The following is a 57,671-nucleotide window of genomic DNA, read 5'->3' as shown; positions in this document are numbered from 1 at the left end:
GTCGGACGCGAGCGTCTGCGGCATGCCCTGCCACACGTACACGAGCGCCATCACGAAGCTGAGCGGCAGCAGCACGCGATAGGTCACGCGCGTGAAATCGACCCAGTAGTTGCCGATGTCGGCCGCGCTCTTGCGGCTCAGCCCGCGAATGAAGCCGCCCGCGGCCGCGACGCCGGTTGCCGCGCTGACCACCATCAGGAACGTGATGACGGCCATCTGCGAGAAGTTCGACAGGCTGCTCTCGCCCGCATACGCCTGCCAGTTCGTGTTCGTGATGAACGACGCGGCCGTGTTGAAGGCGAGGTCGGGGCTTTGCGCGGCGCGCTGCAGCGCATCGAACGGCAGCGCATCCTGGATGCGCAGCAGCAGATAGCCGAGCAGCATCATCCCGGCATTGCTGAGCAGCAACACCATGCCGTAGCGCTGCCACGACATCGCTTCGTCGGGATTGACGCCGAGCAGCGCATAGGTGCGGCGTTCGGCCCACGCGTGGCGCGGGCTCGTGAAGGCGTGCGCGAGCCATGTCCCGACGACAGGCACCAGCGCCAGCATGATCGCGAGAACGATCGCGAATTGAATGAGATTGTTGAACATGTCGACGCTCGCTCAGATCCGGTCGAGGCCGGTGATGAAACCGGCCGTCAATACAAAGAACGCGAGCGTGAACAATACGAAAAGCAAATCGCTCATGACATCCACCGATAGTTTCGAATTTCTGTTGAATCGCGCCGATCAATACCGCTCGGGCTTGATCAGCGCATGAAACAGATAGATAAAGAGCGCGATCGACAACGCGCCGGTGATCCACAACATGGCTTTCCCCTTTTGTTCGTATGCGCGGCCTATCCACGCGATCGTCGGCGCATCGGGCCTTGCCGTGTCGGCGCTGGCCTGGATGACGCCCCCATGCTCGACTGGCGAATGGGATGCGACAGTGTAGAAATCCGCGTATCAAAGCGGTGTTCATTTTCTTTACAGGGAATAAAAAAGCTGTAAAGACGAAAGCCGGCGGAACCGGTGTCTTTACGCGTTCTTTTCAGGGTCGGTGCGAGTCTATACACCGTATCGCCACGGCGATTCCTAGAATGGGTGCCATGACCAACACGAGATCTCCGCGGTGCGGAGCATGATGCGACCCGGGGATGAAAGCATGAAACCGACCAGAACCGAATCCGCTGCTTCACGCGATCTGCCGTCCGTTCGTTCGCGGCGCCGGTCCCCCGCGGACGAACTCGTGCTGCTGTCGATCCGCGTCGAATCGGACAACCTCGCGCTCGTGCGGCGCCGCCTGCATCAGGCCGTCGGCGCCGCGCTCAACTTCTACACCGCCGCGATCGACAACCGCACCGGGCGCGCGTGCATCGAGCTCGAAGTCGCGCGCTCGCAGGCATCGCCGGCGATCCTGTCGATCCTCCGCCTGCTGCCGGCCGCCGAATTCGGCACGATCCGCCTGTTGCAGCACTAGCCGGCGTTTGCCGCGGCCACGCGTGACACGCGTCACGCGCCCCACCCGTTTCATCGATTCGAACGCGCGTATCCGGCGCGAACGCGTGCGGTTCTTCACAAGCCGCGTGCGTTCGCGACCGGTGCGCGCGACGGATCGTCGTTCCCGTCGTTACGGGCCTTTCCAGGAAGCACTCTCCATGAAAAAAGCAGTCGTCGGTACCCTCTCCCTCGCATTCTTCGGCGCCGCCGCGCATGCGCAAAGCAGCGTCACGCTCTACGGGATGCTGGACGCGGGTATCGTCTATACCAACAACCAGTCGGGTAAAAGCACATGGCAGCAAGGCAGCGGCCTGCTGTCGAATACCGTCTTCGGCCTGAGCGGCAATGAGGATCTCGGCGGCGGCCTGCATGCGCTGTTCCGCCTCGAGAACGGCTTCAACCTGAACAACGGTACACAGTCGTACCGGAACACGATGTTCGGCCGCCGTGCGTACGTCGGCCTGCAGAGCGACCAGTACGGCGCACTGACGCTCGGCCGCCAGTACGACGCCGTCGTCGACTATCTGGGCCCGCTCGCGATGGCGAACAACGGCGACGGCAACAACCTCGCGTCGCACCCGTTCGACAACGACAACATCGACGATTCGTTCTACATCGACAACGCGGTGAAATACACGAGCCCGACGCTCGCCGGCTGGCAGTTCGGCGGCCTGTACGGGTTCAGCAACGCGGCCGGCGGCTTCGCGAACAACCGTGCGTACAGCGCCGGCGTGTCGTATGCGAACGGGCCGGTCAACCTCGGCGCCGCGTACCTGCAGCTCAACCGCGGCGGGCTGACGGCCGGCGGTGCGCTGTCGAACAACGACGGGGCGAACTTCCCCGCCGTGCGCCAGCGCGTGATGGGCGCCGGCGGCAGCTACGCGTTCGACCGGCTGACGGTCGGCGCGCTGTGGACGCATTCGATGTTCGACGAGACGGCCGAATCGTCGCTGCCCGGCGCGCTGAACGCACTGCGTTTCGACAACTACGAGGTCAATGCGCGCTATGCGCTGACACCGGCGGTCTCGCTCGCGGGCGCCTATACGTTCACCGAAGGCCGCTACGACGATGCAACGGGCAGCCACCGGCCGAAATGGCATCAGGTGACGCTGATGGCCGACTACGCGCTGAGCAAGCGTACCGACGTGTATGCGGAAACCGTGTACCAGCACCAGTTCGGCGTGCCGTCGGGCACGACGCTCGGGTTCGCGAACGTCACGGGGCTCGCGGCTTCGTCGACGAACACGCAGGTGGTCGCGACGGTCGGCATCCGGCATCGGTTCTGACGCAGGTGGCATCGTGGGTCGGAACGGGCCGTTACGGTCACGTGAGTGGCACGACGTCCGGTCGCGATGCAAATCGACGCGCAAGCAAACCGTGCATTCCGTTCACGCAAAAAAGCCCCGGCGCGCCGCAACGCGCCGGGGCTGGCATGACGCCGAGAACGGGACGTCAGATCACCACTGGTACGACGCACCGACGCCGACCGCCGTGCCCGAGCCGCTCATGCCGACGCCGGCGCGAACCTGCAGGTTCTGCGTAATCCGCGCGGTGCCGCCGAGCGCGACCGCCTGCTCCCCGCGGTAAGAACCGCCGCCGATGCCAACGGACAGCGTCTTGCCCGGGTCGACAGATGGAATCATCGACAGTGCGGTCGCCGCGGCGATACCCGAGTACGCACTCTTCGCGACATCGTTGATCTGGCCTTGCAGGCCGCCCATCGCCTGGTTCAGCTGGTTCACGTTGACCGCGTCCGTGCCGTTGACACCCGGTGCCACGTTGCTGATCGTCCGCTCGTTGCCGGGCGAACCGACCGACACGGTATTCGGCGCGCTCGCGACGGATCCCGCGCCCAGCGCGACCGAGTTGACGCCCGACGCCGTGGCGTTCTGACCGAGCGCCGTACTGTTCGCGCCGCTCGCGGCTGCGTTGCCGCCCACCGCCGTGCCGTTCTCGCCGGATGCAACCGCGCTGCTGCCCATTGCGGTGCTGTTGCCGCCCGATGCCGTTGCGTTGGCGCCGTTCGCGGTGCTGTTGTCGCCAGATGCCACCGAATTGCCGCCCGTCGCCGTGCTGTTGTCGCCCGATGCGACCGAATTGCCGCCGATCGCCGAGCTGTTGCTGCCCGATGCCGCCGCGTTGCCGCCCATCGCGGTGCTGTTGTCGCCCGACGCCTGCGAGTTACCGCCCGTCGCCGTGCTGTTCCCGCCCGACGCAATCGCGTTGCCGCCTGTCGCCGTGCTGTTGTCGCCCGACGCCGTCGAGCCGCCGCCCGTTGCCGTGCCGTTGTTGCCCGACGCGATCGCGTTACCGCCCGTCGCCGTGCTGTTCGCACCCGATGCCTGCGAATCGATGCCCATCGCCGTGCTGTTCTCGTTGGACGCCGAACCCGACACGGTCTGCATCGACGTGATCGTTGTATTGATCCCGGCGATCTGCGTACTGAGCACGTTGTACTGGCTCTGCAGCGCGTAGAGCTGGCTGCCGTTCACCGCGTCGGTGCTGGCTGCGGCGATGTCGCCTGCCGCGACGTTCGTCAGCCGTACCGCCGTGGTCGCGCCGACGCCGCCGAGCGTCACGCTGTCCAGCGCTGGACTGTCGTACGAAACCGCGTTGCCGACCGCCGCCTGGATGTTGGTCAGGCTCGTGCTCAGGCTGCTGACCGAACCGGACACCGTGCTCAGGCCGGTGGACAACGAGCCGAGATTGGTCGCCGTCGACGTGGACAGGCTCGTCACGGCGTCGTTCGTCGCGCTGAGGCCCGTCGACAGCGAGCCGACGCTCGTTGCTGTCGATGTGGACAGGCTCGCCAGGGTGTTGTTTGTCGTGCTCAGGCCTGTCGACAGTGAACCAACGCTTGTGGCCGTCGAGGTCGACAAGCTCGTTACCGTGTCGTTTGTCGTGCTCAAGCCCGTCGACAGTGAGCCGACGCTCGTGGCCGTCGAGGTCGACAAGCTCGTTACCGTGTCGTTCGTCGTGCTCAAGCCCGTCGACAGCGAACCAACGCTCGTGGCCGTCGAGGTCGACAAGCTCGTCACTGTGTCGTTTGTCGTGCTCAAGCCCGTCGACAACGAGCCAACGCTCGTGGCCGTCGACGTCGAGAGGCTCGTTACCGTGTCGTTTGTCGTGCTCAGGCCCGTCGACAGTGAGCCGACGCTCGTGGCCGTCGAGGTCGACAAGCTCGTTACCGTGTCGTTCGTCGTACTCAGGCCCGTCGACAGCGAACCAACGCTCGTCGCCGTCGACGTCGACAGGCTCGTTACCGTGTCGTTCGTCGTGCTCAGGCCCGTCGACAGTGAGCCAACACTCGTGGCCGTCGATGTCGACAGGCTCGTTACCGTGTCGTTTGTCGTGCTCAGGCCCGTCGACAGCGAGCCGATGCTCGTGGCCGTCGATGTCGACAGACTCGTGACCGTATCGTTCGTCGTGCTCAGGCCCGTCGACAACGAACCAACGCTCGTGGCCGTCGACGTCGACAGGCTCGTTACCGTGTCGTTCGTCGTGCTCAGACCGGTCGACAGCGAACCAACACTCGTGGCCGTCGACGTCGACAGGCTCGTCACCGTGTCGTTCGTCGCGCTCAAGCCCGTCGACAACGAGCCGACGCTCGTGGCCGTCGAGGTGGACAGGCTCGTTACCGCGTCGTTCGTCGTGCTCAAGCCGGTCGACAGCGAACCAACGCTTGTGGCCGTCGACGTCGACAGGCTCGTCACCGTATCGTTCGTCGTGCTCAAGCCGGTCGACAGCGAACCAACGCTCGTCGCCGTCGACGTCGACAGGCTCGTTACCGTGTCGTTCGTCGTGCTCAGGCCGGTCGACAGCGAACCAACGCTCGTCGCCGTCGACGTCGACAGGCTCGTTACCGTGTCGTTCGTCGTGCTCAGGCCCGTCGACAAACTCGTCACCGCATCATTCGTCGCGCTCAAACCCGTCGACAACGAGCCAACGCTCGTGGCCGTCGATGTCGACAGGCTCGTTACCGCGTCGTTCGTCGCGCTCAGGCCCGTCGACAGCGAACCAACGCTCGTGGCCGTCGAAGTCGACAGGCTCGTTACCGTATCGTTTGTCGTGCTCAAGCCAGTCGACAGCGAACCGAGACCCGAAGCCGTCGACGTCGAGAGTGACGTGAGCTGGCTCATGTTCACCGCATCTGTCGGATCCACGCCTGCAGCAACATTGGACAGCGTCACCGGGGATGATGCACCGCCACCTCCCAACGTGACCTTGGTATGGGCCGTATCGTCATACTGAACAGAGTCAGCAACGATAGTCGAGAGGCTCGTCAAGTTTGCGTTCGTTGCGCCAAGACCGGTGGACAGATTCGATACATCGCTATTCGTCGCGCTCAAACCCGTCGACAGTGAACCAACGCTTGTGGCCGTCGATGTGGACAGGCTCGTCACGGCGTCGTTCGTCGTGCTCAGGCCCGTCGACAGCGAACCAACGCTCGTGGCCGTCGACGTCGACAGGCTCGTCACCGTATCGTTCGTCGTGCTCAGGCCCGTCGACAACGAACCAACACTCGTTGCCGTCGACGTCGACAGACTCGTCACCGCATCATTCGTCGCGCTCAGTCCAGTCGACAACGAACCAACGCTCGCGGCCGTCGACGTCGACAAACTCGTCACCGTATTGTTCGTCGTGCTCAACCCGGTCGAGACGCTCGTCGACAGGCTGAACAATTGCCCGCCATTGACGGCGTCGTAGCTGTTTGCAGCCACTTTGCCGTTCGCGACACCCGTGAGCGAATTCGCGGTAACGCCGTCAACGCTGAAGAGGCTCAGGCTGCCGTGGATCAAGTTGCCCGTGCCATAAACTTCCATCGGGACGTTGAGAAACAGCCCGTTCCCGTTCAATGTCATATGCAGGCTCGAGCCGACGGCTGCAAAACTCGCCTGGTTGCTCGACGCGCCGATCGCCATCTGGCATGCAGCACCGGACGTTTGCCACGTCCCGCTGGGATCGGTCAGCGCCGTACAGGAAGAATCGACTCCGTCATTGAAGTACGCGACATCGTTCGCAAACGCCGCAATCGGCATCGACGACAACGCAACGACGCCAGCCAGTGCCGACAGCCTGAAGAGCGCGACGCGTGATCCCGGCGCGTCGACACAACGCGCGCCTGCCGTGCACTCCGACTTGCTCCCCTTGCTCGTCGCCGAACAATGTTCGCTCACGACGACCCACGCCCCGCGCACCCGATTGAATACAACCCGAAAGATTCGATTCATTACAACCACCCCTGTTTTACCGCCGTATCCCGTTTCCGGCGCTCGGCGAAGATCAATTAACGTCCAACGGATTGAATTTCCAAGCAATCCGGCGATGTAGCCGGAAACTCGAAATCGGCGTGCCGATTACGCTGGAAGGACGACTCGCGCGATAATTCAAAATCGAACTTGCGCCAGTCGATCTGGATGAGCGCCGATTAATATAAAATTACCCAGACGGCAGATCTGCATTTACTCAAACACCGCAAATCACCTGAAGCTCGGCATATCCATCGATCAACAAGATATCGCCCGGAGTAATTTTGGGATATAGAACTTCTTCGAAATAAATGTCAGAAACCTTGAAATACCCACCCGTAAACCGACCAGGAAAACGGAGCGAAAACGCACCGCGTCAGTGCTGGATAGCGCGGAGCGGCAGGTTCCGGCAGGTTCCGGAGAATTCGCGAATCGGGACCGGAACCGAATCGGGGCCACGTCGACACAGTACCTGGCGCCATATTGACCAGCATCACCTCGGCGCACCGTCAATCTCGACGATTGACTTTCGAACTTATACGATTTTCGCGAAACGCCACTTCCCTTAAACTAGCTTTTCCGTGTTTTTCGAGATTTTCTAATCACCCGGCCGCGTCCAGCTTCCGAAAAACCCCGCAAACTCCACCTCATCCACGACGAAAATCCCCGTCGAAATAAAACCGACCAGGAAAAACAGACTCGTATTCCTCTCGATCGATTATTCCGAAACCGGTCCACACTATGACCTCATGGACTCGCCGCGGCATCCGGCGCGAACGCATCTACTTGATTTGCGAATGGCTGACCAGCTTTGCGCTGTTTCTGCTGCCGGTGTTCTTCATGCTTTTCTGCATGGTTCTTTTCGGCGTCTGGTATTTCGGCTCAGTCGAATGGTGGCTGGGTGCGGCCTCGACACTCCTCGTCGCCGGCATGGGCGTGACGGCAGGCATATTCGGCATCGCGTCGGCCAGCTTCGTGCCGCAGCGCGACACGCTCGCGGCCGCCGAACACTGTCGACGGGACGACGCGGCGCCTGCGCCTCCGCTAGATTTCATATGGATGCAAACCGTTCCGTGCCATCACCCGATGGGTGACGAGGGCGGCTTTCGCGTCAACTGCTTCAACATCGACTGCACGCGACGCGCAACCGGTCGGGCACCCCGCTTTCCTACCGGCAAGCCGCCGTGCCGGTAGCGAAGGACCAGGCGTCCCCTTGTTTGCCGCCGCCCGCGCCCGACCGCGGCGGCCCCGGCTTGCCTTTCTCAAAAAAAAATCGCAAAGTCGGTGCAGCCGCGCCAGACACGCTTCGCCCGGTCCGCGGACACTGCGCCGGGCGCATCGATGCGCCCCACGGACCACGCCGATGGAAGGCAGCACATGACGAGCCCCCTTCTTCACGGACGCAGACGCTCGACCGATCCCGCATCGGCCGGATGCACCGCGGCTGCATCCGGTTCGCCGTCACGGAGCGACCACCACACCGGTCCGCTCGCCGGTCGGCCGCCCCGCGGCGCAACCGCCGGGAACCCGTCTCGCCAGGCACCCTTGCCCCACGGAGAGTCGACATGACCTTACTGCAGGACACCCAAGTCATCGTAGCGGACGATCATCCGATCACCCGACTCGCCATCATCCGTGCGATCGACGCGCTGCCGGGCTTCAAGGTCGCAGCGGGCGTCGGGTCGGGCCACGAACTGCTGGAGACGCTGGGCAAGCAGGCCTGCGACCTGATCGTCACGGACTTCGCGATGCAGCAGTCCGAACCCGACGAGGACGGGCTGCGGCTGATCGCCAGACTCGGGCGTCTTTACAACTCCATCCCCGTAGTCGTCTTCACGATGCTGACGAACGGCGGCGTCCTGCACCAGCTGTGTCAGATGGGCGTAGCGGGACTCGTCGGCAAGGACGAGGATCTCGCCGCACTCGAACAAACCTGCGCGCGCGCGCTCGGTGCCAACCGTCCGTACCTGTCGCCGGGAATGGCCGCTCGCCTGGCTGAAACCGGCGAACTCGCGGTCGGCGTACGCCCTTCGGTGCTGTCACTGAAGGAGCTGGAGATCGTCCGGCTGTTCGCCCGCGGCACGTCGCTGACCGACATCGCCCGCCAGCTCAACCGCTCCATCACGACGGTATCCACGCAGAAGCGCTCGGCCATGCGGAAGCTCCACGTGACGACCAACGCGGACCTGATCGCCTATGCCCGCGAGCAGGGGCTTGTCTGATGCAGAATTTCCTGAAGGATTTCGACGAATCGCCGCTGCGCTCCTTCTATTCGCTGGAAAACAATCTCAAGCGCGAGCGCCGGGTCTTCTCGATGGTGATCGTGCTGCTGGTCTTCGCGGCCATCGCGGCGGCGGCGATCACGATCACCGCGCGCCTGTCGAGTTCGCTCCATCACGAAGAACAGATCGCCCAGTCATACGAGCAGGACACGGCCGATGCCGTCCTTCAACTTCGCAGCGCGCTGCTGACCGCGAACATGGTGCTCGAGCTGCGGGCGAACGGCGTACTCGCGCCGCATCAACAGCCGTTCCCGCATAGCTGCACGTCGGCTCAACCGGCCACGTCGGCCGACGCCGTCACGCTGCGCGAGAGTTGCGACGAAGCCGTGCAGTTGCTGGCCGCGGCCGGCCGGCGCCGCGGCGTACAAATGATTCTGGCCGACGGCAGCGCCGCATACGGACACCAATTCAGCGCGTGGCCGACACTGCCGATGTCCGCGCCACCCGAAGCCTCGGCCCAAAAGCTCGTCGATATCGTGTACGAACGGTTTCGCGCGCGTGGGTACGAACCGCTCGCCGCGGCACGCGCCAAGCGCGTCGTGTGGGTCGCCATTCCCGAACACGGCAAGAACGACATACCGGTGATGGTGGCCGCGTCGCTCGTCACGAAAGGCGATGCGGTCTACGCCGTCGCGCTGACCAGCATGGACCTCAGCGGGGTACTGCAGCCGCAGATCGCCGATCTGTCGACACCGACGCCGATCGCGATCGACGAAGAAGGCACGCCGCTCGTCGCGGCATCGGACGCCGCCGCCGCGCGCGCCATCAACTCTGCGCTGACCAACCGCACGGACGGATCATTCCACTGGATTGCGCAGTATGGCTGGGCATTGCGACGCCCGGCTGCCGTGCCCGGCTTCGGGCACATGATCTACGTGCTGCCATGGGATCAGCAGATCCGGTCGATGCGCTTCGAGCTGCTGCTGATCCTGTCGGTCACCACTGCGCTCATCGTGCTGCTCCTCGCGATGTTCCGCTACTGGAACTATCGGTTCCTGACCCGCACGTACTCCGAAGCATCCCGGGCACTCGAGAACGAGATGCTCAACCATCTTCTCGTGCAGGCGACGCCGGTCGGCTTGTGCGTCGCGCGCAAGGCCAACATGGAAATCATGGTGGCCAACCAGCTCGCACGCAACCTGCTCGCACTCCAGCCGTCCGACACCCGCCTGCCCGAAACACTCGCAGGTCAGTTCGGCGTGCGCCGGCAGGACGTGTCGACCAAAGGCGGCACGCACATCTTCCAGTTCACGTTCTCGCTGGAACGCAGCAACGGTGGCAGCATGCACCTCGAAATCACCTACGCGCCGGCCGTACTCGATCGCGAAGAAGTGCTTTTCTGCGCCATCACCGACATGACCGAACATCATCGAGCCGAGCGTTTGCTGCGCGAGGCGAAGCGCACCAGCGAGGAGGCCGCTCGTGCGAAAGTGAACTTCTTCGCGTCGATGAGCCATGAGATTCGCACGCCGCTCGCGTCGCTCGTGGGCAACATCGAACTCGTCGCGCTGGGCCCGCTCGCGGCGGAACAGCAGGCGCGCGTCCGCGCGATGCAGAGTTCCGCGAAAGGGTTGCTGCAGATCGTCAACGACGTGCTCGACTTCTCGAAGATCGACGTCGGCGAACTCAGCCTGAGCGAGGAATGGGCATCGATCGCCGATCTGCTGTGCCGCATTGCATCGTCCTATGCGCACCTTGCGACGCAGCAGGGATTGCGCTTCTTCACCGTATTCGATCGCACCATCCCGGCGCCGCTGTATTTCGATCCCGTACGCGTGTCGCAGATCGTCAACAACCTGCTGAGCAACGCATTCAAGTTCACGCAATCCGGCAAGATCGTGCTGCGCGCCCGCTGGGTCGACCAGAAACTCGAGATCAGCGTCGTCGATTCCGGCATCGGTATCCCCGACGAGCTCAAGGCGCGACTGTTCCAGCCATTCACGCAAGGCAACAGCAACCGCTTGACCCAGGCCAGGGGCACCGGCCTCGGGCTGTCGATCTGCTCACGCCTCTGCGCACTCATGAACGGCCATATCTCGCTCGACAGCACGGTCGGCGTCGGTACCCGGATTGTCGTCGAGCTGCCATTGCGAACGCAGGACCCCGCCATGCCGTCTGCCGAGTGGACGTTGCCGGCGAAGCGGCCCGTCCTGCTCTGTCGTGCGCACGAATACCAGGAATGGCTGACCGGCCTGTTCGATCTCGATGCGTCCGTTCCGGTCGTCGTGTCGGACCTGCGCGAGCCGCTCGAACCCGGCGCGTACGACTACCTGATCGCCACCGACGAGTTCGCGGCGCGCGACATTCATGCGTGGTGGGGCAAATCGGAATCGGTCGTGCTGGCGACGCAGGACGGCCCGCTGGTGCCGCACGCCGACGAAAGCGGCAACGTAGTCGTCTCGCTGTTCAGCCCGATCGGAATCAAGGCCGCCACGCAGATCGCGCGGCCGGGCCACCGGCGCCGGACGGCACGACCTGCGCAGAACAGCGCATCCGCGCCTGCCGCCCGGGCCCACTTCGACACGGTGACCGTACTGATCGCAGAAGACAACCTCCTCAACCGCAGCCTGCTGCGCGATCAGCTCACGACGCTCGGCGCACGCGTCGAGGAAGCAGGCAACGGCGAGGAAGCGCTGGCGCTGCTGGCCAAGGTCCCGGTCGATGTCGTGCTGACCGATATCGACATGCCCGTGATGAACGGCTTTGCGTTGCTGCACGCGATCCGCAACTCGGGAATGCGCCTGCCGATCTACGCGGTCAGTGCCAGCGCGCGACCCGAGGATATCGCCGAGGGCCGCGCGCGCGGCTTCACCGACTACCTCACCAAGCCGGTGCCGCTCGCGACGCTGGCGAACGTCCTCGAAAGCACCAAGGTTCCCGTCGATCCGCTGTCCGACGCGACCACGTCGCCCGACGACGACGTGGACCCGCCGATGCTTCCCGTCGTGCCGGACGAGTACGCACGGGTGTTCGTCGAACAGGTCGAGACCGATCTTCATGAACTGGGCGCGATCGTCCATGCGCATGACACCGTTCGACTGGAACGCTGGCTCCATCGCGTCGCTGGCGGGCTGGCGGTGCTCGGCCCCTCCCAGCTCGTCGAACACTGCCAGGACCTGCGCACCCTGATCGCCGAGACCGCAAGCTGGGACGGCGATATCGACGCGCAATGTGCGGCGATCGCCGATGCGCTGCAGACGATGCGCGCGACGCTCGCGCCGGTCGTATGCACGCCGGACGGCCCGCCGGACGCGCCTGCACGCGGCTCATCCGGCGGGTGATTCTGCCGCTCCCGGTCATGGTCCGGTTCATTCGGCCGGGCGGCGCTGCGACTTGTCTATACTTGTCGGCCGGACAACGCGCCGTTGCCGTACGCGGGCGGGCGCGGCACGGCACGACCGCCGGAGCACCCTGCGCAATCCCGCATGGACGCAACACGCGCGAGCACGGAACATTCACCCGTCCCGGACGAACGCCGCCAATCGAATAGCGACGCAATGACCACACCGATCTATCAGGAAATCAAGGACTTCATCCTCGCGCGCATTCATGCCGGCGAATGGGCGGAAGGCGACCAGGTGCCGTCGGAGAACGAGCTCGCGCGCGAATTCAACGTCGCGCGGATGACCGTCAACCGCGCGCTGCGCGAGCTGACGGCCGAGCAGGTGCTCACGCGCACGCGCGGCTCCGGCACGTATGTCGCGTCGCCGAAATACGAATCGACGCTGGTCGCGATCCGCAGCATCTCCGACGAAGTCGCCGCGCGCGGCCACGGCTATCGCGCGCAGGTGCTGCAGGTCGGCGCGGCCATCGCCGATGCGAAGCTCGCCGACGAACTGCAGCTCGACACGGGCAGCCCGATCTTCCATTCGCGCGTGCTGCACTTCGAGAACGACACGCCCGTGCAACTCGAGGAACGCTGGGTCAATCCGGCCTGCGCGCCCGAATACGCGTTGCAGGACTTCACGACGACGACGCCGAACCAGTACCTGACGCGCGTCGCGCCGCTGCAGCGCGTCGAATACCGGATCGAGGCCGCGATGCCCGACACCGAAACGCGCCGCCATCTGACGATGGACGACCGCGAGCCGTGTCTGCTGCTGCATCGGCGTACGTGGTCGCAAGGGATGGTCGCGTCGGTCGCCAATCTATGGCATCCGGGCAGCCGTTACCGGTTCACCGGGCATTTCTGACGCGCGGCATCAGCGCGCGCCGGGCCGCCCCCATCGCTCGATCTCACTGACCGCCAGCTTCAAACCGTCTTCCCGCGCGATACGCGTGCCGAGTTCCGCGGCACGCGCCTTCGTGTCGCCGCGTTCGGCAAACGCGATCGCCCGCGCAAGCGCGGCGGCGTCCACGCGCCGCCCCGCCACCGGCGCATCCGTCACACCAAGCCTCTGCAGCCGGTCCGCCCAGAAGAACTGATCGCCCGCGAACGGCACGACGACCGATGGAATGCCGGCCCGCGCGGCCGAATGCGTAGTGCCCGACCCGCCATGATGAATCGCCATCGACGTGCGCGGGAACAGCCAGTCGTGCGGCGTTTCGCCGATCACGCGCACGTGCGCCGGCAGCAGCGACGCATCGATGCCGCTCCAGCCCGGGTAGAACAGCGCGCGCCGCCCGGCGAGCGCATGGGCCAGCGTTTCGGCCATCGCGGCCCGGTCGAAACCGGCCATGCTGCCGAAACCGATATACACGGGCGGATCGCCCGATTCGAGAAACGCGGAAAGGTCGGGCGGCGGTGTCCATGCGCGCGCATCGATCCGCCACTGGCCGCATGCAAGCGCCTGCGACGGCCAGTCGGCCGGGCCGGACAGCAGCGCCGGCGACACGCCGTACAGCATCGGATGGTCGGTCCACACCCGCTTGCGCGGCGGCAGCCCGCAGACGCTTGCGCGCGCCGCGTTCGTCGCCTTCCTGAATGCCTGCCATAGCAGCGCGTTCACGAACCGGTGGCTCGCGCGGTTCAGCCAGCGCGGCAACTTGCCCGGCGGCAGGAAAGGCGACGCGAATTCCGCGGTTGGCGTAATCGGGATCATGCCCGTGCCGATTGCCGGCACGCCGCGATACTCGGCGACCGACAGCCCGACGAACGACGCGAGGCCCGACACGAGGATCGCGTCGCAACCGGCCGACGCGTCCGCGATTTCTCGCATCCATGCGGCCGTGTTCGCATTCGCGATCGCCGCGAGCGCCTTCGACGTATCGTTGAAGCCGCCGCGCCCGCGCACCGCCTCCGACAACGCGCCATCCGGCGCAATCGCGCGACGGATATCGCCGGACAACGGCGCCGACGGCACACCGAGCGCCGCGGCCGAGCCGAGCGTCGCGGCGTCGGCCAGCAGCCGGACGTCGTGGCCGGCGTCCATCAACGCACGGCCGAGCGCCGCGAGCGGGCGCGTGTCGCCTTCGGTGCCGTAGGTGGCGATGACGAGCTTCATGCATGACTCCTCGTGCGCAGCGGAAACGGATGGAAACGGGTGGATTCATAAAAATGCACGTCGTATACTAATGCAATTCGTGCACTTTCAGTCAATCCCTCCCGCCATGCCGATTCCGACCGACGATCCGGGCCGCCGCGCGCGCAAGCGCATCCAGATGCTTGCGCATCTCGCCGCCACCGGCGCGCGCCTGTTCGATGCACACGGCTACGAAGCCGTCACGATGGAGCAGATCGCCGCGCAGGCCGATGTCGCGAAGCGCACGCTGTACAACCACTTTCCGACGAAGGAAGCCGTGCTCGCGCACTGGCTCGAAGGCGAACTCGCGCGCGATCTCGCGCATCTGCAGCGTGATGTTGCGCGGCGCAAGACCTTTGCATCACGCATCGGCTGCGTGCTCGATGCATCGGCCGCGTGGTGCGAGCAGCATCCGGTGTACCTGCTCGCCTATCTGCGGCACCGCTTCCTGAGCATCGGCACGGTTGAACCGGAAAGCGGCGGAGAGAACGGCAGCGATATCGCGTTGGTCTGGCAGCAACTGATCGCCGCGGGGCAGCAATCCGGCGAACTGAACTCAACCCTGCGGGCCGACCAGCTCGCGACGTGGTTCCATCACCTGTATCTCGCGGCGATGCTGCGCTGGCTGACCGTGCCGGGGTTGTCGTTGAAACGGGAGTTTCAGTCGGTCGCGAAGCTGTTTGTCGAAGGCGCGGAAGCGAAGCGCTGAACGGCGCAAACCACCGGTCAGGCGGTCATAACCTCACAAGCGCCCGAGCACGACCGCGAGCAGCGAGCGCACGAAACGGGCGACCGCCGCGCCGCATGCGACAATCGCGCGCTTCATTTTTTCCGCGACGTTTTCGCCGCCGGTGCGCCGCGCTGCGCGGCAGCATCGCCGCCCGACGGCCATTGCGTCTCGTCGAGCAAACGATCGAACAACCGCGCGCGCTCGTCGTCCGACAGCGGACACAGCCCGAACATCGCCGATAGCGCGAGGCCCCAGGCCGCCTTCCAGCGCAGCAGCGCAAGATCGGGATCGCCCGATTCGGCCGCGATGCGCTTCGCATTCTCGCCATCGATATCCCGAACCCGTTGCAGCGGCGCGGGATCCTCGACCAGCGCGGCCATGATCGCAAGCGCCGCCGACGGCTGCTGGTCGATCACTTCGCGCATCGTCGCGATCTGCGCGGACAGCGTCGGCTGCGCCTCACCCGGATCGCGTGCCGCCAGGTAGTCGCGTTGGAATCGTTGGTAGTACTCCTGCTGATGTTCCATCAGCGCGTTCAGCACATCGCCTTTCGTGCGGAACTGATGCATCAGCCCGCCCTTGCTGATGCCGCTTTCGCGTGAAATCGCATCGAATGTGAGCTTGCCCGGGCCGTCGCGCTCGAGGATCGCGAGCGCCGCCTGGATCGCGGCAGTGCGCGTTCGCTCGGAACGCGTCGGGTTATCCATGAACTTTCCCCGGTATGGAGTGGCGCAATGCGACCGCGCCGAACCGGTGCGACCGCATGCAGGAAGTGCGCGGAGTCTATCACAAACAAACCGCCTGGTCGGTTTACATCCGGAAATGGCGGTGCTACGATCGGCTCCCGCATCGGCTCCGGCCGGATTCACGGCTGTTTCGCACACCGGTCACCGGTACGCGATCGCCGCCTGTGGCACGACAACCGGGCCGATGAGCACTGCCGGACCACCTGCCGCTCCCGATATTCATGCGGTCATTACGCTCCAAAAACAAACCGTCTGGTTGGTTTTTTTAACCCCAAGCGGCGACGCCACCCTGTTGCACCACCCTTCGCACCGGCACCACCGGCGCGAACCCCGACCCGGAGAATCAGATGAACCGATCGATCAAGCCCAGCCACCTGCTCAATGCCGCACTGTGCGTCGCGCTCGCCGGATGCGCCGGCGTCCAGCCCGCCCGCTACAGCGGCATCGAATCGTCGCCCTACCTGCGCAGCGATCCGCAGGACAAGTCCGGCCGCGTGCCCTACCGCTACGCGCTGCCGGCGGACTGGCATCAGTACCGGAAGCTGATTCTCGACCCGGTCGCCGTCTATCGCGGCACCGACCATCAGTTCGGCGACCTGACCGACCAGGACAAATCGACGCTCGCCGCGTACATGGGCGACACGTTCGCGAAGAAGCTCGGCAAGCGCTTCGAGCTGACGAGCACACCGGGCCCCGACACGCTGCGTGTGAAGCTGACGCTGACGGGCGCCGTGACGACCACGACGTTTGCGGGCGCATTTGCGCATTTCGATCTCGCGGGCAACGTCTACAACGGTGTGCAAGCGATCCGCGGCCGCGAAGGCGCGTTCACGGGCTCGGTCATCTACGCGGTGGAGATCCGCGATGCAGCGACGAACCGGCTGATCAACGCGTACGTGACGAAGCAGTATCCGAATGCGATGAACATCGGCGCGAGTTTCGGCGCGCTCAGCGCGGCAAAAACCGGCATCGACAAGGGCGCCGATGCACTCGTCGCGCAATTCGACTGACACGCGCCGGCGCACGTTGGCGTGTTTCGCACGCGTGCATGCCCGCTGGCCGCGCGCCGCGCTCTTCTGGATCGCTCCGCTCGCGGCCGCCGCGTTCTGTGTCGCATGGGGCGTCGCGGCGCTCGGCAGCCGCGGGCCGACGATCACGCTCGTGTTCGCGACAGCCGACGGACTGGAAGCCGGTCGATCGACGCTGCGGCTGCGCAACGTCGAAGTCGGCCGCGTCACGAACGTACGCGCATTGCGCGGGCAACCGGGTGTGCGGGTCGAGGTGCGACTGGACACAGATGCTCGGGCACTGGCGGTTGCGGACACACGCTTCTGGATCGTGCGGCCGCGCATCGGGCCCGGCGGCCTCTCCGGCCTCGATTCGCTGCAATCCGGCGCCTACATCGCGGCCACGCTCGGTCATTCGCGCGAACCGCGCACGACGTTCACCGGGCTCGATGCACCGCCGCTCACCGAAGACCGCGGCCGTCACTACACGTTGCGCACGACCTCGCTCGGCTCGGTTGCAATCGGCTCGCCGGTCTATCACCGGCGCGCGCGCGTCGGCCAGGTGACCGGTTATGCACTCGATGCCGGCGGGCACGGCGTCTCGATCGACGTGTTCGTCGCCGCGCCGTTCGATCGGTACGTCGATGCGGATGCGCGCTGGTGGCAGGCGGGCGGCCTCGGCCTGCGGCTCGACGCGGGCGGCATGACACTCGGCACGCCGTCGCTCGCCGCGCTGCTCGCCGGCGCGCTCGCGTTCGCAGCACCGCCGGGGCGCACGTCGATCGTCGCGGCGCCGGACGGCGCGCGCTTTCGCGTGGCCGACGACGAAATCGACGCGATGCGCACGCCGAACGCACCAGCCGCGCCCGTCGTGATGCGTTTCGATCGCTCGCTGCGCGGCCTCGATGTCGGCGCGCCGGTGGATTTTCGCGGCATCGAACTTGGCAACGTGACGGCCGTCGGTACCGAATACGACGCAGCACGCGGCGACGTAACGATGCGCGTGACGATGGCGCTCTACCCCGATCGCCTTGGGCAGCGCTACCGCGACGTGCTCGGCGACGGCAACACCGATGCCGGCAAGGCGCTGCTGCGCACGCTCGTCGCGCGCGGTTTGCGCGGCCAGCTGCGCGTAGGCAATCCGATTGCGAACCACTCGTACGTCGCGCTCGACATGTTCCCGCATGCGCCGCCCGCGTCGGTCAACACGAATCGCGAGCCGATCGCACTCCCGACCGTGCCCGGCACGCTCGACGTGCTGCGCGTACAAATTGCGGATATTGCCGGAACACTGTCCCGGCTGCCGCTCGATCGGATGGGCGCGAATCTGAACGCAGCGCTCGTCAACACCAATGCGCTGTTCGCGCAGCTCGATACCGAACTTGCACCGCATGCGCATGATGCGCTGAGCAACGCGCGACAGGCATTCACGGCCGCGCAGGCGACGCTGCGGCAAGAGGGTGCGAACGCATCGAACCTCCATCGCACGCTGGCGCAATTCGCACGAGCATCGAGTGCGCTGCGCGCATTGGCCGGCGATCTGGAACAGCATCCGGAATGGTTGTTACCGAATGTATCGGGCACCACGCATCCGGCCCGTACGGCGCAGTGAGCGCGTCGCGCGGCACTGACGGATTTTTACGACGAACGCACGCACTGCATGCCAAATTTCCCGCGCAGCAGTATGCTGGTGTCGTACGGCTGCGCACGGTGCATCGGGTAACCCCGCAATTCGCACGTTGTCGCGCCGCCGTCGCAACCGCAATCATGCGTTGCAAGGAGGGATTCGTGATGACCACCACGCATCAGCACTTCCACCTCGAACTACGGCACGCCACCGCGCCGACCTATTTCATCAGCTACCTGTTTCCCGCCTTGCTGTTCGTTTACGAACTGCTGCGCGTCGGCCAGTGGATCCGCGATCACGGGATGCAATTCGCCGCGTTCAAGCAGATGGGTTACGAGTACCTGCTGATGCTGCTGTTCGTCGGGCTGCAGATCGTCGTCGAGGCGATCTTCCTGCTCGGCGCCGCGATGCGCCGCGACAATCGCGATTTCGAACACCGGCTCCCGAACGTGATCCTCGGCATCGGCTGCTCGATCGCGCTGCTCGCGATCGATCTCGCGATCCAGTTGGCGTTCTGACAGCCGGCGGGCCCGGCCCGCCGGTTGCCCGGGCGCTCAGGCGCCCGCGTCGCGCAGGAACGTCGCCACGGCTGCCAGCACATCGTCCGTCCGCTCGCGGTGCGGCATGTGCCCGCATTGGCCGAGCAACAGGAACGACGACGGCCCCGCGACGCGCGCGGCGATCCGCTTCGGATGCACGTCCGACCCGTATTCGTCGTCTTCGCCGTGAATCGCGAGCGTCGCGCATTGCACGCGCGGCAAGTCGTCGTCGAGATTCCAGTCGCGAAAGGCCGGCGACAGCCACGTGTCGACCCACGCGCGCAGCACCCATTCGGCCTTGTCGCCGTGATAACGCGCGAGCCGGTCGAGTTGCCCCGGTTCGTCGAACTGCTGCCCGGCATCGCGAATGCCGGCCAGCGTGCGATCCTCGACGAACGCCTGCGCGGCGACCGTCACGAGCGCGCGGCAACGATCCGGATGCGCGGCGGCACACCCGACCGCCATCCCGCCGCCAACGCTGTGCCCGAACGCGACGAACGCATCGACGCCGAGCTGTTCGAGCAACGCGTCGAACGCGTGGTCGGCCTCATCGCGCACGAAGGTCGTGCCGAGCATTCCCGGATGACGGTCCGAGCGGCCGAAGCCGAGGCGGTCGTACGCGATCACGTCGCGATGCGTGGCGCTTGCGAGTTGCGCGGGAAAGTCGCGCCACAGGTCGACGCAGCCGAGCGAATCGTGCAGCAGCACGATCGGTGCGGCCGCCGCGGATACGCCCGCCGCGTCCTGCAGCGGACGGGCGCGCCAGCGTTTCGCGAAGAGACGCCCTTGCGGCGTTTCGATGGTGGTCTCCTCGGTCAGGCTATCGGTCATGTGTCTGTCGTCTGCGTAAAAGCGGCCGTCCATGGACGGCCCCATCGAATCGCCGCATGTTGGCCCGCGAGCGCGCGCGGCGTCAAGCAAGCCCTCACCGAGCGCGTGCTCATTCGGGCTGCGGCGGCAGGTAGTCCATCTGCGCTTCGTCGTACAACCGGTAGATCAGCGCCTGCATCGCGCGGATGTCCTCCGATTCGTCGAGCATCCGCATGCTCATGATGATCGGCGACACGAGGTTCGGATCGTCGAGCGGCTTGTAGCTGATGTCATCGCGCTTCAGGCCATACACGCTGTGCGGCACGACCGACACGCCCTCGCCCATCGCGACGAGGCCGAGCGCGATCTGCAGTTCGCGTGTCTCGTAGATCCGCCGCGGTTGCAGCGCGCGATCATGAAACGCCGCGAGCACCTGGTCCGCATAGCTCGGGCGCGGCGCTTTCGGAAAGATGATCAGCGTGTCGTTCACGAGATCGTGCAGCGACAGCACGGGCTTCGCACTGTCGAGCACATGGCCGACCGGCAGCGCGACGATCATCCGCTCTTCGCGCAGCACAACGCGCCGCACGCTCGGATCCTCGTGGCGGATACGCCCGAACCCGACGTCGATGCGCCCTTCCTTCAGCGCCTTGATCTGATCCATCGTCGACATTTCGTGCAGGCTCAGCTCGACGGCCGGATACTCGCTGCGAAAGCGCCGGATGATCTTCGGCAGCATCCCGTACAGCGTCGAGCCGACGAAACCGACCGACATGCTGCGCTCGATCTTGCCGACCCGCTTCGTCATCGATTCGAGTTCGGTCGTCTGCGCGAGCAGCTGCACCGCATGCGAATAGAAGAAGCGCCCCGCGTCGGTCAGCTTCAGCGGCCGCGCGTTGCGCTCGAACAGCGGCACGCCGAGCGCTTCCTCGAGCTGCTGGATCTGCCGGCTCAGCGGCGGTTGCGCGATATGCAGCCGTTCCGCCGCCCGCGTGAAATTCCGCTCCTCGGCGACCGCGACGAAGTAGCGGAGGTGTCTCAACTCCATTTTCGATGTCTCCCGGACAGGGTCCCGACGTCAAGCCACCACCGGACCATGCCATGACGATACCCCAGGCGGCGCCAACCGCCACGCGCCGCCACGCGCCGCCCAAAGCAAAACGGGAAGCCCGCAAGCTTCCCGTTGTTTCATCGACACCGCCTGACGGCAGCGTCACGACCGCCCATCACACCTCGGTCGCGTAGAGCGCATCGCGCTGCGCGTTGCTCAGCGAGTCGAGCGGCACGTCCGGCAGCTGATAGCAGATCATCGTGCCGTACAGCTCGGCGAGGCAGTTGCTGCCGGCGTCGAGCGCGTAGCCGTCCTCGCCGTCCGGCGCCGGCGGATACACTTCGCGCCACGCGTTGATCGCGGCTTCGATTCGCACGATGGAAACGGGTCCGGCCTTCCGCTCGGCGGGTGATGCGCTCATGGATTCCTCTGGGATGCGCGCTCCGCGGGCCGTGCCGGCCCGGATGGAACGATGGAAACGCCGGGCGCCGCCGGCCGCCGCGCGCCGCGCGCGCCGGATGCCGATCCGCGCTGCGCCTGTCGCGCCGGCCGGGCCGTGGCCCGGTAGGGTCGGGCAATATAACCGGCTTTGACCCCGTGCAGGCAAAAGCCGGGCAAAAAAAACGGGAAGCGCAAGGCTTCCCGTTTCATCGCGCGTCGCGCGGTTGCGTGCCGCGCCCGCGTCAGCCCGCGGTTTCGCGATTCGTCACCGACTGCGGCTGCGCGCCACGGCTCGCGGCGATCCACGGCGCGATTTCCATGTCTTCGTAGCGCACGAAACGGCTCTTTTTCAGGAACCGGAAACCGAGCCACACGACGAGGAACAGCGGAATGCCGACATAGGTTGCGATCACGCCGGCCCAGTCGATCCGGTTCGCGAGGAACGCCTGATAGTCCTGCCCGAGCGCGATCACGAGGCACAGCACGAACGCGAACAGCGGGCCGAACGGGAACCACTTCGACTGGTACGGCAGCTGGTCGAGCGCATAACCCTGCTGCACGTAGCCCTTGCGGAACCGGTAGTGGCTGACCGCGATGCCGAGCCACGCGATGAAACCCGTCATCCCCGACGTGTTCAGCAGCCACAGGTATACGGTCTTGTCGCCGTACAGCGACGTGAAGAAGCACAGCGCGCCGACGGCCGTCGTCGCATACAGCGCATTGCGCGGCACGCCGCCCGGCGACAGCTTCGCGAACACCTTCGGCGCGCGGCCTTCGGTCGCGAGGGTGTAGAGCATCCGCGTCGACGCGTACATGCCCGAGTTGCCGGCCGACAGCACGGCGGTCAGGATCACCGCGTTCATCACGCCGGCCGCGAATGCGAGGCCCGCGTGGCGGAACACGAGCGTGAACGGGCTCACGCCGATGTCGGTCACGTCCGTCTTCAGCAGGTTCGGGTCGGTATAGGGAATCAGCACGCCGATCACGAAGATCGCGAACACGTAGAACAGCAGGATGCGCCAGAACACCTGGCGCACCGCGCGCGGGATCGTCGTGCGCGGATTTTCCGATTCGCCGGCCGCGACGCCGATCAGCTCGGTGCCCTGGAACGAGAAGCCCGCGATCATCGCGACGCCCATCAACGCCGGCAGGCCGCCCGCGAACGGCGCGTCGCCGATCGTCAGGTTGCCCCAGCCGTTGCTCGGCGCGCCCTTCAGAATGCCGAAGATCATCAGCAGGCCGACGCCGATGAACGCGACCACGGTAACGACCTTGATCAGCGCGAACCAGTATTCGGCTTCGCCGAAGCCGCGCACGGTGAGCGCGTTGAGCAGGAACATCACGCCGAGGAAGGCCGCGCTCCACCACACGCCCGGCACGTCCGGAAACCAGTAGTGCATCACGAGCTGCGCGGCGACCAGTTCCACCGCGATCGTCACCGCCCAGTTGTACCAGTAGTTCCAGCCGAGCGCGAAACCGAAGCCTTCGTCGACGTATTTCGCGCCGTAGGTCGCGAACGAACCCGACACCGGCATGAACGCGGCCATCTCGCCCAGGCTCGTCATCAGGAAGTAGACCATCAGGCCGATCAGCATGTACGCGACCATCGCGCCGCCAGGGCCGGCCTGCGAGATCGACGCGCCGGACGCGACGAACAGGCCCGTGCCGATCGAGCCGCCGATGGCGATCATCGTCAGGTGGCGCGCCTTCAGCGCGCGATGAAGCTTGGGTGGGTTCGCGGACGAACCGGGTGGGTCGGATTTCGGAATTGCGGACATAAACGAGACGAACGTTGAGCGGGCCGGCATCCGTAGCCGGCGCATGCGGAATCGGAGCGCGAGGCGCGTCCTGCGATGCATTCGATGCGGCCCCGATACGCGTTGCGCGGCGGGCGCCTGCGGCGAAGCGCGGATTCTACCTGATTCGTCACGGGGACAGCGCACGCGCAAACGCCCGTCGCCGCGACGGAGATTTCGCAGAATCAAGGAGTTGGCGGCATCCGTTCCACTCATGGCGCGTCCCGGTGCAATAACCACAAATGCATGGGGGTTATCCGGTTTACCGATTCGCACAAAGTACGCGCCTTCCTGTCGCAATCCGCCAAATACCGCGTCGATACGCCAAATCAACCGGTGCGCGCACCATTATTCAGACAAAACGACCGATACTGATAATTGATTCAAATCAAATCGCCCGCGTGCAATGCGGTAATGATGCGTAATCGTTTCGAATCGCCGTTCCCGCATGCATGTTTTGCATGTGCACGCGAGTTGCAGGAATTCGCGAGATAATGCGGCTTAATTCGAAATAATCAGCGCGCGGAACCGTCGACGACGCGAATATCCGCCGCCCGCCACCCCTCGAGGATGAAGTCATTCCCACTGCCCGCCACGCTGCGCCGCCATACGGTGTCGATCGTGGCACGCATTCTGTCGCCCCGCGGCGTGCTCGTTGCGGGCATCGTCCTGCTGATGTTCAGTTGGGGACTTTCCACGTCGCTATTAATCGAGGCACGGCGCGACGCGTATGACCATGCGGTCGAAAATGCGCGCAACCTGATGTTGCTGATCGAACGCGATATCGCGCGCAATATCGAACTCTACGATTTGTCGCTGCAAAACGTCGTCGATGGCATCGCCGATCCGGAACTCATGACACTGCCGCCGCGCCAGCGCCACCGGCTGCTGTTCGACCGCGCGGCGACCGGCGAGTATCTCGGGTCGATTTTCGTGATGGATCCGCACGGCAATATCGTGATCGATTCGGGCGCATCGCCGCCGCGCAACGGAAATTTCGCCGACCGCGACTATTTCGCCGCGCAGCGCGACCGGCTCGTCCAGGGGCTGTACCTCAGCCGGCCGTATGCGTCCCGGCTGCGCGGCGGCGCACTGACGATCGCGCTCAGCCGCCGGATCACGCTGTCCGACGGCACGTTCGGCGGCATCGTCGTCGGCACGCTCAGCGTCGACTACTTCCGCGCGCTGCTCGACGGCCTCGCGGTCGGCAAGCACGGCAGCGCGGCGATCGTCGAGGACAACGGCACGCTCGTGTCGCGCCTGCCGTACGACGCGCGCGTGGTCGGCCTCGACCTGCACGATTCGCCGCTGTTCATCGAGTCGCTGCACAGCCGCGCCGGCGAGCTGACGGGCACCGGCGCGATCGACGGCATCCGGCGCGTCTATGTCTACAAGCATCTCGCCGGCCTGCCGCTGATCGTCGACGTCGCGCCCGCCGAGATCGACATCTACGCGTCGTGGCACCACCGCGCGGTCTGGACCGTCGTGCTGATGTGCCTGTTCACCGGGTTCATCGCGTGGGGTTCGCTGGCGCTGTCGCGCGAGCTCAAGCGCCGGCAGATCGCCGAATCGAAGCTGTACCGGCTCGCGCACACCGATTCGCTGACGGGCCTCGACAACCGCGGCACGTTCGACACGGTGCTCACGAAGGAGACGCAGCGTGCGGCGCGCAGCGGCCGCCCGCTGTCCGTGCTGTTCGTCGACGTCGATCACTTCAAGGCGTTCAACGACTACTACGGGCACCTGGCCGGCGACGAGGTGCTGCGCCGCGTCGCGCAATCGGCGTCGCGCTGCCTGCGCCGCGACGGCGACCACGTCGCGCGCTACGGCGGCGAGGAATTCGTCGTCACGCTGCCCGACACCGACGCGCAAGGGGCGGCGACCGTCGCCGAAGGTATCCGGCGCGCGATCGCGGGGCTCGACATCGACCACGTGAAAAGCCCGTACGGGCGCGTCACGGCGAGCATCGGCACGGCGACCGCCGCCGACGGCCGCATGAACGCCGCGACGCTGCTGCGGCGTGCCGACGAAGCGCTGTACCGCGCGAAATCCGGCGGCCGCAACCGCGTGTCGGACGCGCAGCAGACGCAAGACGCGGCGTGACGTGATGTGATGTGACGTAACGCGGCGGCCGGCCCGGCCGGACCGCCCCACCGTGGACAGCCCGCGCGCGTTCGGCTACGTTACGTCTGCTGCGCACGCGGCGCGGCGCCGGCCCGCGCAGGCCGCCGTGCGCGTTCCGGCCACCCCAGTTCCGTCATGACCGCCTCTCTCCCTACCCGGCTGCCGCTGCTCCTGCGCAACGCGCTTCGCCCACTGTTCGACCCGTACCGCCGCTACCGGCACGCGAAGCTGATCCATGCGGCGCGCGTCGCGCTCGCGATTCTCGTGTCGATCGGCCTGTCCACCGGCCTGCGCGTGCCGCACGGCGAATGGTCGACGATCACCGTGCTGATCGTCGTCGGCGGGCTGCAGCATCACGGCAACATCCGCAAGAAGGCGGCCGAGCGCGCGCTCGGCACGTCGATCGGCGCGCTCGCGGGGCTCGGGCTGATCGTGCTGTATTCGGTCGTGCACGCGCCGCTCGCGATCTACCTGCTGATGGCGGTGGCCTGCGGCTTCTGCGCGTATCACGCGATCGGCAAGGCCGGCTATATCGCGCTGCTGTCGGCGATCACGATGGTGATCGTGGCCGGGCACGGCGACAACGAGATCGTCGACGGCCTGTGGCGCGCGGTGAACGTGCTGACCGGCATCGCGATCGCGCTGGCGTTCTCGTTCGCGCTGCCGCTCTACGCGACCTACTCGTGGCGCTACAAGCTCGCCGACGCGCTGCGCGCGTGCGCGGCCGTGCATGCGCGGCTCGCGGGCGACCGCCACGTGAGCGACGACACGCACCTGAAGGAAATGGCCGCGCTGAGCGCGCTGCTCGTGCAGCTGCGTTCGCTGATGCCGTCGGTGTCGAAGGAATGCGAGACGTCGATGATGCAGCTCGAGGCGATCCAGCGCAGCCTGCGCCTGTGCATCGGCTACCTGGAGATCCTGTCGAGCGCGGTGCCGGCCCGCGACGACGTCGCGGCCCGCGAATACATGCGCGTCGACATGAAAGCCGTGAACCGGCGCATCCGCGACACGCTCGTCGGCGCGAGCCGCGCGCTCAAGTTCGGCACGCCGGGCCGGCTCGCGCCGCGCCGCCGGCCGGCCGATCCGCCGCACGACGCGCCGCCGCCGCAACTGTCCGGCTATGTGTCGATCACGGCCAAGCTGGCCGGCGAAGTCGATCAGTTGCGCGAGAAGCTGCTCGATACCGCTCAGTCGTGGAATATCTGAAGCAAGCGGGAATCCGGGTTTCGCACGCCCGTCTTTCATATGCCTTTCGGCACGGTGGGTCGACGCCCTGACGACGACGGCCCCGCCCTTCCACCGATCCGGCCCCGGAAATACGACCCGCGACTGCAGCTTGCCCAGCCCGTTTCGGCCGCCATTTCGCACCGATTCGCACGGCGTTCTCCACCTGGTTAACCGCCCGCCAGGCCCGCCGCGACAGGCCCGACGACGAATCCGCGCGAAAATCAGCCCTTGCCCCAACTTCCCGGACAGCCGATACTCGCATATTCCGCGAAATACGATCCCTCCGGACCCAATCCACGGTAATTCCTATGAGCACGATTCTCGAAAGCCTCCCGACCGGCCAGAAGGTCGGTATCGCCTTCTCCGGCGGCCTGGACACCAGCGCCGCGCTGCACTGGATGAAACTGAAGGGCGCCGTCCCGTACGCATATACGGCGAACCTCGGCCAGCCCGACGAAGACGATTACGACGCGATCCCGAAGCGTGCGATCGAATACGGCGCAGCCGGCGCCCGTCTGATCGACTGCCGCGCGCAGCTCGTCGCCGAAGGCATCGCGGCGCTGCAAAGCGGCGCGTTCCACATCACGACCGCCGGCGTCACGTACTTCAACACGACGCCGATCGGCCGCGCCGTGACGGGCACGATGCTCGTCGCCGCGATGAAGGAAGACGGCGTCAACATCTGGGGCGACGGCAGCACGTACAAGGGCAACGACATCGAGCGTTTCTACCGCTACGGCCTGCTCGTGAACCCGGACCTGAAGATCTACAAGCCGTGGCTCGACCAGACGTTCATCGACGAGCTCGGCGGCCGCGCTGAAATGTCCGAATTCATGCGCCAGGCGGGCTTCGCGTACAAGATGTCGGCCGAGAAGGCCTATTCGACCGATTCGAACTTGCTCGGTGCGACGCACGAAGCGAAGGATCTCGAAAGCCTCGAAAGCGGCATCAAGATCGTGAACCCGATCATGGGCGTCGCGTTCTGGCGCGACGACGTGAAGATCGCCGCGGAAGAAGTGACGGTGCGCTTCGAAGCCGGCCAGCCGGTCGCGCTGAACGGCATCGAGTTCACCGACCCGGTCGAGCTGCTGCTGGAAGCCAACCGCATCGGCGGCCGCCACGGCCTCGGCATGAGCGATCAGATCGAGAACCGGATCATCGAGGCGAAGAGCCGCGGCATCTACGAAGCCCCGGGCCTCGCGCTGCTGTACATCGCATACGAGCGTCTCGTCACCGGCATCCACAACGAAGACACGATCGAGCAGTACCGCGAGAACGGCCGCCGTCTGGGCCGCCTGCTGTACCAGGGCCGCTGGTTCGACCCGCAGGCGATCATGCTGCGCGAAACCGCGCAGCGCTGGGTCGCACGCGCGATCACCGGCGAAGTGAAGATCGAACTGCGCCGCGGCAACGACTACTCGATCCTGAGCACGAAGTCGCCGAACCTCACGTATCAGCCGGAACGCCTGTCGATGGAGAAGGTGGCGTCGACGTTCTCACCGCGCGACCGGATCGGCCAGCTGACGATGCGCAACCTCGACATCACCGATACGCGCGACAAGCTGCGCGTGTATGCGCAAGTCGGGCTGCTGACGCCGGGTGAGGCGTCGGCGCTGCCGCAGATCAAGGGCGACGAGAAGTAAGTCGCGCTGTTGATTGCGGCCGGGCGGCGGGTTCTGCCGCCCGGCTGTGTTACACCATCTCCCTTCCTCAGTGAAGCGCCAGCCTGGCTTCCTTCACGTCGTCAAGCAACGTCGCTGCTGGTCGCCGGCGTTCAGCCTGCAAGTTCTTGCAGACACTCGTCGCTGAATTTCTCGGCCGCCGTACGTGCAAGCGGTCACTCGCCGGCCCTTTTGTCTTGATGTCCGATCGTTACAAATACTTCCCCGGTTTCATCGTCACATAAGACCCGCGCCGGCACTGACACATCGCCAAACTCCCTCTGTAATTTCGCATTCCAGCCATCGACGATCAATTTTGCGAGCTCGGCAGCCTGGTCGGTATCAATGTCATCAAACATCCCCGTTATTTCAATCAGATTTATCCAGAATTGAATTTCGTGAGAAGCCTTTCCGTCGCTCAGCAGCCTTTTGTACTCTTCGTCACGGAACAATTCAGAGACGAATATCGCCCCGCCCACAACCTTGAAATCTGGCAAAAACAATTTCCCAAGGCGGAAAAGAAAATCATAAACCAGACCGCGATCCTTATAGACAACATGAACATAGTCAAGCCCAGAAACGCCAGCACACTGATTAACAGATACAAACGATGCGAAGTCGAATGATTTGGAATTATTCATTATTTTTCTTTTGAAAATTTATCCAGTATGAGGTGGCCCTACCTTGAGCTTGTCTACGCGCTCACGCCCACTTTCGAGGACGCCATGCATGCCGGCGCTTGGCACAACAGGTCGGCACCATCAAGCCTCGCCATCACGAGTCGCCCGAATTTCGAGAGAGTCTGTCAGTGGCTTTGATCAGGTCCGGAATTCTGAATTTCCCGACCATTTTCACAATATTGCTCTTTGCCAACTCCAAATCGATACCGGCAGCAGTAACAAACAGCGGCTTCGAACTGCCTCCGCGGAGAATTTCTGCGTTTTCTGGCGTTCCCAGGAATTTGGTCTTTGCGACGCCAACTACCGGAACCTTGCCATCAAGGTGTTGCCACAACCGCATACCGAGGCCTGGACACTCGTCGGCGCCAAGCGTCACATAGCCATCGACGACGATACATTCAAGCGGATGTTCGACACGCTTCAGCAACTCGATGATGCACGGCAATTCACGCAAATAGAATTTTCCGGGGATGTAGCTTGCCAGACTATCGACATTGGCCGTCAGTCTCTCGACCACTACGTTGCTTTCCCAGGATTCAATCACCATTCCTGCGGCGAGCGCGCTGTCATCGGAGTAGGACACGTCGACGATTAAAATCACGTTACCTCACGCCCGTCCACAAAAATCTTAACGGAGGAGTTGCCTCCCTTGACAAATGACTCAAGATCAAGGTACTCGCCACTGCCGTGCTTGATGCCCGTTAACTCGAATCCGTCGACGTGCAATTCTCCCAAATGCGGAAGATCCGCCAAGCTCAAGAATTTCACGCCAACATTTGCCAATTTGAGCACTGCAACATCCCTCAACATCCCGCAATCGCTCAAATATCGAAAGAATTCATCTCCAACATCTCCGCCAAAGAGAGTCAGATCATCTGATACCTCGAGCTTCTCGACATCGTGAACTGTAGAAACGGGAAAAAATCGAGCCTTCCTTACTATTCGCGGAATAGCTTCAAGAAAACCGTTGCACGCACTCAAGATTACGAGCCGCCCGCCCTCAGAAAAACGCATCCCGCCATAAAACTCGACATTGGTCGTTATATCTACACTCTTCAGCCCACCTGACGAATACCACTCATAAACCTCGCCAAATTCATCATTAGGAACGTCAAAATAAACCATCCCTCCAGCCTCGGTCCACCTGGCCTCTGAATACACGATGCCATTCCGCAGAAAGACTTCCCGCGTGCAGGCACCGTCATCAAATTCATATCCGATTCCGCTGAATGGCCGCCCCTGGTACAACGGCACCTCATAGTCAGACAACATTCCGGTCAGATCAACCTGATCAAATCCATCACTAGGGCTCGCACAAATTGGACGGTAGTCCCCCACTTCGACACCATCCACCAGCTCTATCGCGCGCACCCTTTGATCTTTCCCAATTTCGAAGGCAACTCCAGAAAACTCCTTTCTGGAAAGAAAATATCGCCCACCTTTCCGCTCCATCAACTCGATATTTACCCTGTTCAACTCTATTGCCTCCCGGTAATGACATTAACCTTGGGTGGAATGATCCCACTACAATTCCGACATGCCGTGAACGCGCCTCCTTGAGTTCCGGCCGCACTGCTCCGCCCCAGCTTTATGGTCGCAATACTGATATCAGCCAGGTTCAGCGTGGCCGGATTCGGCACTGCGTTGTAGATGTAGTTCAAAGACTGAACCTCCGCGTGCAAGCCAGGTATCCCTGCTATGGTCGGAAACGAGTCGTGACTCGAAATATAGCCCTCGATCTGCCGAACTGTCTGGCCATTAAGCTTCTGACCGGAATTGCTATACGCGCGAGCAACCGCATCCACAAATTTACCCTGATCGACAATCACAAACGTATCGCCATCTGCAGACATCTTGACTCCGGGAAACGTCGGCACCTTTGCAAGAATGTTGCTGAACGGAGGAGTTTGAATGCCAAGTGCGGCAGATCCCCCTACCGAGACTGCAGGATTTTTGCTTCCCTCCGCGATGAGCAACCGCGCCTCGCCTACCGCTCGCGCCTCGACACTGACAGCAGATCCCATTACGGCTGGCGACGACACACCTGTCAGGACTGAGGCGCCTGTCCCTACAGGCATACCATTCAGACCGGCATAGACCTCCGCCGCGAGTATAGTCAGTTCGTTTGCACAAAGGACGGCATTTGCTACACATCCAGCTGCAATTCCCGGACCGAACAGCACCCCACCCAGCACACCGCCGAGCACCCCTCCGACATAAGGAGCGGCAGCATTCATCATCCCTGATGCTTGATCCGCATTGGCGCCCTGTGCCTGCATCAACGTTTTCAGCAACTGGGGGTCGCATGGCTTGGTACCACCGCCGCACGCGATATCCAGTGCCTTGCGCAGCGGACTCTCGGGCATACCGTGAACCGCCGACCCGTTGTTCAGCGCCTCGTTCTGCGCCGCAGCAGCCCCACCTTGTGCATCCTCCCCGGCAATCCCAGCTGTCAAACCACCCAGCAACGTCGACACGCCGACGATCGTCGCGCGCTGGCCATCTGTCAAGGTCGCGGCGCCGCCTGCCTGATCAACCAGGCGTGACGTAACAAGCGCGCTGACAGCCCCACCAATCGCCCCTCCTCCACACCCCTGACCAGTCGCGGCGCCAGCCGCGCAGCCGAGCGCCGCGTGCGAGGCCATATGGGCCAGCGTTTCTGGAAGACCGTCGCCAAAGTCGCCGACAGCCTTTGCATTACCGATCGCGTATGCAGCAGAAGCAGCCGCATCCCGAACGAAGCTGTCCCGCAGACTATCGAGGAAGCTTCCCCCGCCAATCAACGTCTGCGTGCCGGCCTGAATCGCCGCATTGGCAGACAACGCGAGCATTGCACTCGGCAACGATCCCGATGCCGCACCCGCTTGCGGCACCAGCGCATTGCCCGTGTTCTGCACACCGGCCCATGCCGCAAGACTCGGCGCACTGCCTTCAAACGCTGCATTGGCGCTGAAACCGAACGAACCGCTGGCGCCGTCGAACGTGATCCCGTTCGTCAGCCCGGCAGTCACCGCGCCGATCAGGCCATTCTTCAGGCTCGCGGCGATATCGACCTTACCGCTCGCAACGACCTGACCGAGCGCGCTGGATGCAAACGCGCTCAACCCGACTGCAATCATCGTGTTGGCCAAGCCGCCAACGGCCAGCGAACCACCTGCGGCACTTGCCGCCGCGGTGATGGCCGCGCCCGTCAGCCCCTGCTGAGCCGCCATAAATGCCGCTGTGGCTGCCGCGTCGGCTGCTCCCGACATCGATGCAATCGCAGCCGAAATTTCCGGCTGCATCATGACCGCTGCGGCAACAGCGACCACCATCGAGAAGATCTGCGTCATCCCGAACGAGCCGCCTTCCTTCACGAAATCCTGATGAAGGTTGTCGCTCAGGGCCGTCTGCGTGAAATTGCCGCCGAGTTGGTGTTGAAGCGCTGCAAGCGCTTGCTGGGTCCCGGCCTGATCGATCGTTCCATCGGCCGCAAGCTTCTGCAACGCCCCACCGATCTGGTTCAGCGCCTGAACATTCAGATCCATGTTCGCCGCGCTCATGAACCCGCCCGGCTGCACGACCGTGCCGGTCGTGTTCAGATAACCGCCATCGACCTTCTGCCAGATCGCGCCGACGTCGACCTGGTTCGCCTGGTTGGTGAGCGTGTGCGTGTCGACGCTCAGCGTCCCCGACGCCGTGATGCTCCCCGTATTGAGGATGCTGCCGTTGCCGTCCTGGTTGAATTTCAGCGCGACGTCCGTGCCGGCAATGTTCCCGCCGGCCGACATCGCCGTCGTGTTCGGCGACAGATACACCTGCGGCATCAGCGCGGTGATCGTCGGGCACGACGCCGTTCCGGTCGCATGACACGTCGGGTCCGGCACCGTCTGCTCGACGTACCACAGCATCGGCTTGTCGAGCGTGTTGATCTGCTCCTGCGTCAGCGCCGCGCCAAGCTGCAGCCCGTGCGACTTCGAATACTCGAGTGCGTTTCCGTACAGGTACTCCTTTGCCTGCTCCGTCACCGACATGTTGTGCTTGCTGTCGTACGACAAACCATCGACGAAGCTCGACTTGCCCGTCTGCTGGAGTGCGGCCTGCTGCAGCAGCAGGTCCTCTTCCTGCGGATTGAAATAGAACAGCGTCGACGACGGCTGGAGATTCGGCGGCAGGTTGTTCAGCAGATCCTGCGCCCCCAGCAGCCCGCTTCCGCCGAGCGACTCGTTGACGTACGACGCCTTGCCGGCAACCGGCGTCGGCAGCGTACCCATCCCGACCGCACGCGGAATCGACAGGTTCAGCCCCGGCAGCGTCACCGGACTGAGCGTGATCACGCGCTGCGGCGCGGCGACCTGCGGCGTATACGTATTCGGCGTCGTGATGCCGTTGATCAGCTTCTGCCCGCTCAACGACACCGACGTGCCGAGCACGTTGCCGACGTTCTGGATCTGGCCGCCCGACGAAATCGACAGGTTCGGCGCCTGGATCGTCGCCGCGATGTTGCCGACCGGCGTCGGCGGATTGATGGTGCCGCCGGTGCCCGTATAGGCGCTCCCATATAGCGCCTTGCACTGTTCCGGCGTGCCGCAGGCCCAGATGTCGTGGCGCTTGTCGCTGCTGAACATCCCGGTTTCCTGCACCCAGTGCGAGTGCCAGTACGCGTTCAGCACCTGCGCCTCGTTGACGACCGGCCCCGCGACGGAAATCGTCGCGTTGTTGCCGGCCGCGATCAGGCTGCCGATGTTCGTCAGGCTGCCCGCGTTGACCTGCAGGTTGTTGCCCGCGCTGATCACCGACGAACTGCCCGACTGCTGGTCGACATAACCTTCGCAGTAGCTCTCCTTGTAACCACCGGCGGTCATGCAGCCGGAATACTTCTCCTGTTTGCCGTAGTTCTCGTGGACCGGAACGGGCGGCGGCAGGTTGTTGGTAATCGCGCCCGAGACGTTCAGCTTGATGTCGTTGCCCGCGACGATATTGCCCGACGTGTTGTTCAGGCTCTGCGCCGGCGTGGTCGAGCCCGCGGTCGAGCCGACGCCGCCGATGACGATGTCGTGGCCCGCCAGCAGGTTGCCGTACGTGTTGTTGATCTGGCCGGCCGCGATGACGAGGTCATGACCGGCGTAGATCGTCGCGTTGTTCTGCGCATAGCTGAACGTCGTCGTGGTCGGATTGTTGCCACGCGGCTGACCCGCATTGCCGCAGGCGGCGTTCGGCACCCCCGATGCGCAGCCGACCTGACTCGAATAGTTCTGCTGGTTGCCGCCCTGATTCGTGAGCGTCCCCGACGCAATGCCAACGTTGTTGCCGGCGTACAGCAAACCTTCGTTAACCAGATTGCCACCGCCGACCGTCAGGTTGCTACCCGCCGCAATCATGCCCGTAGGCGTCGAAGAACTGAGTGTCCCGGTAGACGACGGCGCCCCAGCCCCCGTGGAAATGTTGAATTGCGCGGGGGCAATGTTGTAATTCACATTTCCAGAGTTCGCGACGGAGACAATTCCGAGCGATTTCAGCTGCGACAGGAATGCCGAATATTCACCCTGATCGACTTGCCTTACCGACTGGTTCACCACCGTGGGCACCACGGCGCCATTGCTCAGATTCTGGACGACAAGCGACACGTTACCTTGGGCCGCAATTTGCCCCCCACGGTTCGACAACGCATTCGCAGACAAGTCAATCGAGCCACCTGCGGAAATGACACCCGAAGTACCCGGCTGCTGACTCGTGGAAGTCTGATAGATCGTCGGCAACTTCAGCGAAACGGTCTTTACTGCGCCGGGCTGCGGGCCGGTTCCGACATACCACATCGGCTGGCTAGATGCATTTCCGCTGTTCCCATAGCGGGTGGCGGTCATCACTTGATTGAATGTGACATATCCGGACCCGGCCACCGGCGAGCTCGGATTGAACGTGCAGTCCCGGGGGCAAGGGCTGTCGTCGAAATACCCGACGTCGTAGCCGTGGACGGTGCCCGTCGGCGCAAGCAGATCGCCAAGCGTCACGTTCCGATTGCCGCTGAGGGTGCCGTAGAAGGTACTGCCGCTGTCGTTGGCGACGGGGCCGTAGTATTGGAACGACTCCGAGCCGACGGTGCCCGACCATAGCAAGTTCGGGTCTTCGACCACGGATCTCGTGGTTACCGCTCCCGTCGGTGGCGTCTGGTCATTTACCACGGCGCCCGCCGAAATACTGATGTTCCGCCCGGCATTGATCGACCCGCCCGTGTTCTGCAGCGTTCCGCCCAGGCGGAACACCACATCCCCCCTCGACTGCGTCGTCGCCCCCTGGTTGTCGTAGTTCCAGCCGGATACGGTCAGCACGCTCCCCGCCTCGACCGTCCCGCGGTTCGTCGTATTGCCGTTCAGCGTCAACGCGTTGTCCGCGTGCATCACCGCACCGCCCGCGTTGTTCAGCGTGCCGTTGAAGGTCACGTCGCGGCCGCTGACCTGCCCGTGGTTCTCGAACGTCCCGCCGCCGGACGACAACGTCAGCGCCGCGGTCCCGGTCATCGTGCCGTAGTTCGCGATGCCGTTCAGGCCGGTCAGCGCGACGCTCTGCCCACCGTAGTTCCAGGTGCCGCCGACGTTCACGTAGCCGGCGGTGATCGACAGGTTCCCGCCCTGGCTGATCGTCCCCTGCAGCGGATCGAACGTCATGTTGGCGACGTTGATGCCCATGTTCCGTTGCGCGAGCAACTGTCCGCCCGCGTTGTTGAGCGCGCCGTTGCCGCCATTGACCGTCAGCGACACATCGCCGGTCGCCCCCGTCCCGACGCTCGGATTCCCCGCAAAGATGATCCCGTTCTGGTTGTTCAGCGAACCCGCATTGATGCCGAGCGCATCCACCGCCATCAGCGACCCGCCGACGTTCGTCAGCCCGCCGCCCACGGTCACGTTGGTCGTCGTGCCGTTCACCAGCCCCGCGTTCGTGAAGTTCGACGCGTTGATCGTCGTCGCGCCGATCGACGCGAGCGATGCCCCCGCCGCGTTCGTCAGATTCGGCGCGGATACATTGAGCGACCCGGCCAGCACATGCGCCGCGTTATACAGCCCGTTCTGCGACGTGAGCGCCGCATTGCCGACCACGTTCACCGCGTGACCGCCCGCGAGCGTGAGCTGGTTCGACGCCTGTGCATTCAGCGCGCCGCCCACCGTCACGTTGCCGAGCGTCACGTTCGCGCCGCTCGCCTGCAGGTCGTGCGACGCGACGATCGTCGCGTTGGCGGCATCGACCGTCCCCTGCGCGGAGACGGTCACGTTCTTCGAACCGGTCACCGTCCCGTTGAGCGTCACGTTGCCGCCCGACACCCCCAGTTGACCGGCCACGACGCTCGAGCCGCCGAGCGTGAGGCTCTGCCCGGCATGCAGCGTCGTGTCGCCGTTCGACGACACGCCCGCGAGCGTCACATTGCCATTGACGCCGTTGACGTTCACCGTACCCATCGACGACACCGCGCCCGTCACCTGCGCGTTGTTCGCCGCCTGGATCTGCACGTTTCCGCCGGACCGCAGCGCGCCGTTGACGGCGACGCTGCCTGCCTGCGACGTCGCGAACACACCGCCGACCGCGGTCGTCGCGCCAAGCGACAGGTCGCCGGTCGACGTCGCCGTGAACTTCCCTGCTCCCTGGATCGCGCCGAGCGTAACGCCCGCGCTGGACGTGACGCCGATATCCTTGCCGAACGTCAGTGCGCTGCCGCCCGTGATCGCGCCGCCCGCGTCGAGACTTGCGCCCCCGAGGCCGAACAGTGCGCCGCCGAGCGTCATCGCGCCGCCGGACGTCAACGTGGTGTCGCCGTTGGCAAGCCCGCCCGTCAGCAGTGCCAGCGTGCCGCCGGCACGCGCACCGAAATTGCCGACGGACACGAAGTCGCCGCCCACGACGAGATTGCCGTTCGTCGCGCTCAGCGACGTATCGGCGTTCGAACGAATTGCGCCGGCGATGCCGAGGCTCCGTCCCGCGCCGGCCGTCAGGCTTGCGCCGCTGCCGACGCTGCCGGCGATCACCACGTCGCGCGCGGCGGCGATCGTCGCCGCCTTGCCGGACGTCAGGCTGCCGTTCACGACCACGTCGCCGGCGCCGTTGTGTCCCTGCGCGCGCAAGTCGATCGCACCGCCCGTCTGCGCGCTGCCGATCGCGAGGTCGTTGCCGGCCGTCATCGCCAGATCGCCGTCGGTCGCGACGCCGCCCTTCACGGCGATGCTATTCGCCGCGCTGACCGTGGCCTGCTTGCCGAACGCGATCGATGCCGCGTCGATCGAGCCGCCCGCCGTCAGCTTGCCGGCCTGCTGCGCGGCGATGCTGCCGACCAGCGTCATGTCGCCGCCGGACGCCAGCGTCGCATTGCCGCCCGACACGGTTTGCCCCGACAACGCGATCGCCTGCCCTGCCGTCACGTTCAGGTTGCCGCGCGCGGTCACGTTCGCTGCTGCGGCGCTGCCGTTCGACGCGGTGATACTCAGGTCGCCGGCCGTGTTCACGTCGGCAAGCGCGACGTTGCGTGCGGCGGTAATGCCCGTCGTCCCCCCCGCATTGATCGCGTGATTCACGTTGATGTCGCGCGCCGCCTGCAGCGAAAACGCGCCAAGCGCGGTGGCCGCGCCGCCAAGCGTCACGTCGCCGCCGCCCGCATTGCCGTTCGCGACGACCGACAGATCGCCCGACACCGCCTGTACGCTGACGAGGCCGACATTGTTGCCGCCCGTCACCGACACGCTCGCGCCCTGCAGCGCCCCCGACAACGCGACTTCGTGCGACGCGGCGAGCGTCGCGGCCTGGCCGAACGCCACCGATCCCGCGCCGGTGATGTCCCGTGCGGCCGTCAGCGTGCCGCCAGCCTGCCCGGCCACGCTGCCGCCGATGCCGATATCGCGGCCGGCCTGGAGTGTCGTCATGCCGGCCGCGGCGATCGTCCCGTTCAATTGCGCATCGACGCCGGCGCGCACATCGAGCGCGCCGCCCGACGTCGTCGTGCCGTTCAGTTGCACGTTGCCGCCCGATGCGGCCACCTTCATGTCGCCGGCAGACTGCGACGTGCCGCTCACGACGACATCGTTGCCCGCACTCAAGGTTTGCGCCGCACCGTTCGCCAGTGTGCCCGTCACCCGCGCGTCATGCGCGGCGGTCACGGTCGCGGCACCGGCCGCCTGCGCGGCGCCACGCACCACGGCATCGCCGCCGCCGGCGTGGCCGAGCGCCTTCAGGTCGAAGGAGGTCGCCGATACGACATCGTTGACGGACGCATCGTTGCCGCCCGTCAACTGCACGCTCCTCGCCTGAACGAGGCCGCCCGATACCGCATTACGCTGCGCGGCGGCGTCGAACGCACCTTGCAGGAACGACTGCTTGCCAGCGCCGACGATATCGCGCGCCGCGCGCAGCGTGCCGTTCGCGTCGCCGATCAGCAGCCCGCTGCCGGTGTCCAGATCGCGCCCAGCGGCGAGCCCCATGTCGCCAACCGCGCTCGTCGTCGCGCCGAGCAACAGATCGCGTCCGGTCGTCACGTCGAGCGCCGCACCGCTGTTGATCCCGCCGGTCGCAGCCAGATCGCCGGCGTGCGCGGCGATCGTCATTGCACCGCCCGACTGGGCCGCGCCCGCGATCACGGCGTTGCGCCCCGCGTCGATGCCGACCGAGGTTGCCCCTTGAAGCTTCCCGGGCACCGACACGTCCTGCGCCGCGATCGCATCGATCCGCCCGCCCGCAGCGGCCGTGCCGTTGATCGTCAGGTTGCCCGGGCCGGTATCCGCGCGCGATCCTTTCGCCCTCAGCGACAACGTATCGTCCGCCTGCACGTTCGTCACGCTTGCATTGCCTGCCGCCGTGACTGCAACCGTGTGCCCCTGCACCAGCCCGCCCTGCACGACATCGCGACCCGCATCGAGCGTCGCGGCCTGCGCGAGCGCAATCGTGCCCGCGCCGGTCAGATCGCGGCCGGCGCCGAGCGTGCCGGCCCCGTGGCCCTCGAGCTTGCCGGTCACGTCGATATCGTTGGCCGCGCCGACATGCGTGTCGCCGATCGTCAGCACCGTGCCGGCGATGCCCGCATTCCCGCCGGCCATCGCATCGAACGCGCCGCCGCTCGCCAGCGAGCCGCCGATCGCGATGTCGCGGCCGGCGCTCAGGGCGGTGTTCAGCGCCGAGGCCGTCTTGCCGCCGAGCGCGATATCCGTGCCCGCCTTCACCGCGAGCACGCCGTTCGTCGCGATCGAGCCCGTCGACGCGACATGCCCGCCGCGCGCATCGAACGTCGCATTGCCGATGGCCTGCAACACCCCGCTGTGATCGATGTCGCCGCCTGCGCGCAGCAGCACGTCCGAGTTGCCGGTCACCGCGCCGGTCGTGCGCAGGTTGCCGGCCGATGCGAGCGTCATCGATGCGCCCGCCGTCACGTCGTGCAGCGTCGCATGACCGCCCGCATTCAGGTCGACCTTGTCGCCGCGCAGCGAACCGGTGAGCAGCGTGTCGCCGCCCGACTGCAGCGTCGCCGCGCCGCCGAACGCCAGCGCCCCCGCCCCGCCGATCGCGCCGCCGGCCGTCAGCGTGCCGCGCCCCTGCGCGATCACCGTGCCGTCCGTGCGCAGATCCCGGCCGGCGTTGACCGCGAAATCGCCAAGCGCCGTCGTGCGCCCCTGGCCGAGATCGATCGTGCCGGCCGCGTCGGCCGACAGGTTGCCGCCCGATTGCAGGGTGCCGGTGCTCGTCAGCGCGCCCGCGGCATTGCGCAGCGTCATGTCGCCCGATGACACCAGCGCGCCGCCGACCGTCGTGTTGCCGCCGCCGATCACGTCGAGCGGCCCCGCCGCCTGCAGCGTACCGTTGACCGTGATGTCGCCGTCCGAGCGCAGCGCACCCGCCGCTGCCGCGTTGACCACACCGCGCAGCGTCGTCGGGCCGCCGCTCGTCATGTCGAGCTTGCGGCCGGCGTTGACGGTGCCGTCGACAACAAGGCCGCGCACCGCGCTCAAGGTCGCATCGGTGGCCGCGTCGAGCTTGCCGCCGACCGACAGCGCGCCATTGCTCGATGCCGCCAGCGGGCCGCCCGCGTGGAGCGTGCCGTTCACATTCAGGTCCGCAGCCGAACGCAAAGTCGCATCGGCGAGCGCATTGACGCCCCCGTTGATCGCGAGGGTGCCGCCGCTCGCCGCATTCAGCGATCCGGCCGTCTGCAATGCGCCGTTGACCGTGAGGTCGCCGGCGGCGTTCAACGTGCCGCCGGCGAGCGAGTTGACGGTACCGTCGATCGCCAGTGCGCCGCCCTTCGCGTTGACGGTCAGTGCCGCATTCGATTGCACGTCCTTCAGCGCGACCGAGCGCGCGGCGCTCAGCGACACCGCCCGCCCCTGCAGCACGCCGATGACCGCGAGGTCATTGCCGGCCTTGGCCGTGACGTCGTTCGCGAAGACGGTGTTCCCGCCGATCGCCACATCGTGGCCCGCGTTCAGCGTCGCGCCGCCCCTGCCCACGACCGATCCGCCGAGCGTCAGGTCGTGCCCGGCCGTCAACGCCGCATCGCCGCCGACGCTGGTCTTGCCGGTCAGCGACACGTCCTTCGCCACCGTCAGCACGACATTGCGTTCGGCCGCGAGCGTGCCCTGCGACGTCACGCTGCCTGCGCCGGCGGCGAGCGTCATGTCGCCGGCCGCCTGGACCTGACCGGCGTTGCCGATCGTCACATCACGCGCGGCGTTGACGCCGAGCGTTGCGCCGCCCGCGAGCATGCCCGTTACCTGGACGTCGCGCCCGGCCTGCACGGACGTCGGCGCATGCGTCGCGCTCGTGCCGTCGCCGCCACCGGCGAGCGTGCCGCGCACGACCACGTCGCGCCCTGCGGTCACGGTGGTTTCGCCGAGCGCCGCAGCCGTACCGTTGAACGCCACGTCGCCGTTTCGGGCGGTGACGGACAACGCTCCGCCCGCCTGCACATCGGCCACGCCGGCGTTGTTGCCGACCGTGATCCGCAGGTCGTTCGCCAGCACGTTCAGGGCCTGCGTCGTCGAAACGTCGCGAACCGCGTTCAGCGACATGCCGCGCGCCGCGCCCACCGTTCCGTTCAGCAGGATGTCGGTACCCGCCTGCATGTCGATCGCGCCGTTGCCTGCGATCGGTCCGCTGGTCGACACGCTGCCGTTCGTCGCGGTCAGCGCGATATCGCCGACCGCCTGCATCACGCCGCCGACGTCCAGGTTCCCGCCGGCCTGCAGCGTCGCCGTCGAGCCGGCCACCACGGTGCCCGTCGTCGCGAGATCCTGCGCGGCCGTGAGCGACATCATCGCCGCGGCCGTCACGTCGTGCAACGACGCCGCCCCGCCTGCCTGCATCTGCACCGTGTCGCCGCGCAGCGAGCCCGTCAGGCGCGTATCGCCGCCCGATTGAAGCGTCGCCGCCTGCCCGAATGCGATCGCCGCCGCGCCGCCCATCGCACTACCGGCATTCAGCATGCCGTTGCGCTGGCCGATCACCGTGCCGTTCGCGACGAGGTCGCCGCCCGCGCGCACCGTCAGGTCGCGTTGCGCCGTGGTTTGCTGCGTGCCGAGATCGACCGCGTGCGCGGCGTCGATCAGCAGATCGCGGCCCGCCTGGATCACGCCGGTGCTCGTCAGCGAGCCCGCCGCGTTCTTGAGGGTAACGTCACCCGTCGACAGCACCGTGCCGCCGATCGACGTGTTCGCGCCGCTCGTCAGTGTCAACGGGCCCACGCTCTGCAACAGCCCGTTCACGCTCGCCGCGCCGCTCGACGTGACGGCCGCATCGGACAACGCGCTGACGGTGCCGCCGATCCCGAGATTGCCGCCGCTCGTCAGATCGAGATGGCCCGCGCTTTGCAGCGTGCCTGTCACGGTCGTATCGCTGCCCGACTTGAGCTGCGCGGTCGACATCGACGTGACCGTACCGTCGACGGTCAGCGTCCCGTTTTGTGCATGGGCCTGCAATGCACTCGACGACTGCACGTCATGCAGCGTCATCGACTGGCCGCTGCCCAGCGTCACGTTCGTGCCGGCGAGCGAGCCCGTCATCGACAGGTTGCGTCCCGCCTGCGCCTTCACATCCTTCAGGAATCCTGTACTACCACCCAGCGCGATGTCACGCCCCGCGTCGACGCGTGCGCCGCCACGACCTGCCAGCGTTCCTCCGACCGTCACGTCACGGCCCGCCGTCACGGCGATGTCGCCGGTGAACACGGTCGTGCCCGTCAGCGTGACATCCTGTGCCGCATTCGCGGTCAGCGCGCCTGCGCCGTTCAATGTGCCGGCCGACGCGATGCTGCCGGTCGTCGCGGTGATCGCGAGATCGCCGATGGCGCGGACGGCGCCGCTGCCGTTGACGCCGACGTCGCGCTGCGCCGACAGCGCCACCTGCGTGGCGCCGGTAAGCGAACCGTTCACGGCGATGTCGCGCGCCGCCTGCACGTTCGTCACGCCCGCGACGATCGCGTTGCCGTTGAGTACCACGTCGCCACCGCCCGCCGTGCCTTGCGACTTCACGTCAAGCACGGTGCCGACCTGCATATCGCTGATCGCTGCGTTGTTTCCCGCACGAACGTGCAGATCCTGGTCGGTCCGCAGTGCGCCCCTGGTGGCGACATCGCGACCGGCTGCCAGCGTCAGCGTCTGCGACGACTGAACCGCGCCGCTGACGCCGAGATCGCGCCCGGCCTGCAATGTCGTCGTTGCGTTGCCGATCAGGCTGCCCGTCGTCGCAAGATCCTGCGTCGCGGCAAGCGACATCGACGAAACCGCCTGCACGTCGTGCAGCGACGCTGATCCACCCGCCTGCGTCTGCACCGTGTCGCCGCGCAACGAGCCCGTCAGGCGCGTATCGCCGCCCGACTGAAGCGTCGCAGCCTGCCCGAACGCAATCGCCGCCGCGCCGCCCAGCGCCCCGCCCGCGTTCAGCGTGCCGTCGCGCTGCGCGATCAACGTACCGTCCGCGCTCAGGTTGCCGCCCGCCCGCACACTCAGGTCGCGCTGCGCGAGGGTCTGCTTCGCGCCGAGATCGACCGCGTGCGCGGCATCGATCCGCAGGTCGCGACCGGCCTGGATCACGCCGGTGCTCGTCAGCGAGCCCGCGGCGTTCTTGAGGGTCGCATCTCCCGTCGACAGCACCGTGCCGCCGATCGCCGTATTCGCGCCGCTCGTCAGCGCGAGCGGCCCCGCGCTCTGCAGCATGCCGTTGACCGTCACGCCACCGCTCGATGCGAGCACCGCGTCCGACAGCGCGTTCACCGTGCCGGCGATCGAGGCGTCCCCGCCGCTCGTGATATCGAGCGAACCGGTGGTCTGCAGCGTGCCGTCGACGCTGAAGCGATTCGCCGCGCGGAACGATCCCGTCGACAGCGTGTTGACCCGCCCCGCGATCGCGAGACTCCCGCCGCTGGCAACGTCGAGGCGATCGATACTCTGCACGCGACCGAGCACGGTCGCGTCGCCGCCCGATTGCAGCGTGGCGCGGGACTGCGACGTCACACCGCCGTCGACCGTCAGCGAGCCGCGCTGCGCGCTCGCCTGCAACGCGCCCGACGATTGCACGTCGTGCAGGGTCATCGATTCGCCGCTACCCAGCGTCACGTTCACCGCGGCCAGCGCGCCCGTCATCGACAGATTGCGCGCGGCCTGCGCCTGCACGTCCTTCACGAAGCCCGTATTGCCGCCCAGCGCGATGTCGCGGCCGGCGTCGATCCGCGCCCCGCCGTGCCCGGACAGCGTGCCGCCCACGGCCACGTCGCGGCCGGCGCTCACCGCCGTGTCGCCCGTGGTGCCGGTCGTGCCGAGCAGCGCGACGTCCTGCGCGCCTTGCACCGACAGGTTCGATGCGCTCGCCAACGTGCCGTTCGACGTCACGCTGCCGGTGCGCGCCGTCAGCGCGAGGTCGCCTGCCGACTGCACGGTGCCTTGTGCGCCGATCGTCACGTCGCGCCGTGCGTCGAGCGCCAACGTCGAACCGCCGGTCAGCATGCCGTTCACGGTGATGTCGCGCGCGGAGGCGAAGCGCGTGGCACCGGTCGCCTGCGTATTGCCGTTGAACGCCAGGTCGCCGCCGCCGGCCCCGCCCTGCGCGCTCACGTCGATGGTGCCGCCCGCGTGGATATCGCCGACGCTCGCGCTGTTTCCGGCCCGCACGCTCACGTCGCCGTTCGCCAGCAGCGCACCGCTCGCCGCGACATCGCGCCCCGCGCTGGCAGACAGGTTCCCGCCGCTGGCGACACGCGCGGTCGTGGCGAGGTCGCCTTCCCGCGCCGTGAGCGTCAGGTCGCCGGATGCATTGACCGGCCCGGCCAATACGATGCTGCGTTGTGCGCTTGCATCGACCGTGCTGCTATCCAGCCGGCCGTTGACGTGGACGTCGCGCGACGCACGCAGCGACGTGCCGGCCACGGCCAGCGCCGTGCCGTTCAGCGTGACGTCGCCGCCCGCTCCGCCCTGCGCCGCAACCGCCAGCGCACCAGCCGTCTGCACATCGCCCAGCGTGACGTTCGCGCCGCCGGCGATCGCCACGTCGCTGCTGGCTTGCGCATTGGCGACGTTCACGCTGCCGCCCGCGGACACCGCGAGCCTGCCGCCGGACTGGGTCGTGCCCGTCGACGTCACGTCTCCGTCCGCGCTGATCGTGTAGCCGCCGACGCCCAGGTGCGCGCCCGTCATCGATACGTTGCCTGCGCCGTGCAGCGTCGCCTGCTGCTGCGCGGCGGACCCGGCGACCGACACGTCGCCGTTTGACGACATCAGCAGGTCGCCTGCGTTCGCGGCCAGTTGCGCGTCGGCCCGCACGCCCATGCCCGCCGCGGTGCTGATCACCTGGATCTGGCCGGCGGTCATCGCGCCGAACGCGGTTGCGTCGATCGCGAGCGACCGGTTCGCCCCGCCGTTCGCGGCATTGATCGCGGCGGCGGAATTCGCCGCGCCGTTCGACGCGGTGCCGTATGTGGTGCCGTACGCATCCGCCGCCGTCGGCGCCACGAACTGCCGCCCGGCAACCGCGTTGATCCGCGTGCCCGCATACAGCGGCGCGTTGATGCCGATCGTCTCGCCGATCAGGTCGATCGTGCCGACCGTCCCCTCGATCCCCGCGCCCGGCCCGTTGACGCCGGCATTGCCCTCGATCTGCAGATGGCCGCCGGTCACGTTGTAGCCGATCGCCTTCGCGTTCGCAAAGTCGGTCACCGCGCCGCCCACGCTGCCCAGGAACTGCGGCGCGCCGGTCGACAGCGAAACGCCGATGGTATTGGTGAAGCCCGTGCCGCGCGTCGTGATTCCGTTCGGGTTCGCGATGACGACCGCCGCCGGCGCGCCGAACACTTCGAGCGGGCCGTTCAGCAGGCTCGCGTAGGCACTGCCTGTCGACGTCACCTGGTTGACGATCACGCTCGCCGTGCGACCGTTCAGGTTCGCATTCGCCTGTACATTGCCGCCCGTCAGCGACGTCCCCGACATCAGGCTGTTGTTGAGGATCAGGCCGACCGGGTCGATATTGAACTGTTGATACTGGTTCAGCGAAATGCCGGCCGCGTTGGGCGTGGTGATATTGACGACCGGCACGCCGCCGCCCGCCCCCGTCGTCTGCGTGATGCGCGGCTGAAACGTAATCGGCGCGGACGGGTCGACGATCGGCGCCGCCGACGCCATCTGCATCGACAACCGGACGCGCATCGTAGCCAGTTCGACCAGCCGTCGCCACGCAGCGTCATCGAGGCGGCGGTTTCCGGCGCCCAGCACGCCGGCCGCGCTGCGCCCCTGCTCGACCGTCATCGTGATCGGTCCGATGAACATCGTCAGCGCGACGATCGCGCAGGTCGCCCGCTGCCACCAGCGATACGGGTGAACGACCGGTGCGACCGCCAGGAAACGCGGCGCACCTGCCGCGGACCGCGCACGCGCGCCGATTCGCGCCGCACCGGCGGCGGCGAGTTGCTGCAGGACCTTACGCTTGGACGTGTTCATCTATTTTTTTCTTCGTTCTTCCGGGCTTGCGCCCTGCGTCTCACGCCATCGGCCGGCCGACCGTGGCGTCGCGCGATGCCGGGATTTCCCCGCCCGGAATCGCGTGAGTGATCGCCGGGCATCGGCCCGGCACAACTGCTTGCCGCCTACTGCTGAATGCGCGCGCTCCGGATCAGGTCCGCGACGACCTGCGCCGTGGCCTTCTCCATCGCGACCTGCTCGAGCTGCTGCCGCAGCATGTCCTTCGCCTGGTCGAACGACGGCACCTGCGTCGCGCGCTTGTCGTCGACGCGCAGGATCCAGTACGCGTCGCCGACCTGAACAGGCTCGCGCGTCAGGCCACCCTGCGGCAGCTTCACGAGCGCTTCGGCGAGCGGCTGCGGCCAGTTCTGCGTATTGGCCGCCTCGATCGGCGTCTTGAACGAGATCCAGTTCAGCGCGCCGCCTTGCATAGCAGCCGGCCCCTTGCTGAATTGCCGCGCGAGCGTGCCGAAGTCCTCGCCTTTCCTGAGTCGCGCGATGATCTGCTTCGCGGTGTCCGCGTCGTTGACCGCAATCGCGCTCGGCTCGTATTCATTCTCGCCGAGCCCCGCGACGATCGCGTCGTAGCGCGCCCTGACGTCCGTCTCCGGGACCGGTGCCGGCTTGACCTGGTCGTGCAGGTACGCCTGCGTCATCGCCAGTGTCTTCGCCTGCTCGACCGCGGCAACGACTTGTGGCCGGGTGTCGTAGTGCTGCTTCAGCGCCGCCTGCCGGAACAGTTCGCGTGCGATCAACTGATTCTTCATCGCCGCCCGCAGCGCCGGCGTATCGGGCGCCTTCGATGCGCGCACCGCTTCGTCGACCTGCGTTTGCGTGACGGCCACGCCGTTCACGCTCGCGACGGCATCGGCAGGCATCGCGGCGACCGTATCCGCCTGCTTCTTCGCGGCCTTGTTCAGTGCATGCGCCTGTGTCGCTACCGTGCCGCAAAGCATGGCGGCGACAAGCGCAATGCCGGTCCGGCGCATGCGCGCCCGCAGATTCCGTTGCATCGCAATCAAGCGACCGTTCGAAAGACGATTCATGAGGTTCTCCTTCATTCAGTCCGACCAGTTGAGTGTTGCCTGCAGCACGGTGGCTTTCCTGCCGAGCGCCGCCGGCTGCGCGAGCGCCTGCCCGACCAGCACTTCGGCCGAGACCGTTCCGCTCCTCAGGCGCCATTGCGCGCGCGTGCCCACGCCGGCGCCGACGAGCGTCGGCCAGCCGCCCTGCGCATTCAGGTGGGTCTTGCCGCCATCGAGAAACACGTACGGTTCGATTCGCGCGTCGCGCCAGGCGGGCACGTTCTGCCACGCAGCCTCGTTACGGACGAAGAGGCCGCTGTCGCCTGCGATCCCGCCTTCCGTGAACCCGCGGACCGAACCCATGCCGCCCAGGAAGATCTGCTCGTTGCCGAACAGCGCCACGCGGCTGTATTGCGCACGCAGCGTGCCGCGATAGGCCCATGCGCTCCCGGCGAGACTGCCGAGCGCAAACTGCAGCGTGCCGGTTGCATCGAGCTTCGTGAACTGGCTGTGCGCGTCATCGATGCCGATGTCCGATGCGTCATGGTTGGCCGCAAGCCAGGGCAGTCCCTGCGATACGCCGACGTCCCAGGTCGCCGCGGCGCCCTGTCCACGCGCGACGAACCGGGCCAGTCCATTGAGCGCGACGCGCAGCACCGTGAGGTTCTGCGGCGAGAGCGGCAGGCCGTTCACATCGCGCTCGGTGCGCAGCTTGTTGAGCGTCACGTCGACGCTCAGGCGCCCGCTCGACGATCGCACGAGCACATCGTTCCAGCCGAGCATCTGGCTGAACGTGCGGCCTTCGAGCAGCGCGACGTCCCCGATCGCCTGCTGGTACTCGGACATCGACACCGTGTAGCTGAAGGTCTGATACCCGTACGGCACCGCCGCCGAAAACACGAGCGCGTTCGTTTCGGTCGTCCCCACGTAGTTGAACGACAGCGATTCCTGCAGCCCGATCACGTTGTCGGCCTCGATGCCCGCGCGATAGCGCGTCTTGCCGGTCTGCGAGCTGCCGTAGTTGTCGATGCCGAAATCGTAGTGAAGACGGTCGCCATAGCGGTTCGAAATCGCGACGACCGAATCCCCCGGCGCTTCGCCCGGCAGGATGCGGATCTCGGCCTGGTTGCGCCGCAACCGGTTGATCTGGTCGACGCCCTGCTCGAGATCGGGCAGGCGCAGCGGATCACCCGGTGCGCTAGCGAACGCCCATGCAGTGCCGGCTTCGGTCAACAGGCCGCCGCCGCGCACCTCGTACCATTTCTCGTTCGGGTCGCGCGGACGCAGCGGCTTGCCGTTCAGCGTCAGCGCGGCCACACGCCCCGGGACGAGATTGATCTTCAGCGTGCCGGACGCGAGGTTCTGCGGGCCCAGGTACGCGCGCGTCGTGATGTAGCCTTGGGCGATGAAGGCTTCGGTCAGCCGGCGCAGCAACAGGTTGATCCGGTTGCGCCCGAGCTGCTTGCCGAGAAACGGTGCCGCAATACGGTCGAGCGCGGGCTGCCCCAGAATCGTGTCGCCCGTGAATTCGACGCGCTCGATCAGGAACATCGGCGCCACGTCCGGTAGCGTTTCGACATCGGTGCCCGGCGGCAGGTCGGGCATGGCCGGCTGTTCGGGCAATGCGATCTGCGCTGGCGGCTGCGCGATTTCCTCGCGGCGTTGCCGGTCGCGCTGTTCCTGGAGCAGGCGCTGCGCGGGGTCCTGCTCGGCGCGCGGCACCGCGAGCCCCGGCGGCATCGCGCCGAACCCCGGCGGCGCGCCGGGCGGCAATCCGCCGGCGAGCTGCGCGCGCACGCACAACGGCATCGCGCCGATCGCCAGCGCAAGCACCCGGACCATTCCCGACGACATGCCGCCCCTCACAGACCGAACCACGACACGAGGCCCAGATGATTGCGGTTGCCGATCGTCACGAGATCCCGATGCGGCGGCCGAATCGTCACCACGCCGCCGGCCGCCAGCACGCCTTCGGGCGCACGGTACGCGCCGCCCTCGATATCCGCCTCGCCCGTCAGGCGCACCTTGCCGGTTCCGCCGCTGAACAGGCCGCCGGTATCGCTCCGATAGATGGCCGCCCAGCGATTGCCGAACCATCCCTTCAAATCGTGATCGCGGTTGATCACGGCATAGCCCTCCACGCCCTGCGCGAGTGTCTTGGGCGCATCGAGCGTCAACCCGCCTAGCGCGCGCACCGTACCGCCCGTATTGGTAATCTGCGTGCCGGCCTTCAACAGGATGTCGGTGCCGGCCTCGATCGCGCCGCCGAAAGCCTGCACGCTCGACGATGCGCTCGAGCGGCAGAAGACGAAGCACGTACGCCGGAGCGATGCCTGGCCCGTGAAGATCGCCTGTGTCAGCAGGCTGTCGCGCGCGGCGATGCCGATCGCACCGCCGTTCGAAAGAATCGATCCGCCGATGTTCCTGACGTTCGCGGCACGCACGGACACATTGCCTTCGTCGGCGGTGATGTACGCAAGCTTGGAGGCGTCCGCGAGCGCGCCGTAGTCGACCGTGAAGCCGTCGCTGCGATGCCGGAAGAACAGGAATCGGCTGCCTTGCTCGGCAAACCCGATCACCGCGCCGTTTTGCACGCCCGTACTGTGATCGACGACGTTCTCCAGATCGCCGCCGGCCGCGATCGAGATGTTCCGGTTCGACAGGATCCGCGCGTTCTGGTTGACGATGTCCGCCCCCGCGGTCAGCGATACGTCGCCCTTCACGCCAAACAGGATGCCGATCCGCGTCTGCGGCTGCGACTGGTTCAGGATGCGGCCGGCCGCGTTCAGCGTCACCGCGCCTGCCGAGTCGGCATCCGCGTCGATCGCGACCTGCCCCTGCACGAGTGAACCGACGTTCACGATGTCTGCGCCGCTCTTCAGCACCACGCCGCTCTGCGACGACGCCACCGTCGAGCCGGCCATCGCGTCGTCGGGCCGCAGTGCGATGCTCGCGCCATTCAGCTTGATGCCGCCCGATGCCAGCAGGCTGCTGCCGGTGAACGCAATGGCGTCCGTCGCGGAGAGGCCGGCGCGACCGCCGTTGACCTTCACCTCCGTGTCCGTCAACGTCACGCTGCCCTGCGCCGTCACGGCGAAATCCTCCGCGACGCCGAGCTTCGTGTGCGAAAACTCGACGTTCCCGTTAGACGTCAGCGTGAAATCGCCCAGCGACGCATTCATCGGGCCGGCGCTGCGCACGCCGGGCCCGCGGTCGGTCACGATCAACTGCACGCGGCCGCTGGTCAGGCTGCCGGCAGCGGTGATATCGATCGCGTAGGACGACGCAGTATCGGGATCCGTCGTCGCGCTGCGCGCCAGCCAGTCGTTGGCGTTATCGGTCGGCGACAGCCCCGTGTTCAGTTCAACTCGGCTGCGGCCGGCCAGCAGGCGCACACCGGCGGTCGCCGACGAGAATGTATTGTCGATCGGTCCGTCGACGCGAATCGTCTTCGCGATCATGTCCAGGCCGATCAGTGCGCCGGCCAGACCGCCCGGGCCGACGACGATCGTTCCGGTCGACGTATCGATCACGATGTTGCGCTGGATCACGCCCGGTGCGATCTGCAGGTCGTTGAAACTCACATTGCCGGTGGCAAGGGCGACATGCCCCGTATTGACGAACGATCCGCCGTTGATCGTGATGCCGTTCGGGTTCGCCAGCACTACGTTCGCGCGCGGCCCGGCCACGGCGATCTCGCCTTCGATCAGGCTGCGGTTCGTGCTCGTCACCTGGTTGACGATCGTGCGTGCGTTGATGCCGACGTTGTTCAGCGTCGCACCGGCGGTCGTCACGTTGAACGACGAGTAGGTGTTGCTGGAGACGCCGGCGACCGCCGGCGCGAGGTTCACGAACTGCCGGCCGTTCGGTCCCGCCGACACGCTTGTCGGCGTACCGCCGTCCGGAACGATCCCCGCGGCGACTGCGCAATGCGGCAGCCCCCCTGCCGTCGCCAGGCAAAGGAAGATCGTGCGCAGGCCCCCGATGCCTGCGCACCGAAACAAATCGATGCGTCCCATCTTTGAATCACACGCACGGCTTCGCCGGCCGCGCGCCCCTCGGTTAATCTGGTCGTGTGGTTGTACGGATGTAGTTCTTCCGTAATGCTTTTGTGAGTTACCGAGGCGGACTAACGGCACGCACACCACCTTTCTTTAGGGTATATCCCTAATTAATTTTTATTTCAAATTCACAAACACAATATTACGAATGAATTTCACGCGGTCGCGCCGGGTCGGCGCCACCGCCCGCCACGACAATCACGAGTACCCGTGCAACACCCCATGTCTCCCCACATCGTCCTGCCACCTCTCACCGTCATCCACCTGAACGGCCCGATCAACAGCGGCAAGACGACGATCGGTCTCGCGCTCGCACGCGCGCTGCCCGACGCGCGCTTCATCGACGGCGACGATCACGCCGCGCCCGACGATGCGCCGTTCGACGTGCAGTGGGCAATCGCGCTCGAACGTCTCGTCATGCAGATCACGAACGCACGTGAGCGTCATCTGGTCATCGCCTATCCGATCGGCGAAGCGGAATGCGAACGACTGCGCGCCGCCTGCGATGCACGCGATGCGCGGCTGTTCGTCGTGACGCTCGCCCCGCCTGAAGCGATCGCGTCGTCGAATCGTGGCTCGCGCGCGCTGACGGACTGGGAGCGGAGCCGGATCGCCGAGATGTATCGCGAAGGTTATGCGTCGCGACCGTTCAGCCAGATGGTGCTCGATACGTCCGATGCGACACCCGACGCATGTGCGGCGCGTATCGCGCAGCAGGTCGCGGCGACGGAGTCGTAACCGGCACACCTGCCCGCGCCCTTCAGCCGGCACGCGGATCACTCGCAGCAGTCGGTGACAAGTGACTTCATCGACCAACATAGGAAAACGTTTACTCCTCCGATGCTTCTTGTTAGCATCGTCCTCGCTCCGCTTGAGCGGCGTCAGGGAAAGCCGATTACAAGCCTCAGCGATTCCGGAATTTCACGCAATTTTCCACTTCATCGTTCCAGCCGTCGAGCCACACCCGCTTTCTGTATTTTGGAGTGCTTTCTACAGGCAACCGATCTCCTCTTCGGCGATCGTGCGCCATAAAAGGAAAACGTTATCCACAACGTGGCACCCAGCCACGGACCATCAAAAAAACACCATGAAGAACAGGATCATCCCGTGCGTCGTCGCCGTTCTGTCCGTTGCGTGCCTGTCCGCCTGCGGCGGTGACGACCCGGCCAGCCCGGCCGCCGTCGCCCGCCAGCAAGCCACGACGATGGCGCTCAGCCCGTCGAACCCGCCCGGCTCGAACTTCAACCTCGCGCCGTTCACGCTGCAGTTGCCGACCGGCTCGTCCGGCAAGGTCGACACGGTGAGCGGTTCGTCGCTCGCGGGCGGCTACGTGAACCCGACGTATTTCTACACGGACGCGAGCGACGGCTCGATGGTGATGATGGACCCGACGCAGGGCTGGACGACGTCCGGCTCGCTGCATCCGCGCACGGAGCTGCGCGAGAACGCGATCTGGCCGACGTCCGGCACCAACCGGCTGAATGCGACGGTGGCCGTCACGCAGGTGCCCGATCACACGACGATCGGCCAGATCTTCCAGGGTAGCGGCCCGAGCAAGCCGCTGTGCGAGTTGCAGGTCACGTCCGGCGGTGTCGTGCAACTGCTGCTCGAAAACACCAACCAGGGCGGCTCGGCGAAGACCACGGCGATCACGACGGTCGGCGTCGGCACGAAGTTCAGCTATGCGCTGAGCCTGAGCGGCACGACGATCACCGTCACCGCGAACGGCACGACCAAGACCTTCACGATGGATTCGAGCTTCGACGGCGAGAGCTTCTACTTCAAGGCCGGCGACTATGATCAGACGGCGGTGTCAGGTACGCCGCTGACGACGCCCGGCACCGTCGTGAAGTTCTATGCGCTGACGCTGACGCATAGCTGAGCGCGCGTTGCATCTGATGGCACCGGACCGGCACGCGTTGCGCGCCGGTCCGGTGTTGCGGCGCGAATGCCGCGCCCAGACGATCACCTTTTACTGCGTCAGGCGCACAACATACAGACCTGCGACCTGTGCGTTTGCCGACAGGCTGTAATTCGGTGCGACCGAAACTGATGAACCTTGAAGCACCGACTGGTAGGTCACAGTACCGCCCGACACGTTCGCGTATTCGATAACCGGCGGGTTCTTCGTCGGTTTGACATTCGTCGTGAAATTCAGCGTCAGCGTTGAATAGGCCATCGACCGGAGGTCACCCGAGGACTTCACCTCATAGACGTAGTCGGCCGTCACGCCTGCGGGCACCGGATTGGGCTTGCCGAGGCATACGGTGAAATCGCCAGTGATGCCATTTGACGGTGTCTTGATCGTCAGCGTCGCGATACCGTCGTCGGTGGTCAAATTCATGTTCACGTTCGCGACGATGTTGCTATTCGTGAGCGTCAGCTTTTTGTAGTCGGACGGACAGGAGAACGCGGCATCCGACGTCGATGTGCCTGACGTGGTTGGCGAGGTGGAACCCGCCGCATTGTTGTTCGTCGCCGTGCTTCCGCCGCCACCATCGCCACCACCGCACGCCGACAGAAAAAACGCCGACCCCATCACGCTCGCCAGAATAAGCCGCTTGTTCATGATTTTTCCTCTAATTGTTAAATACACCTAACAAACAACATCACCCCACCTGATCGACGTGGCCCCATCGCCCGGTGTGATTCACGAATATAAAGACACGGCGACGAACACCGCCGCGCCAAGTGTCTGGGCCTGGAAAGCGTCAGACACGGACCAGCCTCAGAATTGCGCGGTCACCTGGAATCCAACCGTGATGCGCGCGGTCGGGAAGCCTGACGGTTTGTAGACCGGCGTGCCGGCAAAGAGGTCGTATGCGTAAGCACCAAAGCGCGTACCGACGCTACCCTTCACGCCAATGACCGCGCCTGCCAACTGCGTACCAACCAGCACAACCGGCTGCGGTCCCCATACGCGGCCGTAATCCAGCCCCGCGTACACCGCCTGCCCCGTCTGGCCAATCGGCATTTGCAGTTCGTTACGCCAGTAAAGACCGCGCGCCGCCGCCAGCATCGTTTCGCCGTCGAAGCCGCGTACCGTGTAGCGACTGCCGATGGTCATGTCATCGATGTAGTACAGCGTGTTTCCAGTGTATTGACCGTGAAACGTGCCGACGTAGCGAAACGGCTGCTTGCCGATCGCAAACGGGACCGACAGGTTCGCATCGAGCACGGCCATTCTGAAGCGGTACGTCTGACCGGCATTTGCCGTAGGTACATCGTCCTGCGCACCGAGCCCACCTATGCCTTGACGGTACGCGAGCGAGCCGTCGAACTGCGCGCTGTGGAAGTAATGACGATCGGTCAAACCGAGTTCGATGATCGTGTTGTTACGGCCCTGCTGCGGAATCTCGGTGTCTTCGATGAAGCTTTGCCCGAACCGGCGCGACAGCCGGAAATACCCGCCCAATACGTCGTTCTGGCTGCGCGCGAGTACGCGGGCCAGCTTGAAATCGACCGTCTTCGAGTTGCCGCTCGCGACGAATGTCTGATTCACGGCCGCAATCTGCTGGTAGTAGGTATTCGAGTACGCGGACAGCGTGGCCGTCCAGTAGCCCCACGGGATCGAATAGAAGCCGTTCCAGCCGTGCGAACCGAGGCGCTTGTCGCCAAACTCGAGGTCCTGGCTCACCCCGACGTTGAACATATCGTTCAGGCCGAGCGGGTTGTCGATGCCGACCGACAGATTGCCCTGCAGCTTGCCGGTGGCACGCGTGCCGGAGTTGTCGATCGATGCGACGACCGTCCACGGCTTGCCGCGCTTCACGTCGAGCACCACATCGCTTTCGCCGGGCAGCTCGCCCGGAACGATTTGCATCGAGACATCCTGGCTCGTGACGCGCTTCATCTGCTCCAGACCTTGCTCAAGGTCGCGCAGATTCAGCACTTCGCCATCGCCGGTCGGGAATGCCGTTTTCCACGTTCCGCGCAGCTTTTCATCGGCGAATCGTACATGCCGGATCGTGCCGGGAATCAGCGACAGTTTCAGTGTGCCGGTCGACAGGTCTTGCTCGGGCACGAGCACGCGCGTCGTGACGTAGCCGCGCGCCAGAATCGCCTGGGACACACCTTTGACCAGCACGTCGACGCCTTGCTTGCCAACGCATTGGCCAGCGTAGTGGTCCAGCCATTCACGCGCGAAGGCAAAGCGGTCCATCGGCAGCGTTGACGCACCCTGTGCCTTCGCCGCGTCGGGCAAGGAGGACGGCACGTCCAGCGTGAAGCGGTCGATACGGAAGCAAGGCGTTTCGGCGGGGAGCGCCGGATAGGCTTCGATCTTCGGCACGTCGGAACGCACGGAAGGCGCACGCACGGCCGCGTCGCGCTGTTGTGCCTCTCGTTGCTGCTGTGCTTGCCGATCCTGTTCGGCGTTCGCGCGTGCGGCGGCGGCTTGGTCGGCGGGTGTCGGGGCCTGTTGCGCCGATACTGCCATCGGAATAAGCCATGCGGCCGACAGCAGCACGACCGGGGTACGGATTGTCATAGGTGTGGTGTTGTTGATTTGATTTTATGGCTTGGGAGCAAAATGTCCCGGAATCCAAACCCATTCCGTGCCGCTCCATTTCCAAAAGCCCATAACCCATGTCGTGCTCGACCAAGAAGGGAGCACGGGTGACATTTCCGGTTTTGGCGGCGGACGCGGCGGCGCATCCGGCGGCACGGTTTCGCATGCCGCAAGCGCCATAGCTACCGCAATCGATACCAGCGTAAAACTTCGTCTCAATTTCGCCATCATTCGGGCTCTATGCCATCATTGAATGAATTTCAAAATTCTCAAATCGTGCTTGAACAACTCAGCCTCTTCAGACGGTACGCCTTGCAAGAGATTATCGAGCCCTTCTATCGAAATTTTGTCGGCGATCTTCTTTCTCATACTCCGCTCGGCGTCCTGATACCATCCACCCGACAGGACCAATTGAACAACACAAAGCATTAGATTTTCGATCTGAGATTCATACACGCCTTCGAAATTTAGGTCGACGTGCCCCAGCACTTCCCTATGAGAAGCTCCTTCCATAAGAGCGTTGTCTCTACAGAAGTTGAAATATGCATCCAACGCCCACGCCTTAATGGTTTCGTATGGCACCCGATCTTCGTTGCTTGAGCTCATTCATTTACCCGCTTTGGTTGGCCTAATAACACCGCCATTATCCATCACATTAACTTTTATGTTTGGATATTTACTCTCGAATTGCTGAATCACATTCGAACAACTTGTACACGGGGCACGCTCCGTAAGCAGATTAATAGTCCCAGAAACCGACGTATTATCTCCAAGTTGAGCAGCAATGTTATTCAGTATCTTAGCCTCAGAATCGGCACTTCGATTAAGAAGAATTGGATCATTCCCTGACGTCCATACGTTAGAGCTAGGGAACGTCTCTGGCACCTTTCCTACGAACCCCAAGGCTTGTTGCTCTGCTGTTGGAGTAGAAATTTGACTCGATGCTGCCATCGTCGGCTGAATACCCGGAATATTGATCTGCGCAACACCCACGTTTCCACTCGTTTTTGCGCTACCCGTCAAGGTTGACCGCAAATCAGCAACCTGCTGCACCAGATCATTCTTAATCCCGGCCTGCACCGACTCGCTCGACTGAGGCACCCCCTTCGCGGCTGCCTGTACCGCCGCATTATTTGCGGCCACACTACCAACCGTTGCTCCGAGACCCAATGCCGCGTACGTCATCGCGGCCGCTCCCGGACTCATCCCTAGACTCTGCAGCGCCAGCTCACCATAAGTCGGTGTCGGATTACCGTTTACGGCCTGAGTAAAGCCCGCTTTCGCATAATCGAAGCTTATACCCGCAACAGCACCGCCCGCGATACAAGCAACCAGGGTGTAGCAACCACCTAATGCCGCGGCCGTTCCAGTCGCCACGCCAGTCACACCTTGCACCGCCCCCATAAGGCGATTCGAAACCTGATTTCGATCGTAAGCATCGTTCAGGCGATCCAACTTGCTGTATCCATCAAATGCACCAGCCTTCGTCAGAACATCTTTCTCGTAGGCAAACTGCGCCCCGTCATTCTGCATCTTTTGCAGTATGGCCTTGCTCGGATCACTATCTGGGATATTGTCTGCACAATGCACGAGCGCACATTCCGCTGCAGCAAGCCGATATTGTTCCTGGGGTGACTGATTTTTCTGAAGTTGCTGGAGCTTTTCGGCCTCGCTTTGGTGCAGTTGGCGATTGTAAAGCTCATTGTTCGCGGCCGCCCCCGCACCCGCAAGCGTACCCGAGCCGCCACCAGCCAATGCGCCACCCGCCGCACCGCCTGCGGTCGCCACAATCTCATTCAACGCCTTGCGCGCCGCCGCCTGTGCGTCCAGTGGCAACTGACTAACTGCCTGATCAATGATCGGCTGCGCCAGCGACTGCAACAAATCACCAGTCAGCGAGCCAGCTACCGCACCGCCGATGTTACCGCCGGACAACGCTGCGCCGATCGCAGCAACCGCCGCGTGCAGCACATCCCGCCCCGCCCCGCCCTCACCAAACAGTGCCTTCATTTGCGGGCTGCTGTTCTCAAGCTGCGTCGCGGCTTCCGCAACCGCGAAGGTCGCTGCCTTGCCGAATGCCTGCGCGAAAGCCAGATCGTTCTGAACCTGCTGCAAATTAAAAGTGTTTTGTACGGTCTGATTCGCGCTCGTCGAGTCACGCGACAGACCCGCCGTGCTGTCGGTGCCATTCTGCTGATCGGACTTCACAACG

36 protein-coding genes and 3 pseudogenes (1 of these 39 running past the window's edge) are annotated in these 57,671 nt (G+C 65.2%); 16 read left to right on the top strand and 23 right to left on the bottom strand.

The window, feature by feature from the left end; translation table 11 throughout:
- Positions 1 to 594, bottom strand: the 5' end (the start) of a protein-coding gene (gene kdpA / locus VL15_RS28810) for a potassium-transporting ATPase subunit KdpA (protein ID WP_048250095.1). It extends 1,110 nt beyond the left edge of the window; 594 of the gene's 1,704 nt are visible here — the first part of the coding sequence; the start codon lies at positions 592 to 594; its stop codon lies off the left edge, out of view.
- Between kdpA and VL15_RS42210 the strand changes: the two genes are divergently transcribed.
- Positions 593 to 763 carry a hypothetical protein gene (locus VL15_RS42210; RefSeq protein ID WP_155420315.1) on the top strand — a complete coding sequence of 57 codons (171 nt, stop codon included), beginning with the start codon at positions 593 to 595 and terminating at the stop codon, positions 761 to 763. The two genes, kdpA and VL15_RS42210, sit on opposite strands and share 2 nt — an antisense overlap.
- Here VL15_RS42210 and kdpF read toward each other — a convergent pair.
- Positions 733 to 813, bottom strand: a complete 81-nt coding sequence (gene kdpF, locus VL15_RS43855) for a K(+)-transporting ATPase subunit F (protein WP_063778223.1) — start codon at positions 811 to 813, stop codon at positions 733 to 735. The two genes, VL15_RS42210 and kdpF, sit on opposite strands and share 31 nt — an antisense overlap.
- A 337-nt stretch (positions 814 to 1,150) precedes the next feature.
- Here kdpF and VL15_RS28805 point away from each other — a divergent pair, with 337 nt between their 5' ends.
- Together VL15_RS28805 and VL15_RS28800 are read left to right on the top strand one after the other, a co-directional pair.
- Positions 1,151 to 1,465 carry a hypothetical protein gene (locus VL15_RS28805; protein ID WP_048250094.1) on the top strand — a complete coding sequence of 105 codons (315 nt, stop codon included), beginning with the start codon at positions 1,151 to 1,153 and terminating at the stop codon, positions 1,463 to 1,465.
- Positions 1,466 to 1,643: 178 nt separating this feature from the next.
- Complete coding sequence (locus VL15_RS28800; protein ID WP_048250093.1) at positions 1,644 to 2,771, top strand: porin; 1,128 nt, start codon at positions 1,644 to 1,646, stop codon at positions 2,769 to 2,771.
- 171 nt (positions 2,772 to 2,942) lie between these two features.
- Here VL15_RS28800 and VL15_RS43850 read toward each other — a convergent pair.
- The 3 pseudogenes from VL15_RS43850 to VL15_RS43840 form a co-directional block, all read right to left on the bottom strand.
- Positions 2,943 to 3,581, bottom strand: a pseudogene (locus VL15_RS43850) (YadA family autotransporter adhesin); the annotation flags it as partial.
- Between the two features lie 60 nt (positions 3,582 to 3,641).
- Positions 3,642 to 6,230 (bottom strand): annotated as a pseudogene (locus VL15_RS43845) (beta strand repeat-containing protein); the annotation flags it as partial.
- A 408-nt stretch (positions 6,231 to 6,638) separates the two neighbouring features.
- Positions 6,639 to 6,716 (bottom strand): annotated as a pseudogene (locus VL15_RS43840) (ESPR domain-containing protein); the annotation flags it as partial.
- A gap of 759 nt (positions 6,717 to 7,475) precedes the next feature.
- Between VL15_RS43840 and VL15_RS28785 the strand changes: the two are divergent.
- The 4 genes from VL15_RS28785 to hutC all read left to right on the top strand — a co-directional run bounded on the left by VL15_RS28785 (position 7,476) and on the right by hutC (position 13,209).
- Complete coding sequence (locus tag VL15_RS28785) at positions 7,476 to 7,928, top strand: hypothetical protein (protein WP_048250092.1); 453 nt, start codon at positions 7,476 to 7,478, stop codon at positions 7,926 to 7,928.
- A 371-nt stretch (positions 7,929 to 8,299) separates the two neighbouring features.
- Positions 8,300 to 8,956, top strand: coding sequence for a response regulator transcription factor (locus VL15_RS28780; protein WP_048250091.1), 657 nt, complete (start codon positions 8,300 to 8,302; stop codon positions 8,954 to 8,956).
- Complete coding sequence (locus VL15_RS28775) at positions 8,956 to 12,297, top strand: hybrid sensor histidine kinase/response regulator (RefSeq protein ID WP_063778221.1); 3,342 nt, start codon at positions 8,956 to 8,958, stop codon at positions 12,295 to 12,297. Before VL15_RS28780 ends, VL15_RS28775 begins: the two co-directional genes overlap by 1 nt.
- Before the next feature lie 216 nt (positions 12,298 to 12,513).
- The gene (gene hutC, locus VL15_RS28770; RefSeq protein WP_048250090.1) at positions 12,514 to 13,209 is read left to right on the top strand and encodes a histidine utilization repressor; all 696 of its coding nucleotides are present in this window, start codon (positions 12,514 to 12,516) and stop codon (positions 13,207 to 13,209) included.
- A 9-nt stretch (positions 13,210 to 13,218) separates the two neighbouring features.
- On the opposite strand, the gene VL15_RS28765 is transcribed toward hutC, so the two are convergent.
- Positions 13,219 to 14,460, bottom strand: coding sequence for a glycosyltransferase (locus VL15_RS28765; protein WP_048250089.1), 1,242 nt, complete (start codon positions 14,458 to 14,460; stop codon positions 13,219 to 13,221).
- 106 nt (positions 14,461 to 14,566) lie between these two features.
- Here VL15_RS28765 and VL15_RS28760 point away from each other — a divergent pair, with 106 nt between their 5' ends.
- Positions 14,567 to 15,187, top strand: a complete 621-nt coding sequence (locus tag VL15_RS28760; protein WP_048250088.1) for a TetR/AcrR family transcriptional regulator — start codon at positions 14,567 to 14,569, stop codon at positions 15,185 to 15,187.
- Positions 15,188 to 15,300: 113 nt separating this feature from the next.
- On the opposite strand, the gene VL15_RS28755 is transcribed toward VL15_RS28760, so the two are convergent.
- Positions 15,301 to 15,915 (bottom strand): TetR family transcriptional regulator, encoded by a 615-nt coding sequence (locus VL15_RS28755; protein WP_048250087.1) that lies wholly within the window; start codon positions 15,913 to 15,915, stop codon positions 15,301 to 15,303.
- A 386-nt stretch (positions 15,916 to 16,301) separates the two neighbouring features.
- On the opposite strand from VL15_RS28755, the gene VL15_RS28750 reads away from it, so the two are divergent.
- The 3 genes from VL15_RS28750 to VL15_RS28740 all read left to right on the top strand — a co-directional run bounded on the left by VL15_RS28750 (position 16,302) and on the right by VL15_RS28740 (position 19,106).
- Entirely contained in the window at positions 16,302 to 16,964 is a 663-nt protein-coding gene (locus VL15_RS28750; protein ID WP_048250086.1) for a DUF3313 domain-containing protein, read from the top strand.
- A gap of 34 nt (positions 16,965 to 16,998) precedes the next feature.
- The gene (locus VL15_RS28745; protein ID WP_230684547.1) at positions 16,999 to 18,573 is read left to right on the top strand and encodes an intermembrane transport protein PqiB; all 1,575 of its coding nucleotides are present in this window, start codon (positions 16,999 to 17,001) and stop codon (positions 18,571 to 18,573) included.
- 179 nt (positions 18,574 to 18,752) lie between these two features.
- Complete coding sequence (locus tag VL15_RS28740) at positions 18,753 to 19,106, top strand: hypothetical protein (RefSeq protein WP_048250085.1); 354 nt, start codon at positions 18,753 to 18,755, stop codon at positions 19,104 to 19,106.
- Positions 19,107 to 19,142: 36 nt separating this feature from the next.
- Here VL15_RS28740 and VL15_RS28735 read toward each other — a convergent pair whose 3' ends face one another.
- The 4 genes from VL15_RS28735 to VL15_RS28720 form a co-directional block, all read right to left on the bottom strand.
- Positions 19,143 to 19,958: an alpha/beta fold hydrolase gene (locus tag VL15_RS28735; RefSeq protein WP_048250084.1), complete on the bottom strand. Its 816-nt coding sequence runs from the start codon at positions 19,956 to 19,958 to the stop codon at positions 19,143 to 19,145.
- Between the two features lie 109 nt (positions 19,959 to 20,067).
- Positions 20,068 to 20,985, bottom strand: a complete 918-nt coding sequence (locus tag VL15_RS28730) for a LysR family transcriptional regulator (RefSeq protein ID WP_048250083.1) — start codon at positions 20,983 to 20,985, stop codon at positions 20,068 to 20,070.
- A 178-nt stretch (positions 20,986 to 21,163) separates the two neighbouring features.
- Positions 21,164 to 21,409 (bottom strand): DUF3717 domain-containing protein, encoded by a 246-nt coding sequence (locus VL15_RS28725; protein WP_048250082.1) that lies wholly within the window; start codon positions 21,407 to 21,409, stop codon positions 21,164 to 21,166.
- A 262-nt stretch (positions 21,410 to 21,671) separates the two neighbouring features.
- A complete protein-coding gene (locus VL15_RS28720) occupies positions 21,672 to 23,207 on the bottom strand; it encodes an amino acid permease (protein WP_048250081.1) in 1,536 nt (511 codons plus the stop codon).
- Positions 23,208 to 23,795: 588 nt separating this feature from the next.
- Here VL15_RS28720 and VL15_RS28715 point away from each other — a divergent pair.
- The 3 genes from VL15_RS28715 (at position 23,796) to argG (ending at position 28,219) form a co-directional block, all read left to right on the top strand.
- On the top strand, positions 23,796 to 25,328 hold the full coding sequence (locus VL15_RS28715) for a sensor domain-containing diguanylate cyclase (protein ID WP_048250080.1): 1,533 nt from the start codon (positions 23,796 to 23,798) through the stop codon (positions 25,326 to 25,328).
- Positions 25,329 to 25,484: 156 nt separating this feature from the next.
- Positions 25,485 to 26,555, top strand: coding sequence for an FUSC family protein (locus VL15_RS28710; RefSeq protein WP_048250079.1), 1,071 nt, complete (start codon positions 25,485 to 25,487; stop codon positions 26,553 to 26,555).
- 329 nt (positions 26,556 to 26,884) lie between these two features.
- Positions 26,885 to 28,219 carry an argininosuccinate synthase gene (gene argG, locus VL15_RS28705; RefSeq protein ID WP_048250078.1) on the top strand — a complete coding sequence of 445 codons (1,335 nt, stop codon included), beginning with the start codon at positions 26,885 to 26,887 and terminating at the stop codon, positions 28,217 to 28,219.
- A gap of 194 nt (positions 28,220 to 28,413) precedes the next feature.
- On the opposite strand, the gene VL15_RS28700 is transcribed toward argG, so the two are convergent.
- The 7 genes from VL15_RS28700 to VL15_RS28670 form a co-directional block, all read right to left on the bottom strand.
- Positions 28,414 to 28,878, bottom strand: a complete 465-nt coding sequence (locus VL15_RS28700) for a hypothetical protein (protein WP_048250077.1) — start codon at positions 28,876 to 28,878, stop codon at positions 28,414 to 28,416.
- Positions 28,879 to 29,011: 133 nt separating this feature from the next.
- Positions 29,012 to 29,518 carry an endonuclease V gene (locus VL15_RS28695; RefSeq protein ID WP_048250076.1) on the bottom strand — a complete coding sequence of 169 codons (507 nt, stop codon included), beginning with the start codon at positions 29,516 to 29,518 and terminating at the stop codon, positions 29,012 to 29,014.
- Positions 29,515 to 30,393, bottom strand: coding sequence for a hypothetical protein (locus VL15_RS28690; protein WP_155420314.1), 879 nt, complete (start codon positions 30,391 to 30,393; stop codon positions 29,515 to 29,517). The genes VL15_RS28695 and VL15_RS28690 overlap by 4 nt, the downstream gene beginning before the upstream one ends.
- A gap of 2 nt (positions 30,394 to 30,395) precedes the next feature.
- Positions 30,396 to 45,842 (bottom strand): YwqJ-related putative deaminase, encoded by a 15,447-nt coding sequence (locus tag VL15_RS28685; RefSeq protein ID WP_196319631.1) that lies wholly within the window; start codon positions 45,840 to 45,842, stop codon positions 30,396 to 30,398.
- A gap of 146 nt (positions 45,843 to 45,988) precedes the next feature.
- Positions 45,989 to 46,909: a peptidylprolyl isomerase gene (locus tag VL15_RS28680; protein WP_048250272.1), complete on the bottom strand. Its 921-nt coding sequence runs from the start codon at positions 46,907 to 46,909 to the stop codon at positions 45,989 to 45,991.
- Between the two features lie 15 nt (positions 46,910 to 46,924).
- Entirely contained in the window at positions 46,925 to 48,742 is a 1,818-nt protein-coding gene (locus tag VL15_RS28675) for a ShlB/FhaC/HecB family hemolysin secretion/activation protein (RefSeq protein WP_080970983.1), read from the bottom strand.
- 8 nt (positions 48,743 to 48,750) lie between these two features.
- Positions 48,751 to 50,907 carry a filamentous hemagglutinin N-terminal domain-containing protein gene (locus VL15_RS28670; protein WP_048250074.1) on the bottom strand — a complete coding sequence of 719 codons (2,157 nt, stop codon included), beginning with the start codon at positions 50,905 to 50,907 and terminating at the stop codon, positions 48,751 to 48,753.
- A 282-nt stretch (positions 50,908 to 51,189) separates the two neighbouring features.
- Between VL15_RS28670 and VL15_RS28665 the strand changes: the two genes are divergently transcribed.
- Positions 51,190 to 51,687 carry a shikimate kinase gene (locus tag VL15_RS28665; RefSeq protein ID WP_048250270.1) on the top strand — a complete coding sequence of 166 codons (498 nt, stop codon included), beginning with the start codon at positions 51,190 to 51,192 and terminating at the stop codon, positions 51,685 to 51,687.
- A 349-nt stretch (positions 51,688 to 52,036) separates the two neighbouring features.
- Positions 52,037 to 52,831, top strand: coding sequence for a polysaccharide lyase family 7 protein (locus tag VL15_RS28660; protein WP_048250073.1), 795 nt, complete (start codon positions 52,037 to 52,039; stop codon positions 52,829 to 52,831).
- Between the two features lie 90 nt (positions 52,832 to 52,921).
- On the opposite strand, the gene VL15_RS43300 is transcribed toward VL15_RS28660, so the two are convergent.
- The 5 genes from VL15_RS43300 to VL15_RS28640 all read right to left on the bottom strand — a co-directional run.
- The gene (locus tag VL15_RS43300) at positions 52,922 to 53,518 is read right to left on the bottom strand and encodes a hypothetical protein (RefSeq protein ID WP_048250072.1); all 597 of its coding nucleotides are present in this window, start codon (positions 53,516 to 53,518) and stop codon (positions 52,922 to 52,924) included.
- Between the two features lie 159 nt (positions 53,519 to 53,677).
- On the bottom strand, positions 53,678 to 55,438 hold the full coding sequence (locus tag VL15_RS28650; RefSeq protein WP_048250071.1) for a ShlB/FhaC/HecB family hemolysin secretion/activation protein: 1,761 nt from the start codon (positions 55,436 to 55,438) through the stop codon (positions 53,678 to 53,680).
- A gap of 24 nt (positions 55,439 to 55,462) precedes the next feature.
- Positions 55,463 to 55,639, bottom strand: coding sequence for a CDI system lipoprotein BcpO (gene bcpO, locus VL15_RS42205; protein WP_230684560.1), 177 nt, complete (start codon positions 55,637 to 55,639; stop codon positions 55,463 to 55,465).
- Positions 55,640 to 55,705: 66 nt separating this feature from the next.
- Complete coding sequence (locus VL15_RS28645) at positions 55,706 to 56,065, bottom strand: hypothetical protein (protein ID WP_230684546.1); 360 nt, start codon at positions 56,063 to 56,065, stop codon at positions 55,706 to 55,708.
- Positions 56,066 to 57,671 (bottom strand): deaminase domain-containing protein (locus VL15_RS28640; protein ID WP_048250070.1); only part of this gene is annotated, 1,606 nt, incomplete at its 5' end.

The organism is Burkholderia cepacia (assembly GCF_001039005.1).
GTDB classification, from domain to species: Bacteria; Pseudomonadota; Gammaproteobacteria; order Burkholderiales; family Burkholderiaceae; genus Burkholderia; species Burkholderia theae.
This window is presented reverse-complemented; position numbering and strand designations above follow the sequence as displayed.

Bases quoted from the DNA above. Each gene is read 5' to 3' on its own strand.
- VL15_RS42210 (WP_155420315.1), top strand. From the start codon at position 593: ATGTCGACGCTCGCTCAGATCCGGTCGAGGCCGGTGATGAAACCGGCC.
- kdpF (WP_063778223.1), bottom strand. From the start codon at position 813: ATGTTGTGGATCACCGGCGCGTTGTCGATCGCGCTCTTTATCTATCTG.
- VL15_RS28805 (WP_048250094.1), top strand. From the start codon at position 1,151: ATGAAACCGACCAGAACCGAATCCGCTGCTTCACGCGATCTGCCGTCC.
- VL15_RS28800 (WP_048250093.1), top strand. From the start codon at position 1,644: ATGAAAAAAGCAGTCGTCGGTACCCTCTCCCTCGCATTCTTCGGCGCC.
- VL15_RS28785 (WP_048250092.1), top strand. From the start codon at position 7,476: ATGACCTCATGGACTCGCCGCGGCATCCGGCGCGAACGCATCTACTTG.
- VL15_RS28780 (WP_048250091.1), top strand. From the start codon at position 8,300: ATGACCTTACTGCAGGACACCCAAGTCATCGTAGCGGACGATCATCCG.
- VL15_RS28775 (WP_063778221.1), top strand. From the start codon at position 8,956: ATGCAGAATTTCCTGAAGGATTTCGACGAATCGCCGCTGCGCTCCTTC.
- hutC (WP_048250090.1), top strand. From the start codon at position 12,514: ATGACCACACCGATCTATCAGGAAATCAAGGACTTCATCCTCGCGCGC.
- VL15_RS28765 (WP_048250089.1), bottom strand. From the start codon at position 14,460: ATGAAGCTCGTCATCGCCACCTACGGCACCGAAGGCGACACGCGCCCG.
- VL15_RS28760 (WP_048250088.1), top strand. From the start codon at position 14,567: ATGCCGATTCCGACCGACGATCCGGGCCGCCGCGCGCGCAAGCGCATC.
- VL15_RS28755 (WP_048250087.1), bottom strand. From the start codon at position 15,915: ATGGATAACCCGACGCGTTCCGAGCGAACGCGCACTGCCGCGATCCAG.
- VL15_RS28750 (WP_048250086.1), top strand. From the start codon at position 16,302: ATGAACCGATCGATCAAGCCCAGCCACCTGCTCAATGCCGCACTGTGC.
- VL15_RS28740 (WP_048250085.1), top strand. From the start codon at position 18,753: ATGACCACCACGCATCAGCACTTCCACCTCGAACTACGGCACGCCACC.
- VL15_RS28735 (WP_048250084.1), bottom strand. From the start codon at position 19,958: ATGACCGATAGCCTGACCGAGGAGACCACCATCGAAACGCCGCAAGGG.
- VL15_RS28730 (WP_048250083.1), bottom strand. From the start codon at position 20,985: ATGGAGTTGAGACACCTCCGCTACTTCGTCGCGGTCGCCGAGGAGCGG.
- VL15_RS28725 (WP_048250082.1), bottom strand. From the start codon at position 21,409: ATGAGCGCATCACCCGCCGAGCGGAAGGCCGGACCCGTTTCCATCGTG.
- VL15_RS28720 (WP_048250081.1), bottom strand. From the start codon at position 23,207: ATGTCCGCAATTCCGAAATCCGACCCACCCGGTTCGTCCGCGAACCCA.
- VL15_RS28715 (WP_048250080.1), top strand. From the start codon at position 23,796: ATGAAGTCATTCCCACTGCCCGCCACGCTGCGCCGCCATACGGTGTCG.
- VL15_RS28710 (WP_048250079.1), top strand. From the start codon at position 25,485: ATGACCGCCTCTCTCCCTACCCGGCTGCCGCTGCTCCTGCGCAACGCG.
- argG (WP_048250078.1), top strand. From the start codon at position 26,885: ATGAGCACGATTCTCGAAAGCCTCCCGACCGGCCAGAAGGTCGGTATC.
- VL15_RS28700 (WP_048250077.1), bottom strand. From the start codon at position 28,878: ATGAATAATTCCAAATCATTCGACTTCGCATCGTTTGTATCTGTTAAT.
- VL15_RS28685 (WP_196319631.1), bottom strand. From the start codon at position 45,842: ATGAACACGTCCAAGCGTAAGGTCCTGCAGCAACTCGCCGCCGCCGGT.
- VL15_RS28680 (WP_048250272.1), bottom strand. From the start codon at position 46,909: ATGAATCGTCTTTCGAACGGTCGCTTGATTGCGATGCAACGGAATCTG.
- VL15_RS28675 (WP_080970983.1), bottom strand. From the start codon at position 48,742: ATGTCGTCGGGAATGGTCCGGGTGCTTGCGCTGGCGATCGGCGCGATG.
- VL15_RS28670 (WP_048250074.1), bottom strand. From the start codon at position 50,907: ATGGGACGCATCGATTTGTTTCGGTGCGCAGGCATCGGGGGCCTGCGC.
- VL15_RS28660 (WP_048250073.1), top strand. From the start codon at position 52,037: ATGAAGAACAGGATCATCCCGTGCGTCGTCGCCGTTCTGTCCGTTGCG.
- VL15_RS43300 (WP_048250072.1), bottom strand. From the start codon at position 53,518: ATGAACAAGCGGCTTATTCTGGCGAGCGTGATGGGGTCGGCGTTTTTT.
- VL15_RS28650 (WP_048250071.1), bottom strand. From the start codon at position 55,438: ATGACAATCCGTACCCCGGTCGTGCTGCTGTCGGCCGCATGGCTTATT.
- bcpO (WP_230684560.1), bottom strand. From the start codon at position 55,639: ATGGCGCTTGCGGCATGCGAAACCGTGCCGCCGGATGCGCCGCCGCGT.
- VL15_RS28645 (WP_230684546.1), bottom strand. From the start codon at position 56,065: ATGAGCTCAAGCAACGAAGATCGGGTGCCATACGAAACCATTAAGGCG.